The 51,469-nt window shown below is 60.8% G+C and carries 45 protein-coding genes and 1 other RNA gene; 31 read left to right on the top strand and 15 right to left on the bottom strand.

Annotation, left to right across the window (positions count from 1 at the left end; translation table 11 throughout):
* On the bottom strand, positions 1–3,143 hold a 3,143-nt coding region (locus CAG25_RS24265; protein ID WP_256576185.1), incomplete at its 3' end, for a M10 family metallopeptidase.
* Between the two features lie 199 nt (positions 3,144–3,342).
* Here CAG25_RS24265 and CAG25_RS24260 point away from each other — a divergent pair.
* Together CAG25_RS24260 and CAG25_RS24255 are read left to right on the top strand one after the other, a co-directional pair.
* Positions 3,343–3,987 (top strand): MBL fold metallo-hydrolase, encoded by a 645-nt coding sequence (locus CAG25_RS24260; protein ID WP_085610971.1) that lies wholly within the window; start codon positions 3,343–3,345, stop codon positions 3,985–3,987.
* 114 nt (positions 3,988–4,101) lie between these two features.
* Positions 4,102–4,833, top strand: coding sequence for an OmpA family lipoprotein (locus tag CAG25_RS24255; protein ID WP_007956806.1), 732 nt, complete (start codon positions 4,102–4,104; stop codon positions 4,831–4,833).
* 67 nt (positions 4,834–4,900) lie between these two features.
* On the opposite strand, the gene CAG25_RS24250 is transcribed toward CAG25_RS24255, so the two are convergent.
* A complete protein-coding gene (locus tag CAG25_RS24250; protein WP_039766275.1) occupies positions 4,901–5,335 on the bottom strand; it encodes a YhcB family protein in 435 nt (144 codons plus the stop codon).
* A 144-nt stretch (positions 5,336–5,479) separates the two neighbouring features.
* On the opposite strand from CAG25_RS24250, the gene CAG25_RS24245 reads away from it, so the two are divergent.
* The 3 genes from CAG25_RS24245 to zapE all read left to right on the top strand — a co-directional run bounded on the left by CAG25_RS24245 (position 5,480) and on the right by zapE (position 8,674).
* Positions 5,480–6,109: an alpha/beta hydrolase gene (locus CAG25_RS24245; protein ID WP_085610982.1), complete on the top strand. Its 630-nt coding sequence runs from the start codon at positions 5,480–5,482 to the stop codon at positions 6,107–6,109.
* A 24-nt stretch (positions 6,110–6,133) separates the two neighbouring features.
* Positions 6,134–7,489 carry a tryptophan--tRNA ligase gene (locus CAG25_RS24240; protein ID WP_085610970.1) on the top strand — a complete coding sequence of 452 codons (1,356 nt, stop codon included), beginning with the start codon at positions 6,134–6,136 and terminating at the stop codon, positions 7,487–7,489.
* 90 nt (positions 7,490–7,579) lie between these two features.
* Positions 7,580–8,674, top strand: coding sequence for a cell division protein ZapE (gene zapE, locus CAG25_RS24235; RefSeq protein WP_064599321.1), 1,095 nt, complete (start codon positions 7,580–7,582; stop codon positions 8,672–8,674).
* A gap of 62 nt (positions 8,675–8,736) precedes the next feature.
* Here zapE and CAG25_RS24230 read toward each other — a convergent pair whose 3' ends face one another.
* A complete protein-coding gene (locus tag CAG25_RS24230) occupies positions 8,737–9,633 on the bottom strand; it encodes a GlxA family transcriptional regulator (RefSeq protein ID WP_178076451.1) in 897 nt (298 codons plus the stop codon).
* A gap of 246 nt (positions 9,634–9,879) precedes the next feature.
* On the opposite strand from CAG25_RS24230, the gene CAG25_RS24225 reads away from it, so the two are divergent.
* On the top strand, positions 9,880–11,016 hold the full coding sequence (locus tag CAG25_RS24225) for an acyl-CoA dehydrogenase family protein (protein WP_007956797.1): 1,137 nt from the start codon (positions 9,880–9,882) through the stop codon (positions 11,014–11,016).
* Between the two features lie 65 nt (positions 11,017–11,081).
* Here CAG25_RS24225 and CAG25_RS24220 read toward each other — a convergent pair whose 3' ends face one another.
* Positions 11,082–12,122: an NADP(H)-dependent aldo-keto reductase gene (locus CAG25_RS24220; protein ID WP_085610968.1), complete on the bottom strand. Its 1,041-nt coding sequence runs from the start codon at positions 12,120–12,122 to the stop codon at positions 11,082–11,084.
* A 244-nt stretch (positions 12,123–12,366) separates the two neighbouring features.
* Here CAG25_RS24220 and rplM point away from each other — a divergent pair, with 244 nt between their 5' ends.
* The 7 genes from rplM (at position 12,367) to CAG25_RS24185 (ending at position 17,252) form a co-directional block, all read left to right on the top strand.
* Positions 12,367–12,795: a 50S ribosomal protein L13 gene (gene rplM / locus CAG25_RS24215; protein WP_003228062.1), complete on the top strand. Its 429-nt coding sequence runs from the start codon at positions 12,367–12,369 to the stop codon at positions 12,793–12,795.
* Positions 12,796–12,809: 14 nt separating this feature from the next.
* Positions 12,810–13,202: a 30S ribosomal protein S9 gene (gene rpsI, locus CAG25_RS24210; RefSeq protein WP_039766266.1), complete on the top strand. Its 393-nt coding sequence runs from the start codon at positions 12,810–12,812 to the stop codon at positions 13,200–13,202.
* 268 nt (positions 13,203–13,470) lie between these two features.
* On the top strand, positions 13,471–14,064 hold the full coding sequence (petA, locus tag CAG25_RS24205) for a ubiquinol-cytochrome c reductase iron-sulfur subunit (protein WP_007917031.1): 594 nt from the start codon (positions 13,471–13,473) through the stop codon (positions 14,062–14,064).
* A complete protein-coding gene (locus tag CAG25_RS24200; protein WP_007956792.1) occupies positions 14,064–15,275 on the top strand; it encodes a cytochrome bc complex cytochrome b subunit in 1,212 nt (403 codons plus the stop codon). The genes petA and CAG25_RS24200 overlap by 1 nt, the downstream gene beginning before the upstream one ends.
* Entirely contained in the window at positions 15,275–16,057 is a 783-nt protein-coding gene (locus CAG25_RS24195; RefSeq protein ID WP_085610967.1) for a cytochrome c1, read from the top strand. Before CAG25_RS24200 ends, CAG25_RS24195 begins: the two co-directional genes overlap by 1 nt.
* A 147-nt stretch (positions 16,058–16,204) precedes the next feature.
* Complete coding sequence (locus tag CAG25_RS24190; protein ID WP_011335872.1) at positions 16,205–16,822, top strand: glutathione S-transferase N-terminal domain-containing protein; 618 nt, start codon at positions 16,205–16,207, stop codon at positions 16,820–16,822.
* Positions 16,823–16,838: 16 nt separating this feature from the next.
* The gene (locus CAG25_RS24185; RefSeq protein ID WP_085610966.1) at positions 16,839–17,252 is read left to right on the top strand and encodes a ClpXP protease specificity-enhancing factor; all 414 of its coding nucleotides are present in this window, start codon (positions 16,839–16,841) and stop codon (positions 17,250–17,252) included.
* Positions 17,253–17,350: 98 nt separating this feature from the next.
* On the opposite strand, the gene CAG25_RS24180 is transcribed toward CAG25_RS24185, so the two are convergent.
* From CAG25_RS24180 to CAG25_RS24165, 4 genes are all read right to left on the bottom strand, one after another.
* Entirely contained in the window at positions 17,351–17,929 is a 579-nt protein-coding gene (locus CAG25_RS24180; RefSeq protein ID WP_011335871.1) for a BON domain-containing protein, read from the bottom strand.
* Positions 17,926–18,519, bottom strand: coding sequence for a phosphoheptose isomerase (locus CAG25_RS24175; RefSeq protein ID WP_007928463.1), 594 nt, complete (start codon positions 18,517–18,519; stop codon positions 17,926–17,928). The genes CAG25_RS24180 and CAG25_RS24175 overlap by 4 nt, the downstream gene beginning before the upstream one ends.
* A 102-nt stretch (positions 18,520–18,621) precedes the next feature.
* Positions 18,622–18,984, bottom strand: coding sequence for a YraN family protein (locus CAG25_RS24170; protein WP_085610965.1), 363 nt, complete (start codon positions 18,982–18,984; stop codon positions 18,622–18,624).
* Entirely contained in the window at positions 18,984–20,795 is a 1,812-nt protein-coding gene (locus tag CAG25_RS24165; RefSeq protein WP_085610964.1) for a penicillin-binding protein activator, read from the bottom strand. The genes CAG25_RS24170 and CAG25_RS24165 overlap by 1 nt, the downstream gene beginning before the upstream one ends.
* A 177-nt stretch (positions 20,796–20,972) precedes the next feature.
* Here CAG25_RS24165 and rsmI point away from each other — a divergent pair, with 177 nt between their 5' ends.
* The 18 genes from rsmI to lpxC all read left to right on the top strand — a co-directional run bounded on the left by rsmI (position 20,973) and on the right by lpxC (position 40,526).
* Positions 20,973–21,878, top strand: coding sequence for a 16S rRNA (cytidine(1402)-2'-O)-methyltransferase (rsmI, locus tag CAG25_RS24160; RefSeq protein WP_085610963.1), 906 nt, complete (start codon positions 20,973–20,975; stop codon positions 21,876–21,878).
* 73 nt (positions 21,879–21,951) lie between these two features.
* An RNA gene (rnpB, locus tag CAG25_RS24155) (RNase P RNA component class A) lies at positions 21,952–22,305 on the top strand.
* 403 nt (positions 22,306–22,708) lie between these two features.
* The gene (gene mraZ / locus CAG25_RS24150; protein ID WP_007917012.1) at positions 22,709–23,164 is read left to right on the top strand and encodes a division/cell wall cluster transcriptional repressor MraZ; all 456 of its coding nucleotides are present in this window, start codon (positions 22,709–22,711) and stop codon (positions 23,162–23,164) included.
* Complete coding sequence (gene rsmH / locus CAG25_RS24145; protein ID WP_039766256.1) at positions 23,161–24,108, top strand: 16S rRNA (cytosine(1402)-N(4))-methyltransferase RsmH; 948 nt, start codon at positions 23,161–23,163, stop codon at positions 24,106–24,108. Before mraZ ends, rsmH begins: the two co-directional genes overlap by 4 nt.
* Positions 24,105–24,398 (top strand): cell division protein FtsL, encoded by a 294-nt coding sequence (gene ftsL, locus CAG25_RS24140; protein ID WP_007956777.1) that lies wholly within the window; start codon positions 24,105–24,107, stop codon positions 24,396–24,398. Before rsmH ends, ftsL begins: the two co-directional genes overlap by 4 nt.
* The gene (locus tag CAG25_RS24135; protein ID WP_170844883.1) at positions 24,398–26,137 is read left to right on the top strand and encodes a penicillin-binding protein 2; all 1,740 of its coding nucleotides are present in this window, start codon (positions 24,398–24,400) and stop codon (positions 26,135–26,137) included. The genes ftsL and CAG25_RS24135 overlap by 1 nt, the downstream gene beginning before the upstream one ends.
* Complete coding sequence (locus tag CAG25_RS24130) at positions 26,137–27,600, top strand: UDP-N-acetylmuramoyl-L-alanyl-D-glutamate--2,6-diaminopimelate ligase (protein ID WP_085610962.1); 1,464 nt, start codon at positions 26,137–26,139, stop codon at positions 27,598–27,600. Before CAG25_RS24135 ends, CAG25_RS24130 begins: the two co-directional genes overlap by 1 nt.
* Positions 27,593–28,960: a UDP-N-acetylmuramoyl-tripeptide--D-alanyl-D-alanine ligase gene (gene murF / locus CAG25_RS24125; protein WP_085610961.1), complete on the top strand. Its 1,368-nt coding sequence runs from the start codon at positions 27,593–27,595 to the stop codon at positions 28,958–28,960. The genes CAG25_RS24130 and murF overlap by 8 nt, the downstream gene beginning before the upstream one ends.
* A complete protein-coding gene (mraY, locus tag CAG25_RS24120; protein ID WP_007956769.1) occupies positions 28,960–30,042 on the top strand; it encodes a phospho-N-acetylmuramoyl-pentapeptide-transferase in 1,083 nt (360 codons plus the stop codon). Before murF ends, mraY begins: the two co-directional genes overlap by 1 nt.
* Before the next feature lie 5 nt (positions 30,043–30,047).
* Positions 30,048–31,394 (top strand): UDP-N-acetylmuramoyl-L-alanine--D-glutamate ligase, encoded by a 1,347-nt coding sequence (gene murD, locus CAG25_RS24115; protein WP_085610960.1) that lies wholly within the window; start codon positions 30,048–30,050, stop codon positions 31,392–31,394.
* Entirely contained in the window at positions 31,391–32,608 is a 1,218-nt protein-coding gene (ftsW, locus tag CAG25_RS24110) for a putative lipid II flippase FtsW (RefSeq protein WP_039766247.1), read from the top strand. The genes murD and ftsW overlap by 4 nt, the downstream gene beginning before the upstream one ends.
* A complete protein-coding gene (gene murG / locus CAG25_RS24105; protein ID WP_085610959.1) occupies positions 32,598–33,668 on the top strand; it encodes an undecaprenyldiphospho-muramoylpentapeptide beta-N-acetylglucosaminyltransferase in 1,071 nt (356 codons plus the stop codon). The genes ftsW and murG overlap by 11 nt, the downstream gene beginning before the upstream one ends.
* Positions 33,661–35,121 (top strand): UDP-N-acetylmuramate--L-alanine ligase, encoded by a 1,461-nt coding sequence (gene murC / locus CAG25_RS24100; RefSeq protein WP_085610958.1) that lies wholly within the window; start codon positions 33,661–33,663, stop codon positions 35,119–35,121. Before murG ends, murC begins: the two co-directional genes overlap by 8 nt.
* The gene (locus tag CAG25_RS24095; protein WP_064383956.1) at positions 35,118–36,092 is read left to right on the top strand and encodes a D-alanine--D-alanine ligase; all 975 of its coding nucleotides are present in this window, start codon (positions 35,118–35,120) and stop codon (positions 36,090–36,092) included. The genes murC and CAG25_RS24095 overlap by 4 nt, the downstream gene beginning before the upstream one ends.
* A 4-nt stretch (positions 36,093–36,096) precedes the next feature.
* Positions 36,097–36,963 (top strand): cell division protein FtsQ/DivIB, encoded by an 867-nt coding sequence (locus tag CAG25_RS24090; protein ID WP_039766241.1) that lies wholly within the window; start codon positions 36,097–36,099, stop codon positions 36,961–36,963.
* A gap of 15 nt (positions 36,964–36,978) precedes the next feature.
* Positions 36,979–38,238 carry a cell division protein FtsA gene (gene ftsA, locus CAG25_RS24085; RefSeq protein WP_007956755.1) on the top strand — a complete coding sequence of 420 codons (1,260 nt, stop codon included), beginning with the start codon at positions 36,979–36,981 and terminating at the stop codon, positions 38,236–38,238.
* A 67-nt stretch (positions 38,239–38,305) separates the two neighbouring features.
* The gene (gene ftsZ / locus CAG25_RS24080; protein WP_007956754.1) at positions 38,306–39,502 is read left to right on the top strand and encodes a cell division protein FtsZ; all 1,197 of its coding nucleotides are present in this window, start codon (positions 38,306–38,308) and stop codon (positions 39,500–39,502) included.
* Positions 39,503–39,614: 112 nt separating this feature from the next.
* Positions 39,615–40,526, top strand: coding sequence for a UDP-3-O-acyl-N-acetylglucosamine deacetylase (gene lpxC, locus CAG25_RS24075; RefSeq protein WP_007956752.1), 912 nt, complete (start codon positions 39,615–39,617; stop codon positions 40,524–40,526).
* Positions 40,527–40,657: 131 nt separating this feature from the next.
* Here lpxC and CAG25_RS24070 read toward each other — a convergent pair whose 3' ends face one another.
* From CAG25_RS24070 to CAG25_RS24040, 7 genes are all read right to left on the bottom strand, one after another.
* Positions 40,658–42,163, bottom strand: a complete 1,506-nt coding sequence (locus CAG25_RS24070; RefSeq protein ID WP_085610957.1) for a sensor domain-containing diguanylate cyclase — start codon at positions 42,161–42,163, stop codon at positions 40,658–40,660.
* A 108-nt stretch (positions 42,164–42,271) separates the two neighbouring features.
* Entirely contained in the window at positions 42,272–43,588 is a 1,317-nt protein-coding gene (locus CAG25_RS24065; RefSeq protein WP_085610956.1) for an OprD family porin, read from the bottom strand.
* 196 nt (positions 43,589–43,784) lie between these two features.
* Entirely contained in the window at positions 43,785–44,006 is a 222-nt protein-coding gene (locus CAG25_RS24060) for a hypothetical protein (RefSeq protein WP_085610955.1), read from the bottom strand.
* A 211-nt stretch (positions 44,007–44,217) separates the two neighbouring features.
* Positions 44,218–45,582, bottom strand: a complete 1,365-nt coding sequence (locus CAG25_RS24055) for a heavy metal sensor histidine kinase (protein ID WP_085610954.1) — start codon at positions 45,580–45,582, stop codon at positions 44,218–44,220.
* Positions 45,572–46,249: a heavy metal response regulator transcription factor gene (locus tag CAG25_RS24050; RefSeq protein ID WP_011335857.1), complete on the bottom strand. Its 678-nt coding sequence runs from the start codon at positions 46,247–46,249 to the stop codon at positions 45,572–45,574. Before CAG25_RS24050 ends, CAG25_RS24055 begins: the two co-directional genes overlap by 11 nt.
* An 8-nt stretch (positions 46,250–46,257) precedes the next feature.
* Positions 46,258–49,359: a multidrug efflux RND transporter permease subunit gene (locus CAG25_RS24045; RefSeq protein WP_085610953.1), complete on the bottom strand. Its 3,102-nt coding sequence runs from the start codon at positions 49,357–49,359 to the stop codon at positions 46,258–46,260.
* The gene (locus tag CAG25_RS24040; RefSeq protein WP_074691007.1) at positions 49,356–50,516 is read right to left on the bottom strand and encodes an efflux RND transporter periplasmic adaptor subunit; all 1,161 of its coding nucleotides are present in this window, start codon (positions 50,514–50,516) and stop codon (positions 49,356–49,358) included. The genes CAG25_RS24045 and CAG25_RS24040 overlap by 4 nt, the downstream gene beginning before the upstream one ends.
* Positions 50,517–51,469 lie beyond the last annotated feature (953 nt).

Here is a 51,469-nt window from a genome sequence, read left to right as displayed (position 1 = left end):
GCGCCCAGGGTCCAGTTCACCGAAGAACGCACGGTGTCGATTTCGCTGGCCAGGGTGCTGGTTTCGATGATGGTGTCACTGGCGTTGTCGACGATGTAGGTGTCGTTGCCCAGGCCGCCGATCATGGTGTCGGCACCGAGGCCACCGTCGAGGATGTTGTTGCCATCGTTGCCGGTGATGCGGTTGCCCGAACTGTTGCCGGTGCCGTTGAGATCGGCAGTGCCGGTCAGGAACAGGTTCTCGACGTTGGCGGTGAGGGTGTAGTCGATGGAGGCGAAGACCCGGTCGTAGGCGGTCAGCGAGGCATCGGTCTCGATCACCACGTCGCCGACGTTGTCGACGTAGTAGGTATCGACACCGTCGCCGCCGATCATGGTGTCTGCGCCCAGACCGCCGTTGAGGGTGTTGGCGCCGCTGTTGCCGGTCAGGGTGTTGTTCAGGCTGTTACCGAACAGGTCGATAGCGGCGGAACCGGTCAATTGGCCGTCCTCGACATTGGTCGAGAGGGTATAGCTGACAGAGGTGCGGATCAGGTCACGGCCTTGGTTGGCGAGTTCGAGCACAGTGTCATTGGCGTTGTCGATCACATAGATGTCGTCGCCGAGGCCACCGGTCAGGGAGTCTGCCCCCTGGCCGCCGTCGAGGATGTTGTTGCCATCGTTGCCGGTCAGGGTGTTGTTCAGTGCGTTGCCAGTGCCGTTGAGGTTGGCCGTGCTGGTGAGTACCAGATTTTCCAGGTTGTCGCCCAGGGTCCAGTTCACCGAAGAACGCACGGTGTCGATTTCGCTGGCCAGAGTGCTGGTTTCGATGATGGTGTCACTGGCGTTGTCGACGATGTAGGTGTCGTTGCCCAGGCCGCCGATCATGGTGTCGGCACCGAGGCCACCGTCGAGGATGTTGTTGCCATCGTTGCCGGTGATGCGGTTGCCCGAACTGTTGCCGGTGCCGTTGAGATCGGCAGTGCCGGTCAGGAACAGGTTCTCGACGTTGGCGGTGAGGGTGTAGTCGATGGAGGCGAAGACCCGGTCGTAGGCGGTCGGCGAGGCATCGGTCTCGATCACCACGTCGCCGACGTTGTCGACGTAGTAGGTATCGACACCGTCGCCGCCGATCATGGTGTCTGCGCCCAGACCGCCGTTGAGTGTGTTGGCGCCGCTGTTGCCGGTGAGGACGTTGTTCAGGCTGTTGCCGAACAGGTCGATAGCGGCGGAACCGGTCAATTGGCCGTCCTCGACATTGGTCGAGAGGGTATAGCTGACAGAGGTCTTGATCAGGTCATGACCTTCGCCGGTCAATTCGATAACGGAATCGTTGGCGTTATCGACGATGAACGTATCATCGCCCACACCGCCACTCATGGCGTCGGCACCTGCACCTCCGTCCAACTGGTCGTTGCCGGTGCCGCCTTGCAGGATGTTGTTGGCTGCGTTGCCGACCAGGATGTTGTTGCTGTCGTTACCAATCAAGGTGAACGCACCTGCACCACTGACCATGACGTTTTCGACGTTCAACAGGTTGGTCTGGGTGAGGTCTACAACATAGGTCTGGGCATTGGCGTTGTAGACAATGTTGAGAGTGTCCAGGCCCTCGTTGGCGTTTTCTTGCAGCAACGCCAGCTCCCCGGCTTGATCGAGACTGTATAGGTCGTCACCCGCACCGCCAATCATGGTATCCAGGCCACCGCCACCGCCCAGCAGATTGTTCCCGGCATTGCCGATCAGAACGTTGTTCAGATTGTTGCCAATCGCATTGATGTTGTCCGAGCCCGTCAGGGTCAGGTTTTCAATATTGGCGCCGAGAGTGAAGCTGACGGACGAAAGGACGGTGTCGATCTCATTCGGCAGTTCGCTGTTCTCAATGACCGCATCGGAAGCGTTGTCGACGATATAAGTGTCGTTGCCCGTGCCACCGATCATGGTGTCGGCACCAAGGCCACCATCGAGGATATTGTTGCCGTTGTTGCCTGTGAGCGTGTTACTCAGGGCATTGCCGGTGGCGGTCAGGTCGTTCCAACCGATGAGGGTAAGGTCTTCCAGATTACTGCCCAGAGTGTAGCTGATTGACGAAATGACTGTGTCGATGCCAGATCCCACAGTTGCCTGTTCGACAATGACGTCACCTGCATTGTCTACATAGTAGGTATCGTTGCCATCACCGCCGGCCATGGCATCGGCGCCGGCCATGCCATTGAGCGTGTTGTTTAGCGCGTTTCCGATCAGGGTGTCATTGAACTGAGACCCCGTGGCGTTTTCGATCTTCGCCCCATAAGCAATCGCCAGCCCGTCATTGATGGCGGTATTGTTGTTGAGGTCAACGAACGCCTTGCCAATCTGACTGTAGCTGCCTTCATTCAGGTTGATGATGACCGAACCAAGCTGGTTGCTACCATCAATCGTGTCATTGCCACCCGCATCCCAGATTGTTTCAAAAATCGACTGGTTGGCATCCCACTTGTAAACGTTGTCGCCGGTCTGCCACAGCATGTTGGCGCCATACAGGCTCTGCATCGTGATGATGTCCAGAACCATCGGCGTCGTTGGCTGATAGGAGTAGTTACTGTTGTAACTCATCACTGTGAAGTGGACGTCGTCGAGTGACGGATCAAGCAATAGCTTGTTGGTGTTGCTCGCATCGAAAGGATGTTTGAGACCCAGCGCATGGCCGATTTCATGGACGAATGTCAGGTAGTCGTAGCTACCTTTGCCCGGATTGGGATCATTGGTCTGAGGCCCGATCCAGACGTCTCCCGCAGTCGGTGTATCGGCAGGGAAATAAGCCCAGGCTGCCGTTTTGTCATCCATCAATCGGTATGCGCCAAAGCGCAGGTCGCCGACGTTGAACAAGGTATCGGTGGTCAATGTGAAATTCAGGTTCGCGACGGCGCTCCATGCATTGAGCGCGCTGGTCACCGCGGTCTTTTGACCGGCCGTCAACTCATACAGGGCGTTGTATTCATTGTCAGGGCTGTAGTTGGTGATGAAGTACGAGGTCACCGGAGCCATGAAGCTGTAACTGAGGTTGGTCGGCCCGTTGGGCGTCCAGTTGGAACCCAGCCAGAAGGTGCCGGAGATCAGACTGTCGACAATGGCATTGCCAGTCAGGGTGGCGGTGAAGGTAGGGGAATACGTCTTGGGCGTCGGCATGGGATTTCCTGAATGCGCTGCGGCCCTTCCTGAATGCGACCGCTACAAAAAAAAGCGATTTTGCACCAGATTTTGTACATTTGACATCATTGAGCCATCATTTTCCGATTGGTGGCGTCAAATTACTGACCCGGCGATCTATATCGGCTTGTGGGATAGAATCATTAGCGAACGCGTATTGCCGTCTGTCGAGGATTCAATGTCTGCCCCAAATCCTGCGCTTCTGCGCGAAACCTTCCCCGTCGGCCCCCTTCAGTGCAATTGCACGATCATCGGCGACCCGCTCACCAAAAAGGCCATCGTCGTTGACCCGGGCGGCAACCCTGACCTGATCATGGCCCGCCTCGATGCGTTGGGCCTGAAAGTGGTCAGCATCATTCACACGCACGCACACCTCGATCACTTCCTGGCGTCCGGGCAAATGAAAGAAAAGACCGGCGCCACCTTGCATCTGCACAAGGAAGATCAGTTCCTGTGGGACAACCTCGAGATGCAATGCCAGATGTTCGGCGTGCCTTACACCCCAGTGCCGTCGCCGGATCGCTGGCTGAGCGACGACGAAGAACTGGCCTGCGGCTGTGGCGTGGCGCTGCACACGCCGGGACATACGCCAGGTTCCATGAGCTTCTGGTTTTCCGAGGCTAAGCTGTTGATAGCAGGCGACACGCTGTTTCGTCGCGGAGTAGGGCGCACGGATTTGTGGGGCGGCGATCAGGCGACCATCGTGCGATCGATCAAGCAGCGGCTGTACACCCTGGATGAAGACGCGACTGTTGTGGCCGGGCATGGTCCGGATACGCGTCTGGGGGATGAAATGCGCGAGAACCCGTTTGTGCGTGCCTAAACATTTTGTCACGGGTGCCCAGTGGAATTTTTGTGCATTGTCATGATCCAACGCCCGCACGGGCCAGTTGCCAATGGCCGCTGCACCACAGAATGCAAAATGTAGGAGCACTCCATGTTCACCACGCGTCGTTTGATTATTGTCGCTACTGCCGTGGCCGTCTTGTCCGGCTGCGCCTCGCCCAACCCGTATGACAATCAGGGTCAGGCCGACGGTGGCTCCCAGGGCATGAGCAAAACCGCCAAATACGGTGGCCTCGGTGCTTTGGCCGGCGCGCTGGCCGGTGCCGCCATCGACCACAACAACCGCGGCAAGGGTGCGCTGATCGGCGCAGCCGTCGTCGGTGCCTCGGCCGCTGGTTACGGCTACTACGCCGACCAGCAGGAGAAAAAACTGCGCGCCAGCATGGCCAATACCGGGGTTGAAGTGCAGCGTCAGGGCGATCAGATCAAGCTGATCATGCCGGGCAACATCACCTTCGCCACCGATTCGGCGAACATCGCTTCCAGCTTCTATCAACCGCTGAACAACCTGGCCAACTCCCTGAAGGAGTTCAACCAGAACCAGATCGAAATCGTCGGCTACACCGACAGCACCGGCAGCCGTCAGCACAACATGGACCTGTCCCAGCGTCGTGCGCAGAGCGTGGCCACCTACCTGACTTCGCAAGGCGTCAGCGGTGCCAACCTGAGTGCCCGCGGTGCCGGTCCGGATAATCCGATCGCCAGCAACGGTGACGTCAACGGCCGGGCGCAGAACCGCCGCGTCGAAGTCAACCTCAAGGCGATCCCGGGCCAGCAGTACGGTGGTCAGCAACAACCGGGCACGGTTCAGCAATACCCGTAACCGTCAGCTACAAAAAAGCCCCCGGACAAGTGATTGTCCGGGGGCTTTTTGTTGGCGCGAAGGTTGATTACTTCTTCAGGCCGTAATGCTCATCAAGCATGCCCGGCGAGTTCGGGGTCTTCGGCGCGTAGTCACGCGGCGGTTCCTGATCCCGTGGTGGCGTCAGGCGTTCCCGTGGGGCCTGTGCTGCTTCGGAGTGCAGCGAGGCCAGCAGGCGTTGACGAGTCTGTTCGTCCAGCGCCAGACGGTTGGCACCCTCGGCGAGGTGATCCTGCACTTCCTGATAGCTCTGGGTCAGTTTCTTGACCAGATTGGCGGTGCTGTTGAAGTGGGTCACCACTTCGTTCTGATAACTGTCGAAACGTTCCTGAATATCGTCCAGTTGACGCTGCGTGCGGCTGGGCGCGGCGTTCGGCGCAACGCGAGCGATCAGGAAACCAATGGCGACACCCACAACCAGGGCAAGAGTCGGTAACAACCAAACTAAGAGCGAGTGTTCCACGAGTCCTTCCTCTATAAACGGCTTTGCTTTACGTTAACGGCTCGAACCTGCGCTGTATACCGCGATTCACTCGCAATAGACTGGCACAGACAATTTGCTAGACGAGTCGACCCGATTCGAGGTCACGGAGTTCCTTCCTTGCTGATGCGTGAAACCCCTGTAGTGATTGATGGCCCGGTAGGGCAACTTGAGTCTTTGTATCTGGACAACGAGCAGCCGCGCGGCATCGCGTTGATCTGCCATCCTAACCCGGTGCAGGGCGGCACCATGCTCAACAAGGTCGTCTCGACCCTGCAGCGCACCGCGCGCGACGCCGGTCTGATCACCTTGCGCTTCAACTATCGCGGCGTCGGTGCCAGCGAAGGCTCCCATGACATGGGCACCGGTGAAGTCGATGACGCCCAGGCCGCTGCCGCATGGCTGCTGGAAAAACACCCGGATCTGCCGCTGACCCTGTTCGGTTTCTCCTTCGGCGGATTTGTTGCCGCAAGTCTCGGCGGCCGTCTCGAAGCCCAAGGCGTCACGCTCAAGCACCTGTTCATGGTTGCGCCGGCGGTGATGCGTCTGGGCGAGCAGGATCAACTGCCGCAGCAGGGCGAGCTGACCGTGATCCAGCCGGAAACCGACGAAGTGATCGATCCGCAGCTGGTCTACGACTGGTCTGACAAACTCCAGCGCCCCCATGAGCTGCTGAAAGTGGCAGAATGCGGACACTTTTTTCATGGCAAGCTGACCGATCTCAAGGATCTGATCCTGCCGCGTCTCTCGAATTGATTGCAGTCTGACAAGCGATTACCCATGACGAACCGTACCCGCATCCTCACCGGCATCACCACCACCGGCACCCCGCACCTGGGCAACTACGCCGGCGCCATCCGCCCGGCGATTCTCGCCAGCCGCGAAAGCCATGCCGATTCGTTCTACTTCCTGGCCGACTATCACGCCCTGATCAAGTGCGATGACCCGCTGCGCATCCAGCGCTCGCGTCTGGAAATCGCCGCGACCTGGCTGGCCGGTGGCCTGGATGTGGATCGCGTGACCTTCTATCGTCAGTCCGACATCCCGGAAATCCCCGAGCTGACCTGGCTGCTGACCTGCGTCGCCGCCAAGGGCCTGCTCAACCGCGCCCATGCTTACAAGGCTTCGGTGGACAAGAACGTCGAGACCGGCGAAGACCCGGATGCCGGCATCACCATGGGCTTGTACAGCTATCCGGTGCTGATGGCGGCGGACATTCTGATGTTCAACGCGCACAAGGTGCCGGTCGGTCGCGATCAGATCCAGCACGTGGAAATGGCCCGCGACATCGGTCAGCGCTTCAACCACCTGTTTGGCCAGGGCAAGGAATTCTTCACCATGCCTGAAGCGCTGATCGAGGAAAGCGTGGCCACGTTGCCGGGCCTGGACGGTCGCAAGATGTCCAAGAGCTACGACAACACCATCCCGCTGTTCTCCAGCGCCAAGGAAATGAAGGACGCGATCTCGCGCATCGTTACCGACTCCCGCGCGCCGGGCGAAGCCAAGGATCCGGACAACTCGCACCTTTTCACCCTGTTCCAGGCGTTCTCCACGCCGGCGCAGGCCGACGAGTTCCGCAGCGAACTGCTGGGCGGTCTGGGTTGGGGCGAGGCGAAGAACCGTCTGTTCCAGCTGCTGGACAACGAGTTGGGCGAGTCCCGCGAGCGTTATCACCAGTTGATCGAGCGTCCGGCAGATCTGGAGGACATCCTGCAACACGGCGCCCAGAAGGCCCGTGCGGTGGCGACGCCGTTCCTCAACGAGCTGCGCGAAGCGGTCGGCCTGCGTTCCTTCGTCAATCAGGTTCAGGTGGCCGCAACCACCAAGAAGAAAGCTGCGAAAGCCGCACGTTTCGTCAGCTTCCGTGAAGACGACAGCAGCTTCCGTTTCCGTCTGCTGGCGGCTGACGGCGAGCAACTGCTGCTGTCGCGCAACTTCGCCGACGGTAAAACCGCCGGTCAGGTGACCAAGCAGCTGCAATCGGGTCAGGCGCTGGATGTACGTAGCGAAGGCCTGGGCTTCAGTGTCTGGCTGGAAGGCGAGTGCGTCGGCGACAGCCCGGCGTTCGCCGACGTGGCTGCGCGGGATGCAGCTGTCGAGGCCTTGCGGATCGCTCTGACACCGGTTCAGGAATAATCAACGGCTCGGCCCGACCAAGGGCCGATTGCCATTCCCACGGGCCATCGCTACAGTGACGGCCCGTTTTTGTTGCCTTGCTAACGAATTATGACGCCCCTAGAACGATATCAAGCTGATCTGAAACGCCCGGACTTCTTCCATGATGCCGCGCAGGAAACTGCCGTTCGTCATCTGCAACGCCTGTACGACGATCTGATCGCGGCTGAGCAGAACAAGCCGGGTTTGCTGGGCAAGCTGTTTGGCAAAAAGGATCAGACGCCGGTCAAGGGTCTGTATTTCTGGGGCGGTGTGGGTCGCGGCAAGACTTACCTGGTGGACACCTTCTTCGAGGCGCTGCCATTCAAGGAAAAGACCCGTACCCACTTCCACCGCTTCATGAAGCGTGTGCACGAAGAGATGAAAACCCTCGGCGGCGAGAAAAACCCGCTGACCATCATCGCCAAGCGCTTCGCGACTGAATCGCGGGTCATCTGCTTCGATGAATTCTTCGTCTCCGACATCACCGACGCCATGATCCTCGGCACGCTGATGGAAGAGCTGTTCAAGAACGGCGTGACCCTGGTCGCCACGTCGAACATCGTGCCGGACGGCCTGTACAAGGACGGCCTGCAACGCGCGCGCTTCCTGCCGGCCATCGCGCTGATCAAGCAGAACACCGAAATCGTCAACGTCGACAGCGGCGTCGACTACCGTCTGCGCCACCTCGAACAAGCGGAACTGTTCCACTTCCCGCTCAACGAAGCCGCTCATGAAAGCCTGCGCAAGAGCTTCCGCGCGCTGACGCCGGAATGCACGGCGGCGGTGGAAAACGATGTGTTGATCATCGAGAACCGCGAAATCCGGGCCCTGCGCACTTGCGACGACGTGGCCTGGTTCGACTTCCGCGAACTGTGCGACGGCCCGCGCAGCCAGAACGACTACATCGAATTGGGCAAGATCTTCCATGCCGTGCTGCTCAGTGGCGTGGAGCAGATGAGCGTCACCACCGACGACATCGCCCGACGCTTTATCAACATGGTCGACGAGTTCTACGACCGTAACGTCAAACTGATCATTTCTGCCGAAGTCGAGTTGAAAGACCTGTACACCGGCGGGCGTCTGACGTTCGAGTTCCAGCGTACCCTCAGCCGTCTGCTGGAGATGCAATCGCACGAATTCCTGTCCCGGGCACACAAGCCTTAAGCGGATTCGGCAAACAAAAAGGGCCTGCAGATGCAGGCCCTTTTTTGTGTCTGGTCGAGTCGTCAGGCAGCCTGCTGAAACTGCTGTCGATACTGGTTCGGCGACAGTTCGGTGTGTTGGCGGAACAGCCGTGCGAAGAAGCTCGCATCGTCGTAGCCGACTTCGTAGCTGATGGTCTTGATGCTCTTGCGGCTGCCGGAGAGCAGGCCTTTGGCGGTCTCGATGCGCAGCCGTTGCAGATAGTGCAGCGGTTTGTCGCCGGTGGCGGTCTGGAAGCGGCGCATGAAGTTGCGAATGCTCATGCCGTGCTCGCGGGCCACATCCTCGAAGCGGAACTTGTCGGCGAAATGCTCTTCGAGCCAATGCTGGATCTGCAGGATGATCACGTCCTGGTGCAGCTTCTGACCGCCGAAACCGATGCGTCCCGGGGCGTAGCTGCGCTGCACTTCATAGAGAATGTCGCGAGCTACTGCCTGGGCCACGTTGGCGCCGCAGAAGCGCTCGATCAGGTAAATGTAGAGATCGCAGGCCGAGGTGGTGCCGCCGGCACAATACAGGTTGTCGGCGTCGGTCAGGTGCTTGTCCTGATTGAGATAGACCTGCGGAAAGCGCTCGGCGAAGGCGTTGAAGAAACGCCAGTAGGTCGTCGCTTCCTTGCCGTTGAGCAATCCGGCCTCGGCCAGCCAGAACACCCCGGTGGCCTCGCCACATAGCACGGCGCCCCGGGCATGCTGTTCGCGCAGCCACGGCAGGACCTGTGGATAACGCTGGCACAGGGTATCGAAATCGTCCCAGAACGCCGGGAGGATGATGACGTCGGCGTTTTCCAGGCCGCCGTCCACCGGCATGACCACGTCACTGAAGCTGTTCACCGGTTTGCCGTCGGGGCTGACCAGGCGGGTTTCGAACGCCGGAGTCAGGCCGTGGCCCAGTTGTTTGCCGTAACGCAGGCTGGCCAGATGGAAGAAATCCTTGGCTTGCATGAGAGTGGAAGCGAAAACCCGGTCGATCGCCAGGATGCTGACGCGCCGCAAGGGCGGGGAGACGTGCTTGGACATAATTCAACTTTTGTTTTTATAAGGGAAAGTGGTCACCAGACGGCTGGATCGTCTTATTTTTTGTCGGATGTGTCCAGTGTCCTGTATCGGAAGTGAGGCTTAGTCTCTGAAGGTCTGATCCCTCCAACAATAAAGAAAAGGTGCCGCATGATTCCCAGAACCTTGTTCAGCTCCGAGCACGAATTGTTCCGCGACAGCGTACGAACATTCCTCGAAAAAGAGGCCGTGCCGTTCCATGGGCAATGGGAAAAACAAGGCTACATCGACCGCAAACTGTGGAACAAGGCGGGGGAGGCGGGGATGCTCTGTTCGCACCTGCCGGAGGAATACGGCGGGTTGGGCGCAGATTTTCTCTACAGCGCGGTGGTGATCGAGGAAGTCGGCCGGTTGGGCCTGACCGGCATCGGCTTCTCGCTGCATTCGGACATCGTTGCGCCGTACATCCTGCATTACGGCAGCGAGGCGCTGAAGCAGAAATACCTGCCGAAGCTGGTGTCCGGCGAGATGGTCACCGCGATCGCCATGACCGAGCCGGGCGCCGGTTCCGACCTGCAAGGGGTCAAGACCACGGCGGTACTGGATGGCGATGAGTATGTGATCAACGGTTCGAAAACTTTTATCACCAATGGCTTCCTGGCGGATCTGGTAATCGTCGTCGCCAAGACTGACCCCAAGGCCGGCGCCAAAGGCACCAGCCTGTTTCTGGTGGAGGCGAACACCCCGGGCTTCGACAAGGGCAAGCGCCTGGAGAAGGTCGGAATGAAGGCTCAGGACACGTCGGAATTGTTCTTCCAGGACGTGCGCGTACCGAAGGAAAATCTCTTGGGTCAGGCCGGGGCGGGATTTGCCTATCTGATGCAGGAGCTGCCGCAGGAGCGTCTGACTGTGGCGATTGGCGGTCTGGCTTCAGCCGAGGCGGCGCTGCAATGGACGCTGGATTACACCCGCGAGCGCAAGGCGTTCGGCAAGTCGATTGCCGACTTCCAGAATACCCGCTTCAAACTGGCGGAAATGGCCACCGAGATTCAGATCGGCCGAGTGTTCGTCGACCGCTGCCTGGAGCTGCACCTGCAAGGCAAGCTCGACGTGCCGACAGCGGCGATGGCCAAGTATTGGGGGACCGATCTGCAATGCAAGGTGCTCGATGAGTGCGTGCAACTGCATGGTGGCTACGGTTTCATGTGGGAATACCCGGTGGCTCGGGCCTGGGCGGATGCGCGGGTGCAGCGGATCTATGCCGGGACCAATGAAATCATGAAGGAGATCATTGCGCGGTCGCTGTAATGCAGTGTGATCGTTCCCACTCAGACGGTTCGCCGCCTCGACGTGGGAACGATCATCGTCTTGGATCAAGGCGCCGGGTTCGGATGATCCTTGTGAATCGCTTCGATCCCTTCCAGCACTTCCTTCGACAGTTTCAGCTCGTAGCTGGCGATGTTGCTGTCCAGTTGCTCCAACGTCGTCGCGCCGATGATGTTGCTGGTGACGAACGGTTGCTGATTCACAAACGCCAGGGCCATTTGCGCCGGATCCAGGCCATGTTCACGGGCCAGTGCCACATAGCGGCTGCATGCTGCTTCCGATTGCGGGTTGAAATAGCGGCTGAAGCGGCTGTAGAGGCTCAGGCGGCCTTTCGGCGGACGCGCCCCACCTTCGTACTTGCCCGACAGGAAACCGAACGCCAGCGGCGAATAGGCGAGCAGGCCGCACTGTTCACGGATGGCGATTTCTGCCAGGCCGATCTCGAAGCTGCGGTTGAGCAGGTTGTACGGGTTCTGGATCGACACTGCGCGCGGCCAGCCCCGCGCTTCGGCCAGGGCGAGAAAACGCATTGTGCCCCACGGCGTTTCGTTGGAAAGACCGATGTGGCGGATCTTGCCGGCCTTCACTTGCTCATCGAGCGCCTCAAGGGTGTCTTCGAGCGGCGTCAGGTTGGCTTCGGTCTGGTGCTTGTAGCCCAGTTGTCCGAAAAAGTTGGTGCTGCGCTCCGGCCAGTGCAACTGGTAGAGGTCGATGTAGTCGGTCTGCAGGCGCTTGAGGCTGGCATCCACCGCTTCGGTGATGTGCTGGCGGTTGTGGCGCAGGTTCCTGTCGCGGATGTAGTCGATGGTGTTGCCGGGGCCGGCGATCTTGCTGGCGAGGATCCAGTCGGCGCGGTCGCCGCGGCTCTTGAAGTAATTGCCGATGTAGCGCTCGGTGGTGGCGTAGGTGTCGGCTTTGGGTGGCACCGGATACATCTCGGCGGTGTCGAGGAAATTGATCCCGGCCTCTTTTGCCCGTTCGATCTGGGCGAAGGCTTCAGCTTCAGTGTTTTGCTCGCCCCAGGTCATGGTGCCGAGGCAGATTGCACTTACGTTCAGGTCGGTACGGCCTAGCTGGCGATAGTCCATCGGGTGCTCCTTGGGCAAAACAAGCATAAAAGCAGGTTGAAATTTTTTTCGCAATCTGCATAATTGCCGACCTCTTTCTGCAGTGGAAGTGATGCCCCGCCGCCGAAGAATCTTGCCGTTGAACGGACGCGCCGACCCGAGCCCCCGAAAGCGTCTGTATCCGGCTGCCTTTGACTTGTCAAAGTACGCACTATTCAGTAAGATCCGCCGTCTTATTTACAGGCGGCCCCTGAGGCTATAAAGAATGAAAACTTTTACTGCTAAACCGGAAACAGTAAAGCGCGACTGGTTTGTCGTCGACGCTGCTGGTCAGACCCTGGGTCGTCTGGCCACCGAAATCGCGAGCCGTCTGCGTGGCAAGCACAAGCCTGAGTACACTCCTCACGTTGACACCGGCGACTACATCGTCGTAATCAACGCTGAGCAGATCCGTGTTACCGGCGCTAAAACCACTGACAAAATGTACTACTCCCACTCCGGTTTCCCGGGCGGCATCAAGTCGATCAACTTTGAAAAGCTGATCGCCAAGGCCCCTGAGCGCGTGATCGAGACCGCGGTTAAAGGCATGCTGCCTAAAAACCCACTGGGTCGCGACATGTACCGTAAGCTGAAAGTCTATGCGGGCGCTGCACACCCTCATACTGCTCAGCAGCCCCAAGAACTGAAGATTTAACGGAATAGTTCATTATGTCGGCGACTCAAAATTACGGCACTGGCCGTCGCAAGACCGCAACCGCACGCGTTTTCCTGCGTCCGGGTACTGGTAACATCTCCATCAACAACCGCTCCCTGGACACGTTCTTCGGTCGCGAAACTGCCCGCATGGTAGTTCGTCAGCCGCTGGAACTGACTGAGACTGTCGAGAAGTTCGACATCTACGTCACCGTCATCGGTGGTGGTGTAAGTGGTCAGGCTGGCGCAATCCGCCACGGCATCACTCGCGCTCTGATGGACTACGACGAAACCCTGCGTGGCGCTCTGCGCAAAGCTGGCTTCGTTACTCGCGACGCCCGTGAAGTTGAACGTAAGAAAGTTGGTCTGCGTAAAGCGCGTAAGCGTCCGCAGTACTCGAAGCGTTAATTTCGCTTCCACGTTCAAAAAGAACGCCCGATTCCTCACGGAACCGGGCGTTTTTTTATGCGTGCGATTTCTTGAATAATTGCGCTGTGACAACTTGCCACATTCGTAGACCCCCTATACTACAAGGCTTGAGGGCCAGCCCTCCGGGTAATTACCTTGTCAGAATTGGGGGTTTTCATTACCATTCGGCAAAATTTTTATAAGTACATAGTTTCAATTTAGTAGACGCCTGATTTAACAGGCCACAAAGCTGATGGGAGAGGACTGAATGAGCAATGACGGCGTGAATGCAGGCCGGCGTCGCTTCTTGGTAGCAGCCACATCCGTGGTGGGTGCTGCAGGAGCGGTGGGGGCTGCGGTCCCGTTCGTGGGGTCATGGTTTCCCAGTGCCAAGGCGAAGGCTGCCGGAGCACCGGTGAAAGTGAATGTCAGCAAAATCGAGCCAGGACAGCAGATGATTGCTGAATGGCGAGGCCAGCCGGTGTTCATTGTCCGCCGTACCGAGGAAATCCTGGGGAATCTCAAAAAGATCGAAGGCCAACTCTCCGATCCGACCTCCAAAAACTCCACGCAACCCACTTATGTCGACCCTGAAGTGCGCTCGATCAAGCCGGAAATCCTGCTGCTGATCGGGATCTGCACTCACCTGGGTTGCTCACCGACCTTCCGTCCCGAAGTGGCACCCGCGGATCTGGGCAAAGACTGGGTAGGCGGTTATTTCTGCCCTTGCCACGGTTCCCACTACGATCTGGCTGGCCGCGTCTACAAGTCGCAACCTGCGCCTTTGAACCTGCCAGTACCCCCGCATTCCTATGAGACCGATGACCTGATTGTCATTGGCGTCGATACGGAGAAAGCGTGATGAGCAAGTTCATGGATTGGGTTGATGCACGCTTCCCCGCCACCAAAATGTGGGAAGACCATCTCAGCAAGTATTACGCTCCAAAAAACTTCAACTTCTTCTATTTCTTCGGCTCGCTGGCGCTGCTCGTTCTGGTCAACCAGATCGTCACCGGCGTCTGGCTGACGATGAGCTACACCCCGTCGGCGGAAGAAGCGTTCGCTTCCGTCGAATACATCATGCGCGACGTCGAGTACGGTTCGATCCTGCGCCTGCTGCACTCCACCGGCGCTTCGGCGTTCTTCATCGTGGTCTATCTGCACATGTTCCGTGGCCTGCTCTACGGTTCGTACCAGAAACCGCGCGAGCTGGTGTGGGTCTTCGGGATGCTGATTTATCTGGCGCTGATGGCCGAAGCCTTCATGGGGTACCTGCTGCCGTGGGGCCAGATGTCCTACTGGGGCGCCCAGGTGATCATCTCGCTGTTCGGCGCGATCCCGGTGATCGGCAACGACCTGACCCAGTGGATCCGTGGTGACTACCTGATTTCCGGGATCACCCTGAACCGCTTCTTCGCCCTGCACGTGGTTGCGCTGCCGATCGTGATTCTCGGTCTGGTGGTGCTGCACATCCTGGCGCTGCACGAAGTCGGTTCGAACAACCCGGACGGCGTGGACATCAAGAAGCACAAAGACGAAAACGGTATCCCGCTGGATGGCATTGCCTTCCATCCTTATTACACCGTGAAAGATATCGTCGGCGTCGTGGTGTTCCTGTTCATCTTCTGCTTCATTGTGTTCTTCTTCCCGGAAATGGGCGGTTATTTCCTCGAAAAGCCTAACTTCGAGCAAGCCAACCCGTTCAAGACCCCTGAGCACATTGCACCGGTCTGGTACTTCACACCGTTCTACGCAATCTTGCGGGCGGTCCCTGACAAGCTCATGGGCGTTATCGCCATGGGTGCCGCGATTGCGGTGCTGTTCGTCCTGCCATGGCTGGACCGCAGCCCGGTCAAGTCGATGCGCTACAAAGGCTGGATGAGCAAGATCTGGCTGGTGGTGTTCTGCATTTCGTTCGTGATCCTCGGCATTCTGGGCGTTCTGGCCCCGACGCCAGGCCGTACGCTGCTGTCGCAGGTCTGCACCTTCCTGTACTTCGCCTACTTCATTCTGATGCCGTTCTACACCAGGCTCGAGAAGACCAAACCGGTTCCGGAAAGGGTGACTGGCTGATGAAAAAGTTATTTTTTGCTCTGATTTTTGCTGCTCTGCCAGTGCTGTCTTTCGCGGCTGAACACGGTGGTCCGGAACTGGAAAAGGTCGACATCGACGTTTCCGACAAGGCTGCCCTGCAGGATGGCGCGCGTACCTTCGCCAACTATTGCATGGGTTGCCACAGTGCCAAGTTTCAGCGTTACGAGCGTGTCGCCGATGACCTCGGTGTTCCGCACGAGCTGATGCTGGAAAAACTGGTGTTCACCGGCGCCAAGATCGGCGATCACATGAACATCGGTATGCAGCCGGCCGACGCCAAGACCTGGTTCGGCGCAGCGCCGCCGGACCTGACGCTGGTGGCTCGTGTTCGCGGCACCGACTGGCTCTACGGTTACCTCAGGTCGTTCTACGAAGATCCTGCGCGTCCATGGGGCGTGAACAACAAGGTCTTCCCGAACGTCGGCATGCCTAACGTGCTGGTCGGCCTGCAAGGTCGTCAGGTCGTAGGTTGCAAACAGGTACAGATCGTCGAAGACGGCAAGAAGCAATATGACCCGCTGACCGGTACGCCTTTGACTCATGAAGCGTGCGATCAGTTGACCATCGTGCCGAAAACCGGAACCCTCAACGAAGAGCAGTTCGATGAGAAGGTCAAGAATCTGGTAACCTTCCTGGCTTACTCGGCTAACCCGGTTAAGCTGCAACATCAGCGCATCGGTACTTACGTCTTGTTGTACCTGGCGTTCTTCTTTGTGTTCGCCTACCTGCTCAAGCGTGAATACTGGAAAGACGTGCACTGATACGCTTCAAGCAATTGCTGTTAATCGCGCGCGCCCAAGGGCGCCTCTGAAAACGCAACGCCTGGTTCACCAGCCGTTGCGGGAGGCGCCCTCTGGGCGCGCGCGTTTTTCCGGCTCCGACTATTTCAACAAGCGAGGAGGATCGCCATGGGCGTGACCAATCGGTTGGCCTGTTACTCCGACCCCGCCGACCACTATTCCCACCGAGTGCGCATCGTGCTTGCAGAGAAGGGTGTCAGCGCCGAAATCATTTTTGTGGAGGCTGGTCGTCAGCCGCCTAAACTGATTGAAGTGAACCCTTACGGCAGTCTGCCCACGCTGGTCGATCGTGACCTGGCGTTGTGGGAGTCGACCGTGGTGATGGAGTATCTGGATGAGCGTTACCCGCATCCACCGTTGATGCCTGTATACCCGGTGGCACGTGCCAACAGCCGTCTGCTGATTCATCGTATTCAGCGCGACTGGTGTGGTCTGGTGGATCTGATTCTGGATTCGCGCACCAAGGAAGCGGCTCGTGCCGTGGCGCGCAAGGAATTGCGCGAAAGCCTGACGGGCGTGTCGCCGCTGTTTGCCGACAAGCCGTTTTTCCTCAGTGAGGAACAAAGTCTGGTGGATTGCTGCCTATTGCCAATACTCTGGCGTTTGCCGATTCTGGGTATAGAACTGCCGCGGCCGGCCAAGCCGCTGCTTGATTATATGGAGCGTCAGTTTGCGCGTGAGGCATTCCAGGCGAGTCTGTCTGGTGTCGAACGCGACATGCGCTAAGGCTTAAGGAGCCGCTATGAACTCCAGTCGACCTTATCTGGTCCGCGCGCTCTACGAGTGGATTGTAGATAACGATTGCACCCCGCACATGCTGGTCAATTCCGAGTACCCGGCGGTGCAGGTGCCACAGGGATTTGCCAGCGACGGGCAGATTGTCCTGAACATTTCGCCAAGTGCCGTGCGGCATTTGCACATGGACAACGACGTTGTGACCTTCGAAGGTCGCTTCGGCGGCGTCCCGCATAGTCTGTACGTGCCGATTGCTGCAATCCTGGGCATCTACGCCCGGGAAAACGGTCAGGGCATGGTGTTCGATCTCGAGTCGCCGGTGGATGACGAGGACGAGATCGAGCAGGACGACGACGTTCCGCCACCGGACAGCGAGCCGCCGCGCCCAAGCGGCCGGCCAAGCCTGAAAGTGGTGAAGTAATAAAAAAGGCGATCCGGTTGGATCGCCTTTTTTGTGCCAGTGGGAGCGAGCCTGCTCGCGATAGCGCTTTCGTAAGCGCCACCGAGGGCAAGTCGTTCTCAGTCGATGTACTCGAACAGCTTCACAATCTTCTGCACACCGGAAACGCCCTGCACCAGGTTGGTCGCCTGGGCGGCTTCCTGCTTGGTCAGCAGTCCCAGCAGGTAGACAATGCCATTCTCGGTCACGACCTTGATCCGCGAGCCGGGAATGCTGGCGTCGGTGAGCATCTGGGTCTTGATCTTGGTGGTCAGCCAGGCATCGTTCTGGCGGGCCAGCAGGGAGGAGGGCTGCAACACTTGCAGTTCGTTATGGACCTTTTTCACGCGCTGAACGTTGGCGGCGGCCTGTTCGGCCTTCTCCTTGAGGTCCGCGCGCGGGGTCTGACCGGCCAGCAGCACAACGCCGTTGAAGCTGGTGACGACGATGTGCGAGTCGTTGTCCAGGGCCGGATCGGCCTTGGCCACGTTGACACCGACTTTGGTTTCGATGAGCGAGTCATCGATCTTGCTGCCGAAAGTGCGGGTACCGCGGTCGTCTTCGATCGGCGCTTCACGGCTGGCATTCACCACAGAGGTGCAGCCGCTGATGCCGAGGCACAGGGTCAAGGCCAGAAGGCCAAGGCGATTAGGGGTCATTCTTCACTCCCGAACAGTTGGCTGTCGATCAGATCGCAAAGGCAATGGATCGCCAGCAAGTGGACTTCCTGAATACGTGCGGTGACATTGGCCGGTACGCGAATCTCGACGTCTTCAGGCAGCAGCAGCGAAGCCATGCCGCCGCCATCGCGTCCGGTCAATGCTACGACAATCATTTCGCGATCATGTGCGGCCTGGATCGCCTGAATAATGTTCGCCGAGTTGCCGCTGGTCGAAATTGCCAGCAGCACGTCACCCGGCTGGCCGAGTGCGCGGATCTGCTTGGAGAACACTTCGTTGTAGCTGTAGTCGTTGGCGATCGAGGTGATGGTCGAGCTGTCGGTGGTCAGCGCGATGGCTGGCAGGCTCGGGCGCTCACGCTCGAAACGGTTGAGCAGTTCCGAGGAGAAGTGCTGGGCATCGCCGGCCGAGCCGCCGTTACCGCACGAGAGCATTTTGCCCTCGTTGAGCAGGGCGTTGACCATCACCTGGCTGGCTTGCTCGATGTGCGGTGCAAGTACGTCCATCGCCTGTTGCTTGGTGTCGATGCTGGCCTGGAAAAGCTGGCGAATTCGGGATTGCATGTCCATCTGTGTGACCTTAATTAGCGCGGCTGTCCGGCACGTGAATGTGCAGCCCGCAAAGCAAAGAGCAAAAGTGTTGAGTGAAAGTGTCCGGGTCGGAGCAGGCGGTCAACTGTCGAACGCATTCTGCAACCAGTTCAGCTGACCGTGGCGGCTGTCGATGGCCACCACGTCGAAGCGGCAGGGGGAATTGGCCCAACGCGACTCGCGCTGAAGAAAATACTGTGCGGCGAAAATCAGTTTCTGCCGTTTGCGCTCATCGATGCTGTCGAGTGCGCCACCCCATTGAGTGTTCTTTCGGTAACGGACTTCGACGAATACTACTGTATCGCCATCAAGCATGACCAGATCAAGCTCACCGCGTTTGCATAACCAGTTCTGCGCCAGCAGGCGCAGACCCTGGTGTTGCAGATGCTCGAGCGCCTGGCGCTCGGCATCCTTGCCGCTTTGCAGGTTTGACCTGTCGGGCATCAGCGTGGAGTGTCCGGCAGACGCTGGATCTGACCGCTGACGAACTGCGCCCATGGCAACTGACGCACAACGCGCTGGGACTGGGTCATGCCCAGGCTGCCCGACTGACCTTCGATACGGCTGTCCGGCAGTGCCTTGAGCTGATCCAGTCGTGGCGCCAGGCGGTAGGCGTCGACGCCCATCGCGTACAGGCGGCCCAGGCTGCCGGCGGCTTGCGGCCATTGCGCGGTGACCTGCTGACGCAGCGGATCGCTGGTTTCCAGCAGCCACGGGGTTTCGCAGAAACGCACGCCGTTCATGTCGTTGTACTGGTTCACGTCGCCGCTGGCGCTGAACACGTGGGAGGTCGCGTAGACCGGCACGTCACCGGCGTACTGGAAGTTCAGGGTCGGCTTGATCTGCTGCGCCTGTTGTGGGGTGGCGGCGAGGAAGATGAATTCGATGTCCTGGCGACGCGAAGGCTGGGCGGCAACGTTGGTGCCGGCGGCATTCTGCAGGCTCTTGGCGCGAGCTTCGCTTTGACGCAGCTGGAACATGTCGGCGATCTGCTGGGCCAGCTGCACCGGCTGGTCGACGCGTTCGGTGGCGACGATGCTGCCGCCGTTGGCTTGCCAGTCCTGGCTGAAGGCACGCAGGACGCGGTCGCCCCATTCGCCTTTCGGCACCATGATGGCGGCGCGGTGCAGGCCGTCGGCACGGGCGCGGCGGGAGACTTCGCGGGCTTCGTCTTCAGCGGCCAGGCCGAACTGGAACAGCTGCGCCGGGCCTTGGTCACCTTCGCTGTAGTTCAGAGCGAGGGTGGTGATCGGCAGTTGCGGGCGAGTGCTCAGCTGTTTGACCAGCGGCTTCTCCAGCGGGCCGACGACCAGTTGCACGCCATCGGCCTGGGCCTTGCGGTAGAACTCGTCGAGGTTGGTCAGTTTCGAGCTGTCATAGAATTCGATGGCCGGTGGTTTCTGGCCGGCTTGCTGAGCCTGATAGTGCGCGGCCATGAAGCCGTCACGCAGGGCCTTGCCGACCGAGGCCAACTGGCCGTCCTGTGGCAACAGCAGGGCAATCTTGCTCAGAGGCTGGCTAGCCAGCTCCTTGAGTTTGGTCAGGGGCAGCGGCAGGTTGATTGCAGCTGGGTGTTTCGGATGCTGGTTGCGCCAGTTGTCGATGGCGGCTTGCTGTTGCTCCAGGGTGCCGGCGGTTTTCACTGCCAGAGCCAGGCTCATCCAGCCGCCAAGGTCATCGGTGGTGTTCGCTTGCAGTTGATCGGCCGGCAGCGACGCAATCAGGGTCCAGATCGCTTCGTGGTTCTTGCTGGCGGCTTCGCCTTCCAGCATCGGCGCGATGAAGATGCGCTCGCGGGCGGCGGCCAGGGTCTGGCCGTCGGCTTCAAGGGCGCGGGCGTGAACGGTACCGGCGCGAACTTGCAGCGGCACCGACATTTCGCTCAGGCGTTGCAGGCTTGGGTGGCTCAGGGCGGTCAGCGCGGCTTTCGGCTGATTGCGGGTCATGGCCAGTTCAGCAGACAGGGTGCTGGCGAATGCCTGCTGGCCCGGCTGGAGTTGTTCCATCGGCACTTGCTGCAGGATTTGCGCGGACTGTCCGGCATTGCCTTGGCGGTACGCCATGTCTGCCGCACTCAGGCGCAGCAGCGCAGCCTTGTCCGGCGATTTGGCCTGGGCAGCCTGTTCGAGCAGTTGCTCGATACTGGCATCCGGGGTCCGTGGAAGTTCGCCAAGGCTGGAGGAAGGGGAGCTGGCGCAAGCCGCCAGCAAGGCAGCGAGGCAGAGGGCAGTGAACAGCCGCAGGCAAGCGATCATGTAAGTGTTCCTGATACTCGATCAAATTAGCGTCGAATTGTACCCAAGCACTGGCCGGGGCGCGATGTTACTGGCGTGAAACCGTCAATTTAGCTGATACAAAGAGTGCGCAGCCTCACAATGGTGCGACAAACCGTGTCCGACCCGGACGCATCGTCCGGCGCACGACGCGCTACAATGGCGGCTTTTAACGATCATGAGGTGTGCGCTTTGACTGCTCCAGGTCCTTTGAATTCCGCTGCGGGCTCGCTTTATGTGGTGGCGACGCCCATCGGCAACCTGGATGACATCAGCGCCCGGGCGTTGAAGATCCTGCGCGAGGTGGCGCTGATCGCCGCCGAAGATACGCGCCACTCCCAGCGCCTGATGCAGCACTTCGGCATTTCCACGCCGCTGGCAGCCTGTCATGAGCACAACGAGCGGGACGAAGGCAGTCGTTTCATCACCCGTCTTTTGGCAGGTGACAACGTCGCGCTGATTTCCGATGCCGGTACGCCGCTGATTTCCGATCCCGGTTATCACCTGGTACGGCAGGCTCGTGCTGCGGGGATCAATGTGGTGCCGGTGCCAGGTGCGTGCGCATTGATCGCGGCGTTGTCGGCTGCCGGTCTGCCGTCCGACCGCTTTATCTTCGAGGGTTTTCTGCCGGCCAAGGCGGTGGGGCGCAAGGCGCGCCTGGAAGCGATCAAGGAAGAACCGCGCACGCTGATTTTCTACGAGGCGCCGCATCGCATTCTGGAATGTCTGCAGGATATGGAGGCAGTGTTCGGCGCTGATCGCCCTGCGTTGCTCGCTCGTGAAATCACCAAGACCTTTGAAACGCTCAAGGGATTGCCGCTGAGCGAGTTGCGGGCATTCGTCGAGGCCGACAGCAATCAGCAGCGTGGCGAATGCGTCGTGGTGGTGGCGGGCTGGACCGCGCCGGAATCCGAAGACGCTGTCAGCAGTGAGGCGATGCGCATCCTCAATCTGTTGCTGGAAGAGATGCCGCTCAAGCGCGCGGCGGCTCTGGCGGCGCAAATCACCGGTGAGCGCAAAAACGTGTTGTACCAAGTGGCACTGGATCAGCAAAAAGGCGCGTAACCCGTCGCGCAGACCGGTTTGCGGGCTATTAGCGCTTGTTCTTCGGCCGCTCTGCCGTTAACCTGCGCGGCGGAGAGTCGATCGGACAGTCGCTGCCCTCTATGAAAATTAGGGGGGGGAGGAAAGTCCGGGCTCCATAGGGCGAAGTGCCAGGTAATGCCTGGGAGGCGTGAGCCTACGGAAAGTGCCACAGAAAATAACCGCCTAAGCGCTTCGGCGCCGGTAAGGGTGAAAAGGTGCGGTAAGAGCGCACCGCACGTCTGGCAACAGTTCGTGGCTAGGTAAACCCCACTTGGAGCAAGACCAAATAGGGTCCCAAGGCGTGGCCCGCGCTGGGACCGGGTAGGTTGCTAAAGATGTCCAGTGATGGCCATCGTAGACGAATGACTGTTCAAGACAGAACCCGGCTTACAGATCGACTCTCCACCTTTTTCTTTTCCCTGCTTGAATTAAAGGCGACAGGGCTGTTTATTATCAGCAGGCCTGCGCTGGAAACCCGGCAGCGGCAAACGCAGTAATAGCCATTTCCCACCTTGCTTCAATCAACAGCAGAAGCGCTTTTGTAATACCGAAAAAATCTTACTCTTAACAAATTACTTTAACTTTCGAGCGCAGCTTTCAGTGCTGCTTCAAGTTATTGGATAAAAGCATCCGCCAGATTCTCGTTGCTCCTCCTTTTATGCTCCTAAATCTCCGTTCTGTAAGGGTTTTCCTTTAATCCGCGCCTTGACGGTGTGGTGGGCGCATTCCTATAGTGTGCGCAAGTGGCGGAAAGTGGCATGAAGTGGGTTTTTTGAGCTCAAAACGATAAAAATTGGAGAAACGCAGACGTGTTTCGCGGAGCTAACGCTATCAGTCTCGATGCAAAGGGCCGTCTCGCCATGCCGAGCCGGTACCGTGACGAGCTCGATTCGCGCAGCTCCGGCCAGTTGATCGTGACCATTGATGCCGTTGATCCATGTTTGTGTGTCTACCCGCTCGATGAGTGGGAAATTATTGAAACCAAGTTGCGCGCGCTTCCTTCGCTTCGCGAAGAGAACCGTCGTCTGCAACGTTTATTGATTGGTAATGCCGTTGACCTCGAGCTCGACGGCAGTGGTCGTTTCCTGGTGCCGCCGCGCCTGCGCGAATACGCGAAACTCGACAAGCGCGCGATGCTGGTGGGCCAACTGAACAAGTTCCAACTGTGGGACGAAGATGCCTGGAACGCGGTTTCTGCCGCTGACCTGGCTGCCATACAACAACCGGGCGCCATGCCTGACGAACTGCGTGATCTGATCCTGTGACTATTGATAGCGGCTTTAACCACATCACCGTACTGCTTGACGAAGCCGTCGAGGCTCTCGCCGTACGTCCTGATGGCTGCTATCTGGACGGCACGTTCGGGCGCGGCGGGCACAGCCGGTTGATCCTGAGCAAGCTCGGGCCGGATGGTCGGCTCATCGGATTCGACAAGGATCCTCAAGCGATTGCCACCGGGCAAACGCTAGCGGCCGAAGACGGCCGCTTTGTCGTTGTGCAGCGCAGCTTTGCCGAGCTCGGTTCGGTGGTTGCCGAGCAGGGTCTGGCCGGCAAAGTCAGCGGCATTCTGCTGGATCTGGGCGTGTCTTCGCCGCAGCTCGATGATGCCGAGCGCGGCTTCAGCTTCCTCAACGACGGTCCGCTGGACATGCGCATGGATCCGTCCCGTGGCATCAGCGCCGCCGAGTTCGTCAACACCGCGCCGGTGGAAGAAATCGCCCGTGTGTTCAAGGAATACGGCGAAGAACGTTTCTCCGGTCGCATGGCCCGTGCCGTGGCCGAGCGTCGTGACATTACGCCGTTCGAGCGCACCGCCGATCTGGCCGAAGTCCTGAAAGTCGCCAACCCGGCATGGGAAAAGGGCAAGAACCCGGCAACCCGAGCCTTCCAAGGCCTGCGCATTCACGTCAACAACGAACTGGGCGATCTGGAAGCGGGTCTTGAAGCCGCGCTCGAATGCCTGGAAGTGGGCGGTCGTCTGGTCGTGATCAGCTTCCACTCGCTGGAAGACCGTATCGTCAAACTGTTCATGCGCAAGCTGGTGAAAGGCGAAGCCGACAACCTGCCGCGCAACCTGCCGGTTCGCCACGTTGCGTTCGAACCGAAAATCAAAGTCCATGGCAAAGCGCAGACGGCCTCCGACGCCGAACTCAAAGCCAACCCACGTTCCCGAAGCGCCGTCATGCGCGTCGCGGAGAAGCTGCGGTGAGCAAGCTTTTCGCCAAGCCACTGCCCGGCGGCAGCTTTTTCATGCTGCTGTTGTTCATCGGCGTGCTCGTGTCGGCCATCGGCGTGTCTTACAGCGCCCACTGGAACCGGCAGTTGCTCAACACCCTTTACAACGAACTGAGCGTGCGCGACAAGGCGCAGGCCGAATGGGGGCGCCTGATCCTGGAGCAAAGCACCTGGACCGCCCACAGCCGGATCGAAGTACTGGCCACCGAACAACTGAAGATGCACATCCCCGGCGCGGCTGACGTGAAGATGGTGGCGCCATGATGAAACTCGAGGGGGCTCTTTTCCCGTGGCGCTTCCGTCTGATGGTGGCACTGCTCGGCGTGATGGTCGCGGCCATCTGCTGGCGCATCATCGACCTGCAAGTGGTTGACCGAGACTTCCTCAAAGGCCAGGGCGACGCGCGCAGTCTTCGGCACATTCCGATTCCGGCTCACCGTGGTCTGATCACCGACCGTAACGGCGAGCCGCTGGCCGTGAGTACCCCGGTGACCACGCTGTGGGCCAACGCCAAGGAAATGCAGACCGCCAAAGAGAAGTGGCCGGCGCTGGCTGCCGCGCTGGGGCAGGATCCTAAAGCCTTGGCCGAACGCCTCGAAGCCCAGGCCAACAAAGAATTCATTTATCTGGTGCGCGGGTTGACCCCCGAGCAGGGCCAGGCCGTGCTCGACCTGAAAGTGCCGGGCGTCTACGGCATCGAAGAGTTCCGCCGGTTCTACCCGGCCGGTGAAGTCACCGCGCACATGGTCGGGTTCACCGACATCGATGACCACGGTCGTGAAGGCGTCGAGCTGGCCTACGATGAATGGCTGGCCGGCGTGCCCGGCAAGCGGCAAGTCATCAAGGATCGGCGCGGACGGCTGATCAAGGATGTCCAGGTCACCAAAAACGCCAAGGCCGGCAAGCCCTTGGCGTTGTCGATTGACCTGCGCCTGCAATACCTGGCCAACCGCGAACTGCGCAACGCGATCATCGAGAACGGCGCCAAGGCCGGCAGTCTGGTGATCATGGACGTGAAGACCGGCGAGATTCTCGCCATGGTCAACCAGCCGACCTACAACCCGAACAACCGTCGCAACCTGCAGCCGGCGATGATGCGTAACCGCGCGATGATCGACGTGTTCGAACCCGGTTCGACCATGAAGGCGATCTCGATGAGCGCCGCGATCGAAACCGGCCGCTGGAAACCGAGCGACACCGTCGAGGTGTATCCGGGCTCCCTGCAGATCGGCAAATACACGATCAAGGACGTGTCGAAGACCGAAGGTCCGGTGCTCGACCTGACCGGCATTCTGATCAATTCCAGTAACGTCGGCATGAGCAAGGTCGCGTTCGATATCGGCGGCGAAACCATTTTCCGCCTCGCACAGAAAGTCGGCCTCGGCCAGGACACCGGCCTCGGCTTCCCGGGCGAACGTGTCGGCAACCTGCCGAACTACCGCGAGTGGCGCAAGGCCGAGACCGCAACGCTGTCCTACGGCTACGGTATTTCGGTGACTGCGATCCAGCTGGTGCACGCGTTCTCGGCGCTGGCCAACAACGGTCGTCTCGCACCGCTGACCCTGATCAAAACCGACAAGGCGCCGCAGACCACCCAGGTGCTGCCGGAAGCCGTCGCCAAGACCATGCAAGGCATGCTGCAACAAGTGATCGAGGCCCCGCGCGGCGTGTTCCGTGCGCAGGTGCCGGCGTATCACGTGGGCGGCAAGTCCGGTACCGCGCGTAAAACGTCGGTCGGCACCAAGGGCTACGCCGAAAACTCTTATCGCTCGCTGTTCGCCGGTTTCGGCCCGATGAGCGATCCACGTTATGCAATCGTCGTGGTGATCGATGAACCGACCAAGGCCGGTTACTTCGGTGGCCTGGTCTCGGCGCCGGTGTTCAGCCGTGTGATGTCGGGCACCCTGCGCCTGATGAATGTCACCCCGGACAACCTGCCAACCACACAACAGGCCAACGCCACCCCGGTCGTTCCGCTGAAAGCCAATGGAGGGCGCGGCTGATGTCTCTGAGTCTGAACAAGATTTTCCCCCACGCCGGCCATGATCTGTTGATCCGTGAACTGGCGCTCGACAGTCGCAATGTACGCGCGGGTGATCTGTTCCTCGCGGTGCCGGGCGGTAAGTTCGACGGGCGTGCGCACATCGCTGACGCCTTGCAGCGCGGTGCTGCTGCGGTGGCCTATGAAGTGGAAGGCGCCACCGTGCTGCCGATCACCGAAGTTCCGCTGATTCCGGTCAAGGGCCTGGCGGCGCAACTGTCTGACATCGCCGGGCGTTTTTACGGTGAGCCGAGTCATCACCTGAACCTGATCGGCGTGACCGGCACCAACGGCAAGACCAGCGTGACCCAGTTGGTGGCGCAGGCGCTGGATCTGCTCGGTCAGCATTGCGGTATCGTCGGCACCCTTGGCTCCGGTTTCCACGGTTCGCTGCAAAGCGGCCTGCACACCACGCCGAATCCGATTGCCATGCAAGCGACCTTGGGCGACCTGAAAAAGGCCGGCGCCAAAGCCGTGGCCATGGAAGTCTCGTCCCACGGTCTGGATCAGGGCCGGGTTACCGCGCTGGCATTCGATGTGGCAGTGATGACCAACCTGTCCCGCGATCACCTCGATTACCACGGCACCATGGAAGCGTACGCCGAGGCCAAGGCCCGGCTGTTCGCCTGGAATGACCTGAAGTGCCGCGTGGTCAACCTCGACGACGATTTCGGCCGGCAACTGGCCGCTGAAAAGCGCGAGTCACGTTTGATCACTTACAGCCTGCTCGACAGCAGCGCCTATCTCTATGTGCGTGAAGCGCAGTTCGACGACGAAGGCGTGCGCGCCACGCTGGTCACGCCGCAAGGCGAACGCCATCTGCGCAGCACGCTGCTCGGCCGTTTCAACCTGAGCAACGTACTGGCCGCCGTCGGTGCATTGCTCGGTCTCGACTACGCCCTCGACGAAATCCTCAAGGTGCTGCCGAAACTCGAAGGCCCGGCCGGACGCATGCAGCGTCTCGGCGGCGGCACTCAGCCGCTGGTGGTGGTCGATTACGCCCACACTCCGGACGCGCTGGAAAAAGTGCTGACCGCATTGCGCCCGCACGTCAAAGGCCAATTGCTGTGCCTGTTCGGCTGCGGCGGTGATCGCGATCGCGGCAAGCGTCCGCTGATGGCTGAAGTGGTCGAGCGTCTGGCCGACCGCGTGCTGGTCACCGATGACAATCCGCGCACCGAAGACCCGGCGGTGATTTTCGATGATATCCGCGCCGGCTTCACGGCTGTGGACAAGGTGACGTTCGTGGCCGGTCGTGGCCAGGCCATCGCGCAACTGATTGCCGGCGCTTCGGCGGATGACGTGATCGTTCTGGCCGGCAAAGGTCACGAGGACTATCAGGAAATCAACGGCGAGCGCCATGCATTCTCTGATCTGGTCGAGGCGGATCACGCCCTGACCGCGTGGGAGGTGGCCCATGCTTAAGGCCCTGAAACTCAGCGAGCTGACTAGCGCGCTCGACGCCCGCCTGATCAGCGCCGACGCCAGTTTTGACGGCGTGAGCATCGACAGCCGCGCGATCAAGGCTGGCCAACTGTTTATCGCCCTGACCGGCCCGCGTTTCGACGGTCATGACTATCTGAATGAAGTCGCCGCCAAAGGCGCCGTTGCTGCATTGGTCGAGCGCGAAGTCGCCGACAGCACGCTGCCGCAATTGCTGGTCAAGGACACTCGCCAGGCGCTCGGCCAGCTGGGTGCCTTGAACCGTGCCGCGTTCACCAAACCGGTCGCTGCGGTTACCGGCTCCAGTGGCAAGACCACGGTCAAGGAAATGCTCGCAAGCATCCTGCGCACACGCGGTCCGGTGCTGGCGACCCGTGGCAACCTGAATAACGATCTGGGTGCGCCGCTGACCCTGCTCGAGCTCGCCCCGGAACACAGCGCGGCGGTGATCGAACTGGGCGCCTCGCGTCTGGGTGAAATCGCCTACACCGTGGGGCTGACCAAGCCGCACGTGGCAATCCTCAACAACGCCGGGACCGCCCACGTCGGTGAGTTCGGCGGTCCGGAAAAAATCGTCGAAGCCAAGGGCGAGATCATCGACGGGCTGGCGGCCGATGGCGTCGCCGTGCTGAACCTCGATGACAAGGCGTTTGGTATCTGGAAAACCCGCGCCGGCGCGCGCAAGGTGCTGACGTTTGCCCTGAGCAACACTCAGGCGGATTTTTACGCCAGCGACCTGGCCACCGATGCCCGTGGTTGCCCGGCGTTCAACCTTCACACTCCTGAAGGTGTGGAACGGGTTCAACTGAACCTGCTCGGCACCCACAACGTCGCCAACGCCATGGCCGCCGCCGCTGCCGCTCACGCCCTGGGCGTGTCGCTGTTCGGCATTGCCACCGGGCTTGGCGCGGTACAACCGGTCAAGGGTCGCACCGTCGCGCAACTGGCGAAAAACGGCATGCGCGTGATCGATGACACTTACAACGCGAACCCCACCTCGATGTGCGCGGCCGTTGATATACTCGCCGGCTTTTCCGGCCGCACCGTTCTGGTGCTCGGGGATATCGGCGAGTTGGGCGACTGGGCGGAGCAGGGGCACCGCGACGTGGGCGAATACGCCCGGGGCAAGGTTTCCGCGCTTTACGCTGTCGGGCCGAACATGGTCCACGCCGTGAACGCATTCGGTAACGAGGCGCAGCACTTCGGCACACAAGCCGAACTGATCCACGCCCTCGGCGCCGAGCAGGACACAAACACCACCATTTTGATCAAGGGTTCGCGCAGCGCAGCGATGGAAAACATCGTTGCGGCCCTGTGCGGGTCCAGTCTGGAGAAACATTAATGCTGCTGCTGCTAGCGGAGTATCTGCAACAGTTCTACAAAGGCTTCGCGGTCTTCCAGTACCTGACCCTGCGCGGGATCCTCGGTGTGCTGACCGCGCTGGTCTTGTCGCTGTGCTACGGCCCGTGGATGATCCGCACCCTGCAGAACCGTCAGATCGGCCAATCGGTTCGTAACGACGGCCCGCAATCGCACCTGTCCAAATCCGGTACGCCGACCATGGGCGGTGCGCTGATTCTGTCTTCGATCGGCGTCAGCACTTTGCTTTGGGCTGACCTGAGCAACCGCTACGTGTGGGTCGTGCTGCTGGTGACCCTGCTGTTCGGCGCCATCGGCTGGGTCGACGACTACCGCAAGGTGATCGAGAAGAACTCCCGTGGTCTGCCGAGCCGCTGGAAATATTTCTGGCAGTCGGTGTTTGGCCTCGGCGCGGCGATCTTCCTTTATATGACGGCCAGCACACCGGTGGAAACCACCCTGATCCTGCCGATGCTCAAGGACTACAGCATTCCGCTGGGCGCGGGTTTCATCGTGCTGACGTACTTTGTGATCGTTGGCTCGAGCAACGCGGTCAACCTCACCGACGGCCTCGACGGTCTGGCGATCATGCCGACAGTGATGGTGGGCGGTGGTCTGGGCATCTTCTGCTACCTGTCGGGTAACGTGAAATTCGCGGAATACCTGCTGATTCCTTACGTACCGGGCGCAGGCGAGTTGATCGTGTTCTGCGGCGCACTGATCGGTGCCGGCCTGGGCTTCCTGTGGTTCAACACCTACCCGGCACAAGTCTTCATGGGCGACGTCGGCGCACTGGCGCTGGGCGCGGCCCTGGGCACCATCGCGGTGATCGTCCGTCAGGAAATCGTCCTGTTCATCATGGGCGGCGTGTTCGTGATGGAAACCCTGTCAGTCGTCATTCAGGTTGCGTCCTTTAAGCTGACCGGTCGCCGTGTGTTCCGCATGGCGCCGATTCACCACCACTTTGAACTCAAGGGCTGGCCCGAGCCGCGCGTGATCGTCCGTTTCTGGATCATCACCGTGATTCTCGTGCTGATCGGCCTTGCCACCCTGAAGCTGAGGTAGAACGAGTGTCTCTGATCGCTTCTGACCACTTCCGCATCGTTGTCGGCCTCGGCAAGAGCGGCATGTCCCTGGTTCGCTTCCTGGCGAACCGGGGCGTGGCGTTTGCCGTGGCCGACACGCGGGAAAATCCACCGGAACTGGCCACGCTCCAGCGTGACTATCCGCACGTGGAAGTGCGTTGTGGCGAGCTGGACGTCGAATTCCTGTGCCGTGCCGACGAGCTCTACGTGAGCCCCGGCCTGGCGCTGGCGACCCCGGCCCTGCAAGCCGCCGCGGCCCGTGGCGTGAAGCTGTCCGGCGACATCGAGCTGTTCGCGCGCAACGCGAAGGCGCCGATCGTGGCCATCAGCGGTTCCAATGCGAAAAGCACCGTCACCACCTTGGTCGGCGAGATGGCGGCTGCGGCCGGCAAGCGCGTGGCCGTGGGCGGCAACCTCGGTACGCCGGCGCTGGATCTGCTCAGCGACGACGTCGAGCTGTACGTGATGGAGCTGTCGAGCTTCCAGCTGGAAACCACCGACCAGCTCAACGCCGAAGTGGCGACCGTGCTCAACATCAGCGAAGACCACATGGACCGCTACAGCGGTCTGCCGGCCTATCACCTGGCCAAGCACCGGATCTTCCGGGGCGCGAAGCAGTTCGTGGTCAACCGCCAGGACGCCTTGACCCGTCCGCTGATGGGCGAGGGCCAGCCGTGCTGGACCTTCGGCCTGACCAAACCCGATTTCAAGGCCTTCGGCCTGCGCGAAGAGAATGGCGAGAAATACCTGGCCTTCGAGTTCCAGAACCTGATGCCGGTGCGCGAACTGAAGATTCGCGGCGCCCACAACCAGTCCAACGCCCTGGCGGCGCTGGCACTCGGCCACGCGGTCGGGCTGCCGTTCGACGCCATGCTGGCGGCGCTGCGCACCTTCGCCGGTCTCGAACACCGTTGCCAGTGGGTACGTGATCTGGACGGCGTCGGTTACTACAACGATTCCAAAGCCACCAACGTCGGCGCCGCGCTGGCCGCCATCGAAGGCCTGGGCGCGGACATCGACGGCAAGGTCGTGCTGATCGCCGGTGGCGACGGCAAGGGTGCCGACTTCAAAGACCTGCGCGATCCGGTGGCAGCCCATTGCCGCGCCGTGATCCTGATGGGGCGCGATTCCGACAAGATCGGCGAAGCGATCGGCGATGCCGTGCCGCTGATTCGCGCGACCACGCTGGTCGATGCGGTCGCCCAATGCCGCGCCGCCGCCCAGCCGGGTGACGTGGTGCTGCTGTCGCCGGCCTGCGCCAGTTTCGACATGTTCAAGAACTACGAAGACCGTGGTCACCAGTTCGTCCGCGCCTCGGAGGATCTGGCATGAGCTTGAGAAACATCATCAAGCCATATCCGTCGCCGCTTATTACCGGACGCGGAATCGACCTCGACTTCCCGATGCTCGCCGGTTGCCTGGCGCTGCTCGGTCTGGGCCTGATCATGATCGCCTCGGCATCGACAGAAGTCGGCGCGGCGCAGTCGGGCAGTGCTCTTTATTACATGACTCGTCACCTGATCTACGTGGTGCTGGGCCTCGGTGCCTGCATCGTCACCATGATGATCCCGATCGCCACCTGGCAGCGCCTCGGCTGGATGATGCTGATCGGTGCGTTCGGCCTGCTGGTGATGGTGATCATCCCGGGGATCGGCCGTGAGGTGAACGGTTCGATGCGCTGGATCGGTTTCAGCTTCTTCAACGTACAGCCGTCCGAGATCGCCAAGGTGTTCGTGGTGATCTACCTCGCCGGTTACCTGGTGCGTCGCCAGAAAGAGGTGCGCGAGAGTTGGATGGGCTTCTTCAAGCCATTCATCGTGCTGCTGCCGATGGCGGGTCTGTTGCTGATGGAGCCGGACTTCGGTGCCACCGTCGTGATGATGGGCGCGGCGGCGGCGATGCTGTTTCTCGGCGGGGTCGGGCTGTTCCGGTTCTCGCTGATGGTGGTGCTGGCCGTCGGTGCGGTGGTGTTGCTGATTCAGATGCAGCCGTACCGGATGGCGCGTCTGACCAACTTCGCCGACCCGTGGGCTGACCAGTTCGGCGCCGGTTATCAGTTGTCGCAAGCCTTGATCGCGTTCGGTCGCGGTGAATGGCTGGGCGTTGGCCTGGGCAACAGCGTGCAGAAGCAGTTCTACCTGCCGGAAGCGCACACCGACTTCGTGTTCTCGGTCTTGGCTGAAGAACTCGGCGCCGTGGGCTCGCTGTGCACCGTGGCGCTGTTCGTGTTCGTGTGTATTCGCGGCATGTACATCGGTCTGTGGGCCGAGAAAGCCAAACAGTTTTTTGCCGCTTATGTTGCCTACGGTCTGTCGTTCCTGTGGATCGGCCAGTTCCTGATCAACATCGGCGTGAACGTCGGCCTGCTGCCGACCAAGGGCCTGACCTTGCCGTTCCTCAGTTATGGCGGCAGTTCCCTGGTGATCTGCTGCGCCTGCCTTGGCCTGTTGCTGAGGATCGAGTGGGAGAGCCGGACCCACCTGGGCAGTGAAGAGATGGAATTCCATGAGAGCGACTTCGCCGAGGAGCCGAACCATGGGCGCTAACGTATTGATCATGGCCGGCGGCACCGGTGGCCACGTGTTCCCGGCGCTGGCCTGTGCCCGTGAATTCCAGGCGCGCGGCTACACCGTGCACTGGCTCGGGACGCCGCGCGGGATCGAGAACGATCTGGTGCCGGCGGCGGGTATTGAACTGCACCGCATCAACGCCAGTGGCCTGCGTGGCAAGGGCAAGCTGTCGCTGCTCAAGGCGCCATTCATGCTGCTGAAATCGGTATGGCAGGCGCGGGCGATCATTCGCCGCTTGCGGCCGGTGTGTGTGGTCGGATTCGGCGGCTATGTGACCGGTCCCGGTGGTCTTGCCGCCAAACTGGCCGGCGTGCCGGTGATCGTTCATGAGCAGAACGCCGTGGCCGGCACCGCCAATCGGTTGCTGGTGCCGTTCGCCGCCCGGGTGTGTGAAGCGTTCCCCGACACCTTTACCCTGTCGGACAGCCGCCGTACCACCGGTAACCCGGTGCGCAGCGAGCTGTTCCTCGAAACACCGCGCCCGGCCCTGGTCGGACGCAAGGCGCGTTTGCTGATCCTGGGCGGAAGCCTGGGCGCAGAGCCGTTGAACAAGTTGCTGCCTGAAGCCCTGGCACAAGTCGCTGCCGACTTGCGTCCGGAAGTGTTCCATCAGGCGGGCAGAAACCACGATGAAGTGACTGCAGAGCGCTACCGCGCCGCCGGCGTGGATGCGCAGGTGCAGCCGTTCATCAAAGACATGGCCCAGGCCTATGGCTGGGCTGACCTGGTGGTGTGCCGCGCCGGCGCATTGACCATCAGCGAACTGGCCGCCGCCGGTCTGCCCTCGATGCTGGTGCCCTTGCCCCACGCGATCGACGATCACCAGACCCGCAACGCCGATTATTTGGCCCGCGAAGGCGCTGCCTTCCTGATGCCGCAAAGAACGACTGGTGCCGCGGACCTTGCCGCGCGCCTGACAGAGGTCTTGATGCAACCGCAACGACTCGAACAAATGGCCCAAGCGGCCCGCCGTCTGGCGAAACCCGAAGCCACCCGTAGCGTGGTCGATACCTGTTTGGAGGTGGCCCATGGTTGAGAATCAGAAAGCCATGCCGCAACCGGAAATGCGCCGCATCCGTCGCATCCACTTCGTCGGCATCGGCGGCGTGGGCATGTGCGGTATTGCTGAAGTGCTGCTGAACCTGGGCTATGAAGTGTCCGGTTCGGACCTGAAAGCTTCGCCGGTGACCGAGCGCCTGGAATCCTTCGGTGCGCAGATATTCATTGGCCACCGTGCCGAGAACGCCGCAGCCGCCGACGTGCTGGTGGTGTCGAGCGCCGTCAACACCTCCAACCCGGAAGTCGCGACTGCGCTGGAACGCCGCATTCCGGTGGTGCCGCGTGCCGAAATGCTCGCCGAACTGATGCGCTACCGCCACGGCATCGCCGTCGCCGGTACCCACGGCAAGACCACCACTACCAGCCTGATCGCTTCGGTGTTCGCCGCCGGTGGCCTGGATCCGACCTTCGTCATCGGTGGCCGTCTGAACGCCGCGGGCACCAATGCCCAGCTCGGCACCAGCCGTTACCTGATCGCCGAGGCCGATGAAAGCGACGCCAGCTTCCTGCATCTGCAACCGCTGGTGGCCGTAGTCACCAACATCGACGCCGACCACATGGCGACCTACGACGGTGACTTCAACAAACTGAAGAAAACCTTCGTCGAGTTCCTGCACAACCTGCCGTTCTACGGTCTGGCGGTGATGTGCCTGGACGATCCGGTGGTGCGTGAAATCCTGCCGCTGGTCAAGCGTCCGACCGTGACCTATGGCTTCAGCGAAGACGCCGACGTGCGCGCGATCAATGTTCGTCAGCAGGGCATGCAGACCTTCTTTACCGTGCTGCGCCCTGATCGCGAGCCTCTTGATGTGTCCGTGAACATGCCGGGCAACCACAACGTGCTCAATTCCCTGGCGACCATCTGCATCGCCACCGACGAAGGCGTCAGCGATGAAGCCATCGTCCAGGGCCTGTCCGGGTTCCAGGGTGTCGGCCGACGCTTCCAGGTCTACGGCGAACTGCCGGTGGACGGCGGCAACGTGATGCTGGTCGACGACTACGGTCACCACCCGACCGAAGTTGCCGCAGTTATCAAAGCCGTGCGTGGTGGCTGGCCGGAGCGCCGTCTGGTGATGGTCTACCAGCCGCACCGTTACAGCCGCACCCGCGACCTGTACGACGATTTCGTCAATGTCCTGGCCGACGCCAATGTGCTGCTGCTGATGGAAGTTTATCCGGCCGGCGAAGAGCCGATTCCGGGCGCCGACAGCCGCAAGCTGTGCAACAGCATCCGCCAGCGCGGTCAGCTCGACCCGATCTACATCGAGCGCGGTGTCGACCTGGCGCCGGTGGTCAAGCCGTTGCTGCGTGCCGGCGACATTCTGCTGTGCCAGGGCGCCGGTGACATCGGCGGCCTCGCACCGAAACTGTTGAAAAGCGAGTTGTTCGCCGGTGCCGTGGCGGCGTCGGTCGAGGGGAAGTTGAAATGACTGCTGCCTACGCCAACCTGTTCTCCACCATCGCCCCGAAGGACTTCGGCCGTGTGGCCGTGCTGTTCGGTGGCCTGAGTGCCGAGCGTGAAGTCTCGCTGAAGTCCGGCAATGCCGTGCTCACTGCGCTGCAAAGCGCGGGTGTGGACGCGTTCGGCATTGACGTCGGCGCCGATATCCTGCAGCGCCTGCTGAGCGAGAAGATCGACCGCGCGTTCATCATCCTCCACGGTCGCGGCGGTGAAGACGGCAGCATGCAGGGCCTGCTCGAAGTGGCCGGCATTCCGTACACCGGCAGCGGCATCCTGGCTTCGGCACTGGCGATGGACAAACTGCGCACCAAGCAGGTCTGGCACACGCTCGGGATTCCGACGCCACGTCACGCCGTGCTGCGCAGCGAGGCCGATTGTATTTCGGCAGCGACGGAACTGGGCTTCCCTTTGATCGTCAAACCGGCGCATGAAGGTTCAAGTATCGGGATGGCCAAAGTGACTTCCGCGTCCGAGTTGATCGACGCATGGAAAGCGGCCAGTACCTACGATTCGCAAGTGTTGGTCGAGCAATGGATCCACGGTCCCGAGTTCACCATCGCCACCCTGCGTGACCAGGTGTTGCCTCCTATCGCCCTGGGTACGCCGCACACGTTCTACGACTACGACGCCAAGTACATCGCCAACGATACCCAGTATCGGATTCCGTGCGGGCTCGATGCCGCCAAGGAAAAAGAACTCATGGACCTCACGGCGCAAGCCTGCGAGGCGCTGGGTATTGCCGGTTGGGGCCGGGCGGACGTGATGCAGGACGCCGACGGCAAATTCTGGTTCCTGGAAGTCAACACCGCTCCCGGCATGACCGATCACAGCCTGGTACCGATGGCGGCGAAAGCGGCCGGTCTGGATTTCCAGCAACTGGTCCTGGCCATTCTGGCCGCCAGTGTCGATGCCGATGGCAAGAAAGAGGCGCGAGGTTAAGACCATGCAAGGCGCTCATCTCAGACATCAGCCACCCGCACCCGGTCGCAAGCCGGTGCCGCGGGGTGCCAGCCGAATGGTGGCCAAAGAGCCGATGTCCGCGCGCCTGCCAAAAGCCAACTTCGGCTTTTTGAAAGGTCTGTTCTGGCCGGTGCTGCTGGTGGCTCTGGGGTTCGGCACTTACGAAGGCGCACAGCGTTTGCTGCCGTACGCCGACCGGCCAATCACCAAGATCGCGGTGCAGGGCGACCTGAGTTACATCAGTCAGCAAGCGGTGCAGCAGCGGATCGCCCCGTATGTGGCGTCGAGCTTCTTCACCATCGACCTGGCGAGCATGCGCACCGAGCTGGAGCAGATGCCGTGGATCGCCCACGCCGAAGTACGTCGGGTGTGGCCGGACCAGGTGGTGATCCGCCTCGAAGAGCAACTGCCGGTGGCCCGTTGGGGCGACGAGTCGTTGCTCAACAACCAGGGCCAGGCGTTCACGCCCAAGGAACTGGCGAACTACGAACACCTGCCGCAGCTGTTCGGTCCACAGCGGGCCCAGCAGCAAGTGATGCAGCAATACCAGGTGCTGAGCCAGATGCTCCGGCCATTGGGCTTCTCGATTGCGCGGCTGGAGCTGCGTGAACGCGGCAGCTGGTTCCTGACCACCGGAGCCGGCAGTTCCGGCCCCGGGATCGAGCTGCTGCTGGGACGCGGCAACCTGGTGGAAAAGATGCGCCGCTTCATTGCCATCTATGACAAGACGCTCAAAGAACAGATTACGAACATTGCGCGCATCGATCTGCGCTACGCCAACGGCCTCGCTGTTGGCTGGCGGGAACCAGTAGCGCCGACGACAGCCCAACCCGCTGTCGCAAAGAATTAAGAAGAGGCAGGACCCATGGCAAACGTGCAAAGCGGCAAAATGATCGTCGGTCTCGATATCGGCACCTCCAAGGTGGTGGCGCTGGTCGGCGAGGTTGCGGACGACGGCTCGCTGGAAATCGTCGGGATCGGCACTCATCCGTCCCGCGGCCTGAAGAAAGGCGTGGTGGTCAACATCGAGTCCACCGTGCAGTCGATCCAGCGCGCGATCGAAGAAGCCCAACTGATGGCGGGCTGCCGCATTCACTCGGCGTTCGTCGGCGTGGCGGGCAATCACATTCGCAGCCTGAACTCCCACGGCATCGTCGCGATTCGTGATCGCGAAGTCAGCTCGGCTGACCTGGAGCGCGTACTCGACGCCGCCCAGGCGGTGGCGATCCCGGCCGACCAGCGTGTGCTGCACACCCTGCCGCAGGATTACGTGATCGATAACCAGGAAGGCGTGCGCGAGCCGCTGGGCATGTCCGGCGTGCGTCTGGAGGCCAAGGTTCACGTGGTCACCTGCGCCGTCAACGCCGCACAGAACATTGAAAAATGCGTGCGTCGCTGCGGTCTGGAAATCGACGACATCATTCTCGAGCAACTGGCCTCGGCCTACTCGGTCCTGACCGACGACGAAAAAGAGCTGGGCGTGTGCCTGGTCGACATCGGCGGCGGCACCACCGACATCGCGATCTTTACCGAAGGCGCGATCCGCCATACGGCGGTGATCCCGATTGCGGGCGACCAGGTGACCAACGACATCGCCATGGCGTTGCGCACCCCGACCCAGTACGCCGAAGAGATCAAGATCCGCTACGCCTGCGCCCTGGCCAAACTGGCCGGTGCCGGCGAGACCATCAAGGTGCCGAGCGTCGGCGACCGTCCGCCGCGCGAACTGTCCCGTCAGGCCTTGGCCGAAGTGGTCGAGCCGCGTTACGACGAACTGTTCACCCTGATCCAGGCCGAGCTGCGTCGCAGCGGCTACGAAGACCTGATCCCGGCCGGCATCGTGCTGACCGGTGGTACCTCGAAGATGGAAGGCGCCACGGAACTGGCCGAAGAAATCTTCCACATGCCGGTCCGCCTGGGCGTGCCCCACGGCGTGAAAGGTCTGGATGACGTGGTACGCAACCCGATTTATTCCACTGGCGTTGGCTTGTTGATGTACGGCCTGCAGAAGCAGTCCGACGGGATCTCGTTCTCGGGCATCGGCAGCCGCGACAGCTACAGCAACGATGAGCCGCAGGCGCCGTTGCTGGACCGTTTGAAGAAGTGGGTTCAAGGCAACTTCTAATGCTTTACCGCAGCACCGCAACAAACAGCAGTAGGCGAAAAAACTAGAGAATGTAAGGAGAGGGAAAATGTTCGAACTCGTAGACAACATCCCCGCAAGCCCGGTAATCAAAGTTATCGGTGTTGGCGGTGGCGGCGGCAACGCTGTCAATCACATGGTCAAGAGCAACATCGAAGGCGTGGAATTCATCTGCGCCAACACCGATGCTCAAGCGCTGAAAAACATCGGCGCGCGCACCATTCTGCAATTGGGTACCGGCGTGACCAAAGGCCTGGGCGCCGGCGCCAACCCGGAAGTCGGCCGTCAGGCTGCGCTGGAAGATCGCGAGCGCATCGCTGAAGTGCTGGCCGGCACCAACATGGTGTTCATCACCACCGGCATGGGCGGCGGTACCGGTACCGGTGCGGCGCCGATCATCGCCGAAGTGGCCAAGGAAATGGGCATCCTGACCGTTGCGGTCGTGACCCGTCCGTTCCCGTTCGAAGGCCGCAAGCGTATGCAGATCGCCGACGAAGGCATCCGCATGCTCTCGGAAAGCGTCGACTCGCTGATCACCATTCCGAACGAAAAACTGCTGACCATCCTCGGCAAGGACGCAAGCCTGCTGTCGGCTTTCGCCAAGGCTGACGATGTACTGGCCGGTGCCGTTCGCGGTATCTCCGACATCATCAAGCGTCCGGGCATGATCAACGTCGACTTCGCAGACGTACGTACCGTGATGAGCGAAATGGGCATGGCGATGATGGGCACTGGCTGCGCCAGCGGTCCGAACCGTGCACGTGAAGCGACCGAAGCAGCCATTCGCAACCCGCTGCTGGAAGACGTGAACCTGCAAGGCGCACGCGGCATCCTGGTGAACATCACTGCCGGTCCTGACCTGTCCCTGGGTGAGTACTCCGACGTGGGTTCGATCATCGAAGCGTTCGCTTCCGAGCACGCGATGGTCAAGGTCGGTACCGTTATCGATCCGGACATGCGCGACGAACTGCATGTGACTGTGGTTGCCACCGGTCTGGGCGCGAAAATCGAGAAGCCTGTGAAGGTCATCGACAACACCGTTCACACCTCGATGGCGGCTGCTCAGGTACAGCAACCGGCACCCGCTCGTCAGGAGCAGCCAGCGGTGAATTACCGTGACCTGGACCGTCCGACCGTCATGCGCAACCAGGCTCAGGCCGGTGCTGCGACTGCCGCGAAGATGAATCCGCAAGATGACCTGGACTACCTGGACATCCCGGCTTTCCTGCGTCGTCAGGCCGATTGATGAAATGTATCAGGGGTATTCAGGTGATTGGTGTTCAGCAAAGGCTCGGTCTGCTATCATCGCCAGCCTTTGTTGATACCAGTTCGCAATTTGCGCTGAAGCGGCCCATGCCATGATTAAACAACGCACACTGAAAAATATTATCCGTGCCACCGGTGTAGGTCTGCACTCCGGGGAGAAGGTTTACCTGACCCTCAAGCCTGCACCTGTCGACACCGGGATCGTCTTTCGTCGTGCCGATCTCGATCCGGTTGTCGAGATACCGGCTCGCGCGGCCAACGTCGGCGAGACAACCATGTCGACGACGCTGGTCAACGGTGACGTGAAGGTAGACACGGTGGAGCACCTGCTCTCGGCCATGGCTGGCCTGGGCATCGATAACGCCTACGTCGAGCTCTCCGCGTCTGAAGTCCCGATCATGGATGGCAGCGCAGGACCTTTCGTATTCCTGATTCAATCGGCTGGCCTGGAAGAACAGGACGCCGCCAAGAAATTCATCCGCATCCTGCGTGAAGTGACAGTGGAAGACGGCGACAAGCGCGCCACTTTCGTCCCTTTCGAAGGGTTCAAGGTGAGCTTCGAGATCGATTTCGATCACCCGGTTTTCCGGGACCGCACCCAAAGTGCAAGCGTGGATTTTTCCAGCACTTCGTTCGTAAAAGAAGTCAGCCGCGCCCGTACTTTCGGTTTCATGAGTGACATCGAGTACCTGCGCAAGCACAACCTCGCACTCGGCGGCAGCGTGGAAAACGCGATCGTGGTCGATGCCGATGGCGTACTGAACGAAGACGGCCTTCGCTACGAAGACGAATTCGTGAAGCACAAGATCCTCGACGCGATTGGCGACCTGTACCTGCTGGGCAACAGCCTGATTGGTGAGTTCAAGGGCTTCAAGTCCGGCCACGCACTGAACAACCAGCTGCTGCGCAAGTTGATTGAGCAGAAAGATGCCTGGGAAGTCGTGACGTTCGAAGACGCCAGCACTGCACCAATCTCTTACATGCGCCCGGTTGCGGCGGTGTAAGTAAAAAACCTCTCTAGTTTTTTGAAGGCCACCTTTCGGTGGCCTTTTTTTATGCCCGCAGGTTTTGCATTGGCTGTACCGGCCTCATCGCTGGCAAGCCAGCGATGAGGCCAGAAAGGCCAAAACACCCATCAAGCGACGACGACCCGGTTTCGCCCACCTTCCTTGGCCTGATACAACGCCTTGTCCGCCGCGAACAACAGCTGCTCCAGACTGATTTCGCTCGTCGCCGTCCAGGTACTGATACCGACGCTCACGGTCATCGGTGACTGGTCTTGATTCAGGCTCGGCAATTGCTCCACCGCTGCACGAATGTGTTCGGCGATCTGCTGCGCCCCGGCACTGTCGGTTTCCGCGAGGATCACCGAAAACTCCTCACCGCCATACCGCGCCACCAGATCCGCCGGACGCCGCACATTGGCGGTGATCACCCTGGCCAGTTCACGCAACGCCTGATCTCCGGCCTGATGCCCGTGGCGGTCATTGAAGGCCTTGAAGTGGTCGGCGTCGATCATCAGCAATGAAAGCGGCTTGCCCGAGCGCTGGGCGCGGAACCACTCGTGGCGCAGTGACTGATCGAGCATCCGCCGGTTGGCGACCCCGGTCAGGGCATCAGTTGCGGCGAGTTGTGCCAGTTCATGTTCGGCCCGCTGACGCAGGCGCAGCTCCCTGGCCAGCAGCCAGGTCAGCCACAGAAGACCGGCACATAACACGCCGGTAGCGCCGCTGATCAGGATCGCCGTGCGTCGCCACGCGCCGAACACTTCCTCGCTGGACAGGGCAACGATTACCGTCAGCGGCAGATTGCCGACCCGCGAATAGGTGTACAGCCGTTGCTGATAATCCATGCTCGAAATGCTGTTGAAACTGCCATTGCCGTTGTTGTCGCGCAGAATCCGCACCACATTGGGCCGGGCGGCAAAGCTCTTGCCGATCGAGTCGCTCTGCAGATAAGGCTTCTGCGCCAGCAGGATGCCGTCGTTGTTGATGATGTTTAGAGTGCTGTCGATGCCGATGTCGAGGCTGTTGAACAACTGATCGAAGTAATCGAGCTTCATCGACGCCACGGCCACGCCCAGAAACTCACCGGTGTCTGAAGAAATGCGCCGACTGAAACTGATCCGCCACTGGTTCGCGTCATCGCAGTCGCAGCGGGGTTTGAACGGACGGCTGATGAACATGCCGGTGTCGCGGTTGAAGGCGTGGGCGAGGAAGTAGTCACGGTCGGCGAAATTGCCCGGCAGCGGATCGACCCGCGAGGAGTCGGCAATCACCTCGCCATACTTGTCGAGCAACAGGATGTCGCCCTTGAAGCGCGCCGTGGTGGAGCGGTCGAACAACGCCAGATGGCGGATCTGCGGCGACACGTCTTTCAGGTCGTCACGCTGGGCGGCGGCGATCAGCCCTTGCAGCGTCAGGTCATACAGCTCGACGGTGCGCAGTACATCGGCGTCGATCAGCTGGGCGATGGTGGTGGCGCCACGGGTGGCCGATTCCTGGGCGTTGGCGCGTTCACGGATCAGCAGGAACGTGACGATGCACACAATCGCGATCACGCTCAGCAGGCTGCCTGAGATCAACAGCAGCTCGGAGCGTCCGGTCGTGCCGGGAACGGTAGGGGTGCGGCTCGCGATCATGGTCCGGTTTTCGGTTGGGGGTTCTTCTAAGCGTAGTTGTACCCGCTCGCTGCCACAGGCAAGAAAAAGGCCAGCGCGTCAGGCTGGCCTTTTATCGCAGCGCCGATCTTAGAAGACGTTGATCGGGTAGTCGATGATCACACGGTATTCATCGGTGTCCGTATCGATTGCGCCGTAACCGTTGCCGCCGCGGTTGGTCGCCCATTGCAGGCGTACCGCCAGGTCTTTGGCCTGGCCGCTCTGCACCACGTATTTGAGATCGATGTCGCGCTCCCAGTGTTTGGCGTTGCGGCCTTCGGCGCTGTACCACGAGGCGTAACCCTTGCTGTCCGGATCGGCCTTGGTCAGGTCCAGCGTACCGCGTGAGTAGGACAGCGACGAGGTCAGCCCCGGCAGGCCGACGCCGGCGAAGTCGTAGGCGTACTTGAGTTTCCACGAGCGCTCGTTCGGGCCGTTGAAGTCCGAGTACTGCTGCGAGTTGTCGAGGTAGACGCTGTCGCCCTGGCTGATGTAATCGAACGGCGTGTTGCCGTTGACCCGCTGATACGCGGCGGTAACGCTGTGGCTGCCGATGCCCACGGTGAAATGCAGGCTGTAGGTGTTGTTGTCGATGTTGCCCAGCAGCGCGTCGCCGGTGTCCTGGGTGTGATAGAAGTGCAGGCCCGGGTTGAGGGTCACCCGATCATTCAGCGCCCAGGTGTAGTCGAGGTCGTAGTAGTACTGGTTCCAGATGTCCTTCAACTCGGAGGCATACAGGCTGCTGGTCAGGCCTTCGACGCCGCTCCAGGCCACGCCGGCCCAGTTCAGGTGCTGGCTCTTGTCGCCGTCGGCGAGGGTGCCGTAAGAGGTGCCGATGCGTTTGTGCCCGCTCTGGTTGTAGGGTTTGGTGAAGCTGGCCTGACCACCTTCGATCATCCAGCCGTCGAAGCTGTAGTTGGTCAGGCTGAGGCCGCGAAAGGTCTGCGGCAGCATGCGCGTCTCGCCACCGGCGATCACCGGGTTGGCAAGGAACAGGTCGCCGGCCTTCAACTCGGTATCGAACGCCCGCATTTTCAGGGTGGCGCCCGCCGTGGAGAACGACCCCGGCGCTTTGCCGCTGCCGTCACTGACCGGCAGGATGCTGGAGTTGTCCGTACCACCACCACCGTCGAGTTTCAGACCGAGCATGGCGTGGGCATCGAGGCCGAAGCCGACCGTGCCTTCGGTGTAGCCCGACTCGAATTTGCCGAGGAACCCTTGGCCCCACTCGATGTTGTCGTCCGTCTGCTGCAGACGGTTGCGGTTCATGTAGTAGTTGCGGGCATTGAGGTTCAGGCTCGAGCCTTCGACGAAACCTTGCTGCTCGGCTTCGGCAGCATGGGCGGCGGGGGCAATCGTTGCGGCAATTGCAATGAACAGCGGGGTGAAACGAACTGGGTAACGCACGTGCGGTAAAGCTCCTTGGGTCAACTGACACTTCAATGTCTTGAGGTGCGGGATATTTCCAGTTGTTAAAGACGTACCAGACAGCTTTCAGACCACAACGAAAAAAAGCCGCTGAAAATCAGCGGCCTGCAAGGACGACGGTTGAACGGGAAGAGCCAAACAACCGCGTCGAGGGAAATGTTGCGCGGTGCGCGACTCAGCTGTCTTTCTCGGAGGTTTGAGCCTGAGAATTTAAGGCCTGCGGGGCTTGCGTAGCGTCCTGAGCCTTGGCCATCACTTCTGCCTGATGCTGTTCGAATGCTTGAGCGCGAGCGGCGTTTTGCGCTACGAACGTCTGGGATTCTTCAGCCATCGCCATCGGCGACAGGATCAATGAGGACAAAACGAAAGCGCTGGCAATACCCATACTGTTGGACATCTTGAAAACCTTCTTGCTTGGCAAGTGCTGTTTGGTGCGGGCAAAGATAAGGTTGCCGGGCGTTGGGAAACAGCGTGATTTTCATAAATGACTGTTACGGCATAAGCAAAGATCAGCGGGGGGAGGTCGTTTCCGGGCTCGGCTTGAGAGGGACGCGGAGCGTCCCGGGCGGCGTTCCCACGCAGAGCGTGGGGAACGATGAGGGGTGGGGTCAGACCGGCAAATGAATCCCGAAGGTATTCATCCCACGATCACTGCGCACAAACACATCCCCACCATGCATCAGCGCAATCGCCTTGACGATCGCCAGCCCCAATCCGTGGTTGTTGCCGCTGTTGCTGCGCGACGCATCGACCCGGTAGAAGCGCTCGAACAAGCGCGGTAAATGCTCGCTGGCAATCGGGGAGCCGGGGTTGGCCACGCCGATGCTGACCTGATGTTCCTCGACCGTGATCTGCACCTCGATCACCTGTCCCGGCGCGGTGTGTTGCACTGCGTTGCTCAACAGATTGATCAAGGCCCGGCGCAGATGAGCAATCTCGATCTGCACCTGGGCATCGCCGCTGACGTGGACCTGGACCTGCGCATCCTCAAGGATGAAATCGAGGTATTCGAGAGTAGTCGCCACTTCATCGGCCAACGAAGTCGACGTCAGTTTGGTGGCCTTGCTGCCCTGATCGGCGCTGGCCAGGAACAGCATGTCGTTGATGATCGAACGCAGGCGTTCCAGCTCTTCGAGGTTGGATTGCAGCACTTCGAAATAATGCTCGGCCGAGCGCCCGCGAGTCAGGGCGACCTGGGTCTGGCCGATCAGGTTGGTCAGCGGCGAGCGCAGTTCATGGGCGACGTCGGCGTTGAAGGATTCGAGACGTGAATAGGCTTGCTCAACCCGCTCCAGCGTCGAGTTGAACGAGTCGACGAACTGCTCCAGTTCCGGCGGTAACGGCGACAGTCGCAGACGCCCGGCCCGCAACGGCGGTGCCAGCCGCTGGGCTTCGTGGGACAGTTTGATCAGCGGTTTGAGGCCGATTCGCGCCACCCAGTAACCCAACGCCGAAGCCAGTAGCACGCCGATCACCGCCAGACTCACCAGCGCGATCAGCAACTGATGCTGGGTCTGGTGAAAGGTCTCGGTGTCGATGCCGATCATGAAGCGCAGCGGCGGGCGTTGATCCTTGGCCGGCAGTTCGGTGAGCAGCACTTTCAGCGGATAGGGATGGTCGGGCAGTTGCAGGTCGCGCATGCCCAGCGGGCCTTGGGCAAACGCGCGGATCGAGACATCGGGCTCGCCGAATTCATAGCCCGGATTGCCGCTGACCACCCAGAACCGGATGCGCTTGTCTTCTTCGCCGAGCAGCTTGAGCTTGGCGTTGATCTTCACCCAGTGCTCGGGGGTGCCATAGCGGTTGAGCGCCGATTCGAGCACGCTGTAACGTGCGTCCAGTTCCGCTTCCGGCAGCAGGCCCAGGCCTTTGTCCACTTGTTGATACAGCGCGCCGCCGATCAACAGGAACACCAGCAGCGCCACCAGCGTGAACATCCCGCTCAAGCGCAGCGCGATAGAGTTACTGGACACCACGGCTCTCCAGCACATAACCCATGCCCCGGATGGTGTGCAGCAGCTTCTCGTCGAACGGCCCGTCGAGCTTGGCGCGCAGGCGCTTGATCGCGACTTCGACCACGTTGGCGTCGCTGTCGAAATTGATGTCCCAGACCATCTCGGCAATCGCGGTTTTCGAGAGGATTTCGCCCTGACGCCGGGCCAGCACGCTGAGCAGGGAAAACTCCTTCGCCGTCAGATCCAGCCGCGTCCCGGCGCGGGTGGCCTTGCGGCTGATCAGATCGATCCACAGATCGGCGATGCTCACTTGCACCGGTTCATGGCCGCCACTGCGCCGGGTCAGCGCTTGCAGGCGCGCCACCAGTTCGAGGAAGGAGAACGGTTTGCCGAGGTAATCGTCGGCGCCATCGCGCAGGCCGCGGATTCGGTCTTCGACCCGCTCGCGGGCGGTGAGCATGATCACCGGCGTCTGCTTGCGCGCACGCAGCGCGCGCAATACGCCAAAGCCATCGAGGCCCGGCAGCATCACGTCGAGGACGATCACCGCGTAGTCGCTTTCCAGTGCCAGGTGCAGGCCCTCGACGCCGTCGCGGGCCCGATCCACGGTGTAACCCTGTTCCGTCAGGCCGCGGTGCAGGTAGTCCGCGGTTTTCTCTTCGTCTTCGATAATCAGAACGCGCATGACCCGCCTCAGTCTGTCGTTGCCAGCGCCGCAATGGGCGCAGGTTTGGGCTTGTGGAACAGCCGCTCGAGCCACAAGTATATGACCGGCGTGGTGAACAACGTCAGCATCTGGCTGACCAGCAGACCACCCACAACGGCGATCCCCAGCGGCTGGCGCAGTTCCGCGCCGGTGCCGTAACCGAGCATCAGCGGCAGGGCGCCGAGCAGCGCGGCGAGGGTGGTCATGATGATCGGCCGGAAGCGGGTGATACACGCTTCGAAAATCGCATCCTGCGGCGACAGCCCGCGATGACGCTGCGCTTCCAGGGCGAAATCGATCATCAGGATGCCGTTCTTCTTCACGATACCGATCAGCAGCACCAGCCCGATCAACGCCATGATCGAAAAGTCCTGCCCGCAGATCCACAGCATGATCACCGCACCCAGCCCCGCCGCCGGCAAGGTCGAGATGATCGTCAGCGGATGGACGAAGCTCTCGTAGAGCACGCCGAGAATGATGTACACCGCCACCAGCGCCGCGAGAATCAGCCACGGCTGACTTTTCAGCGAACTCTGGAACGCCTGGGCCGCACCCTGGAAGTTGCCGCTGATCGCGGTCGGCATGCCGATCTCGGCCTTGGCCTGATTGAGCAGAATCACCGCATCGCCCAGTGCCACACCGGGCGCCAGGTTGAACGACAGGTTGGCGGCCGGGAACATGCCGTCGTGGGCGATGGACAGCGGGCCGATGGTCGGCGCGTCGAATCGGGCCAGCGCCGACAGCGGCACCATCTCTCCGCTCAGCGGCGAGCGCAGGTAGAAATAGTTGAGGCTTTCGGCCTTGCCGCGCTGTCTGGTGTCCAGTTCCAGGATCACGTTGTACTGGTTGACCTGGGTCTGGAACTCGTTGATCTGCCGCTGGCCGAAGGCGTCGTACAGCGCCTCGTCGACATCACTCGCCGTCAGGCCGAAACGCGCGGCGGCGCTGCGGTCGATGCTGATGTGGGTGATGCTGCCGCCCAGTTGCAGGTCGTTGGAAATGTCACGGAACGCCGGGATGCTGCGCAGTTTCTCGGTGAGTTTCTGGGTCCAGGTGGCGAGGGTCGGCCCGTCGTTGCTCTTGAGCACGTATTGATATTGCGCACGGCTCGGGCCGGAACTGAGGTTGATGTCTTGGCCGGCGCGCAGGTAAAGCACGATGCCGGGGACTTTCATCAGTTGCGGACGAATGCGATCGATGAACTGGCTGGCCGAAACGTCGCGGTCACCGCGTTTTTTCAGGGCGATCCAGAAGCGGCCGTTGGCGATGGTCTGGTTGCTGCCGGACACGCCCACCGAGTGGGAGAACGCCTGCACGGCCGGGTCGGCGGCGACGATTTCGGCCATCGCCAGGTGTTTTTTCACCATGTCGCTGTAGGAAATATCGGCGGCGGCTTCGGTGGTGCCGAGGACGAAACCGGTGTCCTGCACCGGGAAGAAACCCTTGGGGATAAACACGTAGCCGCCAATCGCCAGTGCGACGGAAATGCCGAACACGCCGATCATCAGTTTCTGGTGAGCGAGGGCGCGGCGCAGGCCTTTTTCGTACCAGCCGAGCAGGCGTTCGCTGAAGCCCGGTTTGTCATGGGTGTGATGCACCGGTTTGCGCATGAACAGCGCCGCCAGCGTCGGCGCCAACGTCAGCGATACCACCACGGAAATCATGATGGTCGAGGTGGCCGTCAGGGCGAACTCCTTGAACAAGCGCCCGACCACGCCGCCCATGAACAGCAGCGGAATGAACGCCGCCACCAGCGAGAAACTGATCGACACCACGGTGAAACCGATCTCGCCGGCGCCCTTGATCGCGGCGTCGCGCATGCTGTCGCCGGCCTCCAGATGACGGTGGATGTTTTCCACCACCACGATGGCATCGTCGACCACGAAGCCCACGGCCACCACAATGGCCACGAGGGTCAGGTTGTTCAGGCTGAAACCGAGCAAATACATCAAGGCGAAACTGGCCGTCAGCGACACGCCGAGCACCGCCGAGACAATCATCGTCGCCGACAGTTGGCGCAGAAACAGCGCCATGACCGCCACCACCAGCAGGATCGCGATCAGCAGGGTGATTTCCACCTCATGCAGCGAGGCGCGGATGGTCTGGGTGCGGTCGATCAGGGTTTTGACCTGCACCGAGGCCGGCAGCATGGCTTCGAGGCCGGGCAGGGCGGCTTGAATCCGGTCGACGGTTTCGACGATGTTGGCGCCGGGCTGGCGCGAGATCACCAGATTGACCCCCGGTCGATCGCCGGCCCAGGCTTGCACGTAGGCATCTTCCGAACCGTTGACGACTTTGGCGACATCCTTGAGGTGAACCGGGGCGCCGTCCTTGTAGGAAACGATGAGCTGGCTGTATTCCTCGGGGTGGAACAACTGGTCGTTGGTCGACAACGTGGAAATGCTCGATTCGCCGTACAGCGCGCCCTTGGCGAGGTTGAGGCTGGTCTGCTGGATCGCCACACGAATGTCGGCGAGGGTCAGGCCGATGGCCGCCAGTTTGTCGGCCGAGGCCTGCACGCGGATTGCCGGACGTTGCTGACCGGTGATGTTGATCTGGCCTACACCGTCGATCTGACTGATCTGACGCGCGAGCAGGGTTTCCACCAGGTCGCTGAGTTCGGTGCCGGGCATTTGCGTGGAGCTGACGCTGAGGATCAGCACCGGGCTGTCGGCCGGGTTGACCTTCTTCCAGGTCGGCAGGGTCGGCATGTCTTTCGGCAGTTTGCCGGCGGCGGTGTTGATCGCGGCCTGCACTTCCTGGGCGGCGGTGTCGATGCTCTTGTCGAGGGTGAATTGCAGGGTCAGCAACGTGGAGCCCAGCGCACTGCTGGAGGTCATCTGGGTCATGCCGGGGATGGCGCTGAATTGCACCTCCAGCGGCGTGGCCACGGATGAAGCCATGGTGTCGGGGCTGGCGCCGGGCAGTTGGGCGGAGACCTGGATCGTCGGAAATTCCGCTTCCGGCAGTGGGGCAATCGGCAGACGCGGGAAGGCAATCACCCCGACCAGTACCAGCGCGATGGTCAGCAGAATCGTCGCCACCGGGTGATCGATGCACCAGGTCGAAACGCCTTTGTGCTGCTTCATGGCTTGGGCTCCGCTTGCACCACCTGCGGCGGTTCGCTCATGACCTGCACGGTCGAACCGGGCTTGAGCCGCGACTGGCCGTCACTGACCAATACGTCGCCGGGCTTCACGCCCTTGATGATGTCCTGACCGCTGCCCTGATAAACCATTTGCACCTGCACCGCTTCAACCTTGTCGCCGTTGACCCTGTACACGAAGTGTTGATCGAGGCCGCGTTGTACGACGGTGGGCGGAACCACCAGCGCATCTTTATCCAGCGCTGTCTGAATCTTTACCGTCACCAGCAGGCCCGGCCAGAGTTTCTGGTTGGGGTTGTCGAACTCGGCCTTGGCGCGGATGGTGCCGGTGTTGGCGTTGATCTGATTGTCGATCAGGGTCAGGTGACCTTCGCCGAGCAGGTTGCCGGTTTCGCCATCGGTGTCGGCGCCGATGTAGGCCTTGACCAGTGCGCGCTGCGGGTCGCTGATCAGGCCTTGCAGGGTCGGCAGCATTTGCTGGGGCAGGGAGAACTCGACGGCGATCGGGTCGATCTGGGTCACGGTGAACAGACCCTGGGTGTCGGTCATGCGCAGGAAGTTGCCTTCGTCGACCGTGCGAATCCCGACGCGGCCGGTGACCGGGGAACGAATCTGGGTGTAGGAAAGTTGTACCTGGGCCGCGTCAATCGAGGCCTGGTTGCCTTGGGCGGTGGCCTTGAGCTGGTTGACCAGTGCCTGTTGCTGGTCGTAGGTCTGCTTGGAGACGCCGTCGTCGACGCTGAGCAGTTTGTAGCGTTTGAGGTTGACCAACGCGACTTGCAGTTGCGCCTGGCTTTCGCCCAGTTGCGCCCGGGCCTGGTCGAGGCTGGCGCGGATCGAGCGGTCGTCGATGGTGGCGAGCAGGTCGCCCTGTTTCACCAGTTGGCCCTCTTTGACCAAAAGCTTGGTGAGGATGCCGTCGATCTGTGGGCGCACCACGACGCTGTGCAGTGAGAGGACCGAGCCGATGCCGCTGGTGTAGCGGGGGACGTCTTTTTCGCTGACGGCGACGACCCTGACCGGGATGGCGGTGGGGGCTGCCAGTTTGGCCGGGGCGGGTTTGTATGCGTACCACAGACCTGCGGCTGCGAGGGCGATCAACAGGGTGGCGAGCAGGGCTTTTTTCTTCTGGATTTGCATGCTTGTGGGGCGCCAGGGGGACGGGGTTTGGGCAGGTTTTGTCTTTATAAACTTGTTTGGGGGTCAGGAGGGTGACGGCTAACTGACGGCGCTGTCAGTTTCGGCTTTTGACTTGGCGGCCTTTGGGCCGACCATTCTGGGGATTTATCGAGTACATATCCGTTTCTTCGGGTGCGCCCGCTGGCGGTTTCGCCCTTACGGCGAGTCCCTTTGGCAAACGCCCCAAAGGAACCAAAGGTCTGGGCCCCTGCGTTCGGCGCCTCGCTGTGGCTCGGCGTCCCTTCGTTCCGGGATTCATCCGGGGGCATCGCCTACGGTTTGCTTCGCTGCACCTCCTCTCGATGTGTTTGGCTTCGCCAAACGGTCGCTGCGCTCCCACCCCCGGATAAATCCCTCCACTCAGCCTTCCGATGGGGCCGGCACGTCAAGAGCGGTACTCGAGCTAACGCTCATTGTTTTGAGTGGTGGGAAGCGAACAGCGGAAAACGGAAAACAACTGCAGACTGTTTGATCGTTCCCACGCTCCGCGTGGGAATGCCGCCCGGGACGCTCCGCGTTCCATTCTCGAATGTTTAAAAGTTGTGTCTGTTTCGGCGATCCTTCCCACAATGTTTTCAGGTTGTCCGTCGGAAGTGCGCTCTCTAGTCTTTGGCTGTCGCTGCCAATTCAGCGAACAGGTGTGGAAACCTGATTTCAAGTAGTTGCAAAGCATCTCCCCGTAATCGTTGCCGATGTCTTCTTTCGTCTGCAAACTGCGTCGCGGCGGCTGTGCGCAGGCAGACTTCGGTCTGGCCGGTTGCCTACTTATCGGTTTTCCACCCTGCGTACAGCTGCCACCTCTTGTCGTGTGGAAACGACAAGGGATGGCTCCATAGCCAAGTAGGAGTTTTTCATGGACAAACTGATACCCGACCCACCCTCGGATTCCCCCCCCCACCCGAAAAAGGCACCCG

This window comes from Pseudomonas sp. B16(2017), from assembly GCF_002113205.1.
Taxonomy (GTDB): Bacteria; Pseudomonadota; Gammaproteobacteria; order Pseudomonadales; family Pseudomonadaceae; genus Aquipseudomonas; species Aquipseudomonas pharyngis.
Note: the sequence above shows the minus strand (reverse complement) of the source record. Positions and strands in the feature narration are given on the sequence as shown.

Bases quoted from the DNA above. Each gene is read 5' to 3' on its own strand.
- CAG25_RS24260 (WP_085610971.1), top strand. From the start codon at position 3,343: ATGTCTGCCCCAAATCCTGCGCTTCTGCGCGAAACCTTCCCCGTCGGC.
- CAG25_RS24255 (WP_007956806.1), top strand. From the start codon at position 4,102: ATGTTCACCACGCGTCGTTTGATTATTGTCGCTACTGCCGTGGCCGTC.
- CAG25_RS24245 (WP_085610982.1), top strand. From the start codon at position 5,480: ATGCGTGAAACCCCTGTAGTGATTGATGGCCCGGTAGGGCAACTTGAG.
- CAG25_RS24240 (WP_085610970.1), top strand. From the start codon at position 6,134: ATGACGAACCGTACCCGCATCCTCACCGGCATCACCACCACCGGCACC.
- zapE (WP_064599321.1), top strand. From the start codon at position 7,580: ATGACGCCCCTAGAACGATATCAAGCTGATCTGAAACGCCCGGACTTC.
- CAG25_RS24225 (WP_007956797.1), top strand. From the start codon at position 9,880: ATGATTCCCAGAACCTTGTTCAGCTCCGAGCACGAATTGTTCCGCGAC.
- CAG25_RS24220 (WP_085610968.1), bottom strand. From the start codon at position 12,122: ATGGACTATCGCCAGCTAGGCCGTACCGACCTGAACGTAAGTGCAATC.
- rplM (WP_003228062.1), top strand. From the start codon at position 12,367: ATGAAAACTTTTACTGCTAAACCGGAAACAGTAAAGCGCGACTGGTTT.
- rpsI (WP_039766266.1), top strand. From the start codon at position 12,810: ATGTCGGCGACTCAAAATTACGGCACTGGCCGTCGCAAGACCGCAACC.
- petA (WP_007917031.1), top strand. From the start codon at position 13,471: ATGAGCAATGACGGCGTGAATGCAGGCCGGCGTCGCTTCTTGGTAGCA.
- CAG25_RS24200 (WP_007956792.1), top strand. From the start codon at position 14,064: ATGAGCAAGTTCATGGATTGGGTTGATGCACGCTTCCCCGCCACCAAA.
- CAG25_RS24195 (WP_085610967.1), top strand. From the start codon at position 15,275: ATGAAAAAGTTATTTTTTGCTCTGATTTTTGCTGCTCTGCCAGTGCTG.
- CAG25_RS24190 (WP_011335872.1), top strand. From the start codon at position 16,205: ATGGGCGTGACCAATCGGTTGGCCTGTTACTCCGACCCCGCCGACCAC.
- CAG25_RS24185 (WP_085610966.1), top strand. From the start codon at position 16,839: ATGAACTCCAGTCGACCTTATCTGGTCCGCGCGCTCTACGAGTGGATT.
- CAG25_RS24180 (WP_011335871.1), bottom strand. From the start codon at position 17,929: ATGACCCCTAATCGCCTTGGCCTTCTGGCCTTGACCCTGTGCCTCGGC.
- CAG25_RS24175 (WP_007928463.1), bottom strand. From the start codon at position 18,519: ATGGACATGCAATCCCGAATTCGCCAGCTTTTCCAGGCCAGCATCGAC.
- CAG25_RS24170 (WP_085610965.1), bottom strand. From the start codon at position 18,984: ATGCCCGACAGGTCAAACCTGCAAAGCGGCAAGGATGCCGAGCGCCAG.
- CAG25_RS24165 (WP_085610964.1), bottom strand. From the start codon at position 20,795: ATGATCGCTTGCCTGCGGCTGTTCACTGCCCTCTGCCTCGCTGCCTTG.
- rsmI (WP_085610963.1), top strand. From the start codon at position 20,973: ATGGCGGCTTTTAACGATCATGAGGTGTGCGCTTTGACTGCTCCAGGT.
- CAG25_RS24135 (WP_170844883.1), top strand. From the start codon at position 24,398: ATGAAACTCGAGGGGGCTCTTTTCCCGTGGCGCTTCCGTCTGATGGTG.
- CAG25_RS24130 (WP_085610962.1), top strand. From the start codon at position 26,137: ATGTCTCTGAGTCTGAACAAGATTTTCCCCCACGCCGGCCATGATCTG.
- murF (WP_085610961.1), top strand. From the start codon at position 27,593: ATGCTTAAGGCCCTGAAACTCAGCGAGCTGACTAGCGCGCTCGACGCC.
- mraY (WP_007956769.1), top strand. From the start codon at position 28,960: ATGCTGCTGCTGCTAGCGGAGTATCTGCAACAGTTCTACAAAGGCTTC.
- ftsW (WP_039766247.1), top strand. From the start codon at position 31,391: ATGAGCTTGAGAAACATCATCAAGCCATATCCGTCGCCGCTTATTACC.
- murG (WP_085610959.1), top strand. From the start codon at position 32,598: ATGGGCGCTAACGTATTGATCATGGCCGGCGGCACCGGTGGCCACGTG.
- murC (WP_085610958.1), top strand. From the start codon at position 33,661: ATGGTTGAGAATCAGAAAGCCATGCCGCAACCGGAAATGCGCCGCATC.
- CAG25_RS24095 (WP_064383956.1), top strand. From the start codon at position 35,118: ATGACTGCTGCCTACGCCAACCTGTTCTCCACCATCGCCCCGAAGGAC.
- CAG25_RS24090 (WP_039766241.1), top strand. From the start codon at position 36,097: ATGCAAGGCGCTCATCTCAGACATCAGCCACCCGCACCCGGTCGCAAG.
- ftsA (WP_007956755.1), top strand. From the start codon at position 36,979: ATGGCAAACGTGCAAAGCGGCAAAATGATCGTCGGTCTCGATATCGGC.
- ftsZ (WP_007956754.1), top strand. From the start codon at position 38,306: ATGTTCGAACTCGTAGACAACATCCCCGCAAGCCCGGTAATCAAAGTT.
- lpxC (WP_007956752.1), top strand. From the start codon at position 39,615: ATGATTAAACAACGCACACTGAAAAATATTATCCGTGCCACCGGTGTA.
- CAG25_RS24070 (WP_085610957.1), bottom strand. From the start codon at position 42,163: ATGATCGCGAGCCGCACCCCTACCGTTCCCGGCACGACCGGACGCTCC.
- CAG25_RS24060 (WP_085610955.1), bottom strand. From the start codon at position 44,006: ATGTCCAACAGTATGGGTATTGCCAGCGCTTTCGTTTTGTCCTCATTG.
- CAG25_RS24050 (WP_011335857.1), bottom strand. From the start codon at position 46,249: ATGCGCGTTCTGATTATCGAAGACGAAGAGAAAACCGCGGACTACCTG.
- CAG25_RS24045 (WP_085610953.1), bottom strand. From the start codon at position 49,359: ATGAAGCAGCACAAAGGCGTTTCGACCTGGTGCATCGATCACCCGGTG.
- CAG25_RS24040 (WP_074691007.1), bottom strand. From the start codon at position 50,516: ATGCAAATCCAGAAGAAAAAAGCCCTGCTCGCCACCCTGTTGATCGCC.